Here is a 57671-nt window from a genome sequence, read left to right as displayed (position 1 = left end):
AGATTCTCACCATCATATTTCAAATATTTCCTGCATATTTTAGAAAATGATGTTATAGCGGTATGTAGTCTACCGTCCGTTTCAGGCTTGTTATAGAAGTTAAAACATCCATTTTTAAAATCTACTACTCTTTGAGCATTCAAAAGATACTTGTTATAGTCTCCCGTCAGCAAATAGTCCAAATAAAGCTCATTTAAGGCTGATTCTGCGTCTAATTCAAAGCGGGAAACATCAAAATACCCACGAGTGAAATCGAAACGTTTTCGCACGGTATTGTCAATCTGTGGTGCATTAATTTTTATGATTTTACGAGAGAAAGTTTTTTCAGTGATACAATACATTTCTAACTCACCATCACCCCAATAATATTTAGGTAAGTGATAAGCATAGCAACTGCGTGATTTGTAATTTCGTTTCCAAAGCATCCGCCCCTCACCCCCAAAATCCTGATAAAGATAATCTATGTGCTGTTTAGAATTTCTGTAAATAGATTGATTAATTCCTGCACATCGTGGGATGAAATGATTTATTACCGATTCAAAACTGCCATATTCTTCAGTGTCTTTATTACAAGATTCTTTAATGATGTCGGAAATAAAATAATAACAATAATCTACGCTTAATTTAAAATCGGGCGGGAATTTAGACAATCTTTGTTCTAAATTTAGATTTTTGGGTATTAATACATAATATTCACTCATAATAATGTTATAAAAAGGGCATAACAAGGGCTGTACACAGCTTTTTGCAATGCATTCAGGTTTATGTTATAAGAAATGTTTTAATTGATTTTTGGAGTATTCACAAGCCTTTTACGGTATGTGTACGCAGAGTTGTGCAGTATAGTAGTAAAAAGATTCTGCTTTCCCAGCTTTATATCCGTACGCACAAGAATGTACGGCATAATAATAAAAAGATGTTTTTTATGCGCACACCTATTCCCCTCTAAGCCTTGCTTTGACTTCATCTTTAGAGTAATACACTTTTGCTCCCATCTTAAAAGGCATTAAAATTCCTTTTTTCTTCCAGTTATGAAGTGTTGAATGGCTTACATTTAAATACTCAGCTGCTTCATCACGTGTATAAGTTTCTTTTTCATCTTTTGAGGTTTGTTGCTCAACCTGCATTTGGTTTACTACTTTACGAACTATCTGCTCAAAATCCTGCATTAGCTCATCTTTTGTCATTTGGACTAATAGTGTGTTGTTATTACTCATAATGTATATTTTTTATATTGTTAATTTATCTGTTCAATTACCTGACATACAGGCATAAAAAAAGACCGTCCTTTTTGGACAGCCTTGTTGATGTTTAGACATAAAAAAAGACCCAACCGTTAGGTTGAGCCTGTATATTTGTTTGTTAATAGTTGTTAAAAATTTGTTGTTCGGGCATAATTATTCCCCGACATAGTGCAGAATACGTTTTTTATAAGGTGCAACCCCTTGTACGGTCTGTGTTAACCGCTTCCGTCTTATCGTCAAAAGATATAATTATCAATAGACATTTGCAGGACACGTTTTTTATAAGGTGCGACCCCTTTTCATGATTTTTTACGACCATTCCCGACTTCTTGCTAAATTATTTAGCTTCGTTTAAAATTGTTGATTATTTCAAGACTAGATATAATTTCTCCATTGAAATATAAATCTGCGCCTGTTATTTTAGTTCGGAGTGCTTCCCGCAACCTTCAAAAACTGTATTATACAATCTTTGGCGTAATTATATAGCTTCTTATGTTAAGTTCGGACATAATTATCCGTCTGAATTAAAATTCCTGCTCCCCCAATATTTAGCATCTGCTCGGTATGGTCGCTCCAATGAAGACTTTTGGTAAGAATTATTAATTTGGTCGGAATTATCCGCATGAATAAAAAGATTTGTTGCGGTGCTTTTTTCTGCAAGGAAAGCCTAATCCTCAATTTACCGACTTTTAGATATTAAATATCTCATAGAAAATAATTACTTGAAATAATCTTAAAGAACTTTTTCGCTCGTTTCTCCTCTTACTTACACATTAATCACCACTACGTGATATATTCTATTTTTCAGAATTAAAACTTTCAAATTGAATTCAAATATTGTGCCAAAATTATAATTTTCAAGCATTAAGAAACATTTTTGTTAATATTAATGATTTCTGCCAACTGCTCCATGTTTCCACTCTCATAAAGCTCCTGCATTTTTAGCATTCTTTTATGCAAGTCCTCAATCTGTTTCGCTTGTAAATCAACTCTTTGCAATTTTTCGTTTCTTGCTTTGATACTTTCCTGCCTTATCTGCTCATGTTCAAAGGTAGGCTTGAAGTACGTTTTAAAAACAGATTCGTCCGTATGTCCTGTGTACTGCCATATCTCCAATAAGTCCCAACCCTCAATGTATCGGTTAGTACAAAAACTCCTCCTAGAATCGTGAAATGCTACCTTATCTGCAAAGTTTATCGTTTCAAATACAACTCCCTCATTGGTTGGTCGTTCACGGGTGATTATCTTTTCTTTGAAGTACGGAATTTCTCTAAACAACTCTTTCAGATACTCATTCGTGTTTTGGTTAGATATAGCAATACTTTTAATATCATTATCGTATTTGCTCAAAACCTCTCCTGCATATCCAAAAATTGGAAAATTCACCGTTTTATATTTATCAATCCGAGAACCTTTATTTAACAATATACTGATAGTTCCTGAGCTAATGTCAATATGTCCGTTTTCAATTCGTGTAATATCTCCAAACCTGAGTGAGCAATGACAACCGAGAACAAACAAATCTCGAACTCTTTCTAATCTCGGGGCATCGGAAAAATCATATTCGTATAGTATTTTGATTTCAGGTTCAGTCAGCACCGTATGGAAACTCGGAGGAACTTTAACGCTAAATTCGTCCTGCAAATAACTTCTGTTTTGTGTGTAGCCCTTTTCAAATGCACGTTTTAGAACTTGTGACAATCTTTTGATTCGTGTTCTTAGCGTACTGAGTTCTTTTACTCTCTCCGTAGCAATAAGCCAATTTTGGAACTCCAAACACTGTGTTTCATCAAATTTATCAATATCCAAAAAAATATTGTTATCAGTAGCAAAATCTTTTAAATCTCGGTACATCACGTTGAAAGATGATGTATAGGTTTTGTGCATGGGTTTTTGTCCAGACGAAATGGCACGGGTATTTTTCAATTCAATCAATTTCATAAACTCCTGAAAAACATCATCAAAAGATTTTTTATTCTTTTGCACGGTGTTGAGTTCTTTTCCTTCTACTGCATTATCAACAATCGTTTTTAGTTCCTCCTTTGTCGGTATACGGTTGTAATGCTCGTTGAAATTTTTGTGAGCGTCTACTATGGAAGTTTTGAACTTGCTAAGTTTTTGGTTAATTTCTCTTTTATCCGTTCCCGAAGTAACCTTTTTCGTCTCACTGTCCCAACTGCTCGGAGCAACTTTTAATCCTGTGGAAAAATCCGCCTGTAAACCTTTGAAAGAATATCTTCCCATTATTCGGGAAATTTCTGCTTTAGGCTCTTTCAATCTAAAATTTACGCTCCCTGTTTCGTTGTTATATTGTGCCATAAAATAAAAAATATTCGCATAACAAATATACGAATATTTTAAATTTGGTCACTATTTTGGTCACTGTAATTTTTGAATGTATTTGAATTTATTTACATTCAATAAAACACAACTAACTATTAATCAATAATACAAACAATCAAATTCATTCAACAAGAAATAAACAAATACAAGATGTTATATCCTGTGGGTCTACAAACTATCCTTTTTTAAGGGTGGTTTTTGTTTATAATGCTAACTCAGTAAAAAAGCCACCCTTAGAAAGGGCGGCCTTTGTTATTTATTATTGTAAATACTTCTTGTTTCTGTATGATATTATTCTAAATATACATTAGATGGTTCCAAATCTCTTATTTGTTTTTTTTGATAAATTATATCAGAGGCATTATTAATAATCTCAAATACTCTTTTAGCTTTTCTGTTATTTTCTTTACTTTCCAAATCAAATGAGATATTAACTACCTTTTTTATACATGAATTGTTATAGGACACCCTACTCTTATATAAGGGACTCTTATAAAAAAATGATTTAGCAATAATAGAATCTGATAAGTCTAAAAATCTATTTTCTTTAAAGCATAAATTCATTCTTCTGATCTCATCTTTGCTGAGTATCACCTTTACGTCAGTTTTTCTTCCCCAATATGATCTTTCGAAAATATTAGTTTTTGAATTATAGCTATCTGTATGATTAAACTGTATCATAAAATTCATATTCTCACAATTATAATTCTGAGAATTATCTTTACAGGAAACCAAAAGTATAAACAATAAAAATATTAATTTTCTCATCTTGTTCTTGGTAATAATGAATAACTATTCCAATCTATTCTTCTTCTAAACAAAGGATCCAGGAATTTTATTAATTTATTAATAGACTGTTGCGAAGATACAGGAAGTTTATTAAAATACTGAGACCAATCTTTCATATTAACAAGATTATTAGGGTTATCATAAGTAATAGCTGTATGGGACAATCCATTAATATTAGTAAATACATGTTCAGAATATTTTATTCCAAAATGCTCAACAGTATCATAAACTGCGATTTCATATTCAGAATTGCTATCTATTTGTGTTAATTTATCAAACTCAGTAGTCTTCCCAAATGTAAATGTAATCCATGCGTGTGCAGTTTCATGCAGCATAGTTTTAGCTAATAAAAATTTATTCAGTACTGCTGCTTTTGAAATACTGATTGTTGATTTAATATTTCTCCAACCAAAATTTCTTTTTGTGTGTGCTACAACATTCTCACCTAAATTTGCGTCATACTTATATTCCTTAACACCATAAGCTTTTTCAACATCAGTATCTTTAAACAACATGAGTTTTGTTTTTTTAATATTATAGTCAGCTTCGGCTTCGCTAATATTACCTTGTGAGTTTGTTATACCTTTATCATATACAACACGTGTCCTATTTACAAAATAATCTACAGTATAAGATACCCCTGCTATGACAGCAGCAGTTATTGCTCCCTTCAATACCCCCTGCATTACACTAGTATTATTTACAATAGCATCCAATGCTCCTCCTGCCGCACCAATAGCAGCTCCTTTTGCGACTACACCCCAAAAAGCGTTTCCAAAAATGTTTAATGCACTTACACCTGCGGATACAGCTCCCATTATAGCTGATGTTAACATTGTCTTTAAGAATCCTGCTTTACTTGCATTTCCTGTAAGAGCAGCCATTCCGGTATAAATGAGTCCACCAATCACAACTGCTTTCAGGGCTCCTACAATCATTACTGGTAAAATAGCCAGAAAAGCAAATTCACCACTTGGATCATTATACATCAAAGGATTATTCAAGACATATCCATACTTGTTGTAATTTTGTGTATTATATGGGTCCTGAATATTTTCGTCGGCATTAAGGAATCTTCTTAGTAACGGGTCATAGAGTCTCCCGTTCATATGAATAATTCCCACCTCCATAAAGTGTTCATGAGATGTATATCCTCTCTCTAACAATAAGCCGGCAGTACTTGTTATTTTTTTAATCATCTTAGCATCTGTAATCACAGAACCACTTCCCAGTTGCAGATGAGTAAAATTCCCCCAGGCATCAAAATGTCTCTGCTCCAGCTTATTACCTGCTTCATCACTGATTGCCAATATACTTCCTAAATAGTCTCTATGTAAAAATTTATAAGAGCCATTACTTTCTGTAAAATTCTTTACATATATAATATTACTTTCATAAGGAGTTCCTCCAATATAGATGATATGTTTTTCCTGACCTGTTGTATTATTTTTAACAATTTCAAAGCTTCCATCTTCATTATAGAATTTAGTAAGCCACCCTTCCTGCTTAGGATCAAAATTCCCGCCATAGGTAACCTTCTGCCTCATATTTGTTAATCCATACTGAAAAGCTACATCTCCATTTTCACCATCAATAAATACAGGATCATTATTTTCATTATAAACGATGGTTTGAATCAAATCATTTTTATAGTTCTGAACTCCATCTGCATTAAGGATCATTCCCGTTGCCTGATACACTTTGGATGAATTGTCAAATCTAATTTTTCCCACTTGATTATTAACCATAATTCTTCCTCTGGCATCATATTCATTCGTGTGAGACTGATTCGTGACCGGATTAGTCCATTTTATCAATCTATTATTACCATCATAATCAAATATTTCCGTGATATTAAAATCTCCACTTGTGGTCCTGCTATTTAATCTATTCCTGATAGCATCAAACTGGTATGTAACTTGTAAAAGATTTGGTTTAGCAGCAGAAGCATGTTTAATATCTTTCAGAAATCCATTATTTACATCATAGTTATTAGTAATATCGACTTCTCCTAACTTGCTTCTAAGTATCTGCGCTCTCACATTAGTTTCATTAAGCTGCCAAAGTACTTTTCCTGAATTTTTATCTTTTATCTGATACAGCTCCCCATTCCATGGGCTATAAACATTTTCAATCTGCACTTTAGTCAGCACTCCGGAAGAATAAAGTTGTTTTTCATAGGAGATCACCCTTGCCTTATCATCATAAGTAATTCCCTTTTCAATAAAGTATTTATCATTACTATTTTCAGATGAAGAAGTGATCCTTCCCTGTGGATCATAACTTATATTTGAGCTGTAAGCTTTTCCTTTAGATGTTCCGGATTTTAACACGATTCTCCCTTTATTATCGTAAGTATACGAGATTACCTTATTGGTGGCCTGACCACCATCGACTGTAGAAATTTCATTTTGGGAAATCAGCTGTCCTAAATTATTGTATGTATATTCTTTAGTCCCCTTTGGGCTGATCGTCTTCTTAATCTGTCCAAATCCATCATACTCATATTTATATAATCCATTGGAAGGATCATTAAATTCTGATTTATTCCCCCAAGCGTCATATTTCGTTGTTACAATATTCTGCGCATATTCAGCTTTAATACTCTCTCCTGCTGCATTATAACTAAAGTTAATTGTTCCCCCTGAGTCTGTACTGGAAACTGTATTCCCTAAAGCATCTATAGTCTGGGAGGTTGTTCTTCCATATCCATTAACTTCTTTTATTGTAGTTGTAAAGCCAGAAACTGTGGTTATCATTTGCTTACCTGAAAATGAAATAACAGCACCGGACAAATCCAGAGAAGCCAATGAAGTAGCCGTTATCTTTGCAGGAAAAACAGAATCATCATATGATAATGCATTCCATAATGTGGCCGTTTGAGTATCAAAATAAGGTTCACTTTCAGCTGTCTTTCTTCCCAGAACATCATAATAAATATTTTTAGAGACAAACTCTCCTTGTCCAAAAGCTTTAGTAGATGTTTTATAATTTTGTCCAAGAATATTAGTATAGGTTATATTTTGTTTCCCATCAGGTAAAAACTCAATTACAATATATCTTGGAGGTTCAAAGCCACTCCATATATCACCCGTCCACGTTTTCTTTTCGTAAGTATATGTTTTTGTACCTGTAACGTTAGATTTGGAGCTCGTCAGTTTTCCCCAATTATCATAAAGATTGGTTAATACGTTACCTAATGGATCTGTCTGTGTAAGAATCTGCCCCAAGCTATTATGAACAGTATTTGTTTCTAATCCCAAATTGTCTGTTTGCTTAGTAACAAATCTTCCTTTACTCTCATATTCGTTTTTAGTAATCTGGATTTGAGAATCAACACTGTTACTTACTGTTTTCTCAATAAGATTTCCGAAACCATCATACAGGTAAGACTCCTGTAGCCAGCCTGAATTATCTCTGTTCCAAGCTTTAAAGGTCTTTAAGAAATTATTTTCATAAGTGTATTCTTCTTTGGCTGATTGGGTATTACCGTAAGCCTGTATTATAACCGTTTTAGATGAAGGGCGCCCAACATAATAATCTGATCCTACTCCAGATGGATTATGTACATATTCATAGTTGGACGTTGTTACCCCATAACCGCTGTTAACATTTGAAATACTTTGTGTTGGAAGATAATAATTGTTATATGTAATTGTTTTATCTGTAACAGTTCCCGTTAAAAAGTCTTTTGTTTTATTACTTTTAGGTATAATGGCAGTAACAACCTTTGATTTGTCTATAGAAGGTAAAGAAGACACCAGCTGTCCGTCCACCAATCTATCAGTCTGATATATGGTTGATTTAAAACTAATCAACTGTGTATTATTTTCTGAAAGATCTGCTGGAAAGATCAAATTCTCATCATTAGTTCTAATAGACCATTCTTTTACCGGAACCCCTTCATTCAAAGGGTCTATTTCTGTTCCTGACCATATTTTAGTATTTTCAAAACCATCTGCATACCAAGAAGAACGTGCCGTCTGACGGAATCCTATAATTCCTCTTCCCTGCAAATGAGCTATATAGCCTCTGTATCTAAAATCTTGTTTTCTTCCCAATACTCTTATTTGAGATACAGCATACATCTGAGATAATCTGTCAAGCTCCATATAAGGATACTGTTCTTTTTTAACCGAAGTATACATATTGGGATTCACTACAGGGTCAAGTTCTTTATAATCAACATCATATTGAAGATCTGCCTGTGATATGGACGAAATATTCTTATCTACGTTAAGATTATAATGCTGATAACTTATCAACTTTCTTTCGTTTGTATCTGTTGCTTTTAATAAAAAGAGTATTTTCGATGATGTATTATTTACTCTAAAATCACCGAATAAGGGCTCTACCAATACTTTTGGCCTTTGAGTATATGATAACTGTTTTTTCACAAAACGCCATTTGAAGTCTGAAGTACCAGGATTATAATAAGGCTCAGAGTAGCTGTCAATAAACCAGGTAGATAATTGATTATTGGCAGGTGCAAATATTATTGTAGAATTTAGGATTTCCGTTTTTCCATCATTATCCAAATCAATAAGTCCCGTCCTGGAATAATTGGTAAGTAATGTCGGGTTCATGGAAGGTTTTCTATAATACATTAACCCCTGCAAACTTTCAGATAACGAAATACCCGTATTCAGATAAATTGACCATCCGGTTGTATAGATGTCATTCGTGGCATTTTCATGCAAAGGTAGAAGTACTTCAATATTTCTGTCCCCGTTTAAATCTCCAAACTGCAGGCCGTCTATCAGCCCTTTTACCGTGTAAACGTTTTTCAGATTTAAGATATAGCCATTATTCTGTTTTTTTAATTCATATTGTCTGACACTGTTCAATGGAGTCGTAAAAGTCCTGTTTGTGGTAGGTCCGTTTTCATTCATATACTCTTTTGTAGCGAAAGTAACAGATGTATTTCCTCCAGTTGGATCTACAAAAACAACGTCCTGTGTGCCATCATTATCGAAGTCCATAATCCCTCCCTTACTGAGAATATTTTTAGGGGTTGTGTCAGGAATAATCTGAATCGAATTATTCTGTATATTATCTTTATCCAGAATCATATACCTGTAACCTAAGGATTTGCACATCCAGATACCTTTTGGCGGATCAGGAACAATGATGTGATATTTACATTTATTATCTGCTACTGCCATAATCAATTCAGACATTCCATCAGAATCAATATCTACTTCCTTTAAACTTTGCAGAGCTGATCTGTTAAGCCCCCCAATATAGTCAGGATCAGTTTCAGGAGGATATACAGAATTAGCAAATTCATAGGTGTTACTTGGTATTGTTTTAGAATATTCCAACACAAGAGGGTTATTGTAGGTATTCAATACTGATCCATCACTTTTTATTGAGTAAAATTTTAGTTCAATATTTCCAGTAGAAGGAGGATTAGACCCTGTATTATCTTTATAAATAACTAATCCCTGTTGAGGTTTAATGTAATTATCTGCCGGTTTTATATTTACAGTGGCCATACTACTGCTAGGCCAATATGTACTGGTTGCCCCTAAATAGACAAATGAAGGATTAGTACTGTTTACCGCATCAAAATAAATATAATATCCTTCCGGCCTTCCGTTTTGTGCTGGTTGTCTGACAATAAAATCAACCAACCCATCCCCATTATAGTCTCCTGTTGCTGTGACATCTGTATAATCTCCAAAACCACTCTCACTGCTTCCGGTTGTTAATGTTTTTGTTGCAAACGTAACCGGATTAGCCGCATCTCCTACACTATTTCCTTCCGTTATACTTTTAACAAACTGATAATTAAGCCTGTTGTTTGGATCATTATTAACCGTTTCAATTGAATAATTGATGGAATAGCTTCTATAGGTTGTACTGCTTGCTTTAACAACAATTGTACTTAAAATTTTATCCTGTATCAACGGAATACCTCGTACATAGGAAGATTCCTGGATATTTCTGGGTGAATAATAAAATTCAACCTGGTTGAAATGAGGTTTTCCAAGTGTTTCATTCCCTCCCCACTGGATCGTATTAATTAAAGCAATATTATTATTTTGCAGATAATTATAGGTAATATAGTTCCCTTTTTTGTCTTTCCACTTTACAATATTATATTCCGTAGGAGTTCGCCCAGCATTATTTCCTGAGCTAACACCTCCATACCAGGCCTGGGAACCATCTTCAAATGTAACCTCCCAATACTCCGGACCTTGCCAAGATTGCCCTGTAACCGTTCCAATTGATTTTATTTTGATATTGGAATATTTATCAGTGACATATTCGGCCCCATCCTTACCGTATTCTCCGGATTTTAAGATCAATCTCTGCCCGTTAAAACTGTAATAATCTGAGTAATCAAGCTGAAGGCCTTTGGTTTCTCCATCTTTTTCAAATGTCTTTCCACTTCTGAAGATGGTAGTTATTCCGGAAACGCTCCATCCATAACCGGCTATTCCATTTCCTGTGCTACTTAGGTAGACAAGATTCAGGTTAGGAGATACATCTTTTACTCCCGGAGGTAGTTCAATAGAGAGGTTATATTGTAATTGTCCCGCTGCCGTCACATCAATGCTTCCTTTGGTATTATGGAAACTTTGACCAGCCGGGGATGTCGTTCCGCTAGGATTACTAGCTCCAGCATTCGAGTCTGCAGGTCCTCCTCCCGGATTCTCCGTAGCAGGTCCTAATTTTGCCACAAAAGGATTGGAAACATCCGATTTGGCATGAAATCCCTGTGCCATAACCACCGTCTGTGGATCCTGAACCGTCCGGGATGTTGTTTCTGCCTGGTACAGTATGGTCTGTGAATAACCCAATACTGAACACAGGAATAACATCAATGATGAAATATATTTCATATCTGTATTCGTTATTTTATAAGTAATGATGTAATTAATAGATGATAACAGATAGTGGAATAATAATACCATTAAAAATCTTTTAATTTCTAATGTTTACATTATCTCCCTCTAACTTTTATCTTTTCGTAACATTTCTGCTAAAGACTCTTCCATCTTTCAATGTAAAGCGCAGAATATAAACTCCCCAGTCATAACCGGTCATATTGATCTTCACCTGACGATTTAGTGCTGGAATATTCTGTTGCTGGAATTTCCAGTGGACTGTACTATGCTGGTAAAGTGAAACGGATTCTATCAATCCATCTACCTCTTCAGTCCAGTCTATGGTAAGGTAATCATTCACCGGAACCGGATAGAGCCTGATCTGCTTCCAGAACGCCTTTTCGTCAATGGCAGACACCTGCCTGGCAATAGCTGTGACTTTTGTCTGTTCTTCAGCTTTTTCTTCTTTTGTAATAAGCTCTTCAGGGGCTTTCTTCCCTGCTGCGTCAGGACCTCTGTATCTTTGGTTTCCTGCTTCGTCATATTTGAAATAAACCTGAGTTTGTGAAAACCCCAGAGCTCCTATTAACAGAGATATCAGGGAAAATAATTTTGTTTTCATTTCTTATTTTTTATGGTTATCAGTTTTTGTACTTGTTTTTTTAATTCCTTAATCTCTTCAGACTGAGATTTCAAAGTTTTATTTTCTTCTTTAAGTTCTTTAATTTGCTTGTTCTGCTCAATTGAATAAAGCGTAAGTTCTTCTATTTTCTGCAATAGTTTTATCTGGAACTCTCCAATATTTACACCTTCTTTTTCCATCACTTTTGCAGAAGCAATTTCCGGAAGGTGCTTTTTTTCTTTGATGTGTTTTTCAATATCTTCTAACTTAGGCAGGTTATAATTCTCGTCAAATACAAAATCAGCGGTAGGGCTCAATGTCACTTTAATTTCTTTTGCTTCAAACTTTCCATATAATGAGGCATTTCCGCTTTCTCCATTGATCACAAATGATTTCCCCCAATCCCAATCATTATTTCCTGCAGTTCTCGGTGCAATATGTAAGGTTTTTCTTCCGTCATCAGGAGAGTGGAATATCCAGGAATTACTCCCCCCGCTAACGAAATCCAGGAATCTGGCATCTCCATTTACGTCCAGCTTAGATTCAGGTACAGCTGTTCCTATTCCTACATACCCGTTATTCAACAACTGTATTATTCCCCCGGTCGTTTGCAGTCTTATTCCTCCGTGCCATTTGATGTCCAATCCATCTGAACCACTTACCGGATAATGGGTCAGATAATAATTGACAGGGTCCGAATTCCCATATAATTTGTCAAAAGCAATGTTTTGGGAAAATAATGTTCCGAATGCAATTAACCCAATAATTGATGTTAGTTTTTTCATGGTTGATAAATTTTAAGTGTTTAATTGATAATTTTTTAGCATTTTTCTAGCATGAACAGATATCATCAAATGTCCCAAGCTTCTTTAAACAAAGAAAGTAGTAGCTGTTCATTTTGTCAAAATTGCCGGTAATAATTGCTTTAGTAAAGCTTGATAATAATTTGTTTTCATGTTTTTTTATTTAGTTTTTCAAGATGCAATTTAACTGTTTAGCATGTTTCAAACTTATTAAATTGATTTAACATTTATAAATTCATAAATTTATAAGGTATTTATACGTGTCGAAGAACAAAAATCTCTCATCACAGCGACAAAACTTGTCGTATTAAAAAGTTTATTTTTAACTAAAGTGAAGAATCCCCAAATAACAATTCTTTTCAGCACAAGAATGCTTTCTTTCATAAGCTCTGCCGTTTTTTATTTTACAGCATCCGGATTAAACCATAAATATTCAGTAACTAGTAAAGAAACTAAAATGACAAATGCAAAACCATCCTTTTTTAAGGATGGCTTTTTATTTCTAGATAATTTCCAATTTACTTTTTGATAATAATATTCTTCTTCCCTAAAAGCTTTAATATTGATGCCAATTTATATAAGTCATAATCTATAATTTTCCGTTCCCTTTTTAAAACTTTTTGCAAAAACTCCCAATCCTCAATAAGACTTCCCATTGTAAGTTCCGTAGGTTCTTTATAAGGATTGTATAAGTCTTTATCTGGAATATTCCAATAAAGATCATCTCCAAATTCAAAAGTATCTGTGTCATTTAATTCGTTCAATTCATCTGACAAAACATTGATAAGCTTCTTGATATCCAAAACTTTCAAAATCATATTATTGCTTTCCATCATCTATTATTTATAAGTAAGATATTCTGTTTTCTATAAACTTCCATTAGGACTGCATTGATACTAATTTCCAAGAAAATAAAAAAAGACCTCATACAGGCCTTTATATTTTAGATACAACTATTACTTTTTAAGATCATCAATCTCCTCCTGAATAGATTTAATCCTATCCCTTAATTCCTGGCTTACCTTTCCAGGAATTTTTTTAACTTTTCTCAGATCCAGAGCCAGCATAATGGAAGCGATTCCCATAAAGATAAAAGAAACTCCGGTAAGGGTTACTAAAGAAATTCCTGTAAATACAGGATTGAATATCAGCAGCAGGGAAAAGATAATTCCTCCCACACTGGCAAGGGCTACATTCCCCCAACTCATTATTTTCATACTTTTCAGGTCAAATGCAAAGCCCAATAACTGAAAAGAACGGAACAGTAAGGTGAAACCTACCACAAACGGCAGCACAGCCATTGAAATCTGAGGATTTGCGATCAGGTAAATCCCTATTGCCGTAGTCAACAATCCGCTTACCAGGAACCATCCCCAGCCCTGTAATGATTTGCTGTTTTGCAGGGAAAAGAATATTTCTGTGATCCCGGAAAATAAAAATGAAACACTAAAGAAAACAGAAAGCGTCACATACGTTGCAAGAGGTACACTGAATACGTAAAAGCCACAGATCAGAAAGAGAATTCCGAAGATCAAGGGAATATACCAATGTTTTACAGTATTGGTAAGGGTCTGAAATAAATTAGCCATAGGTGTCTTTTTTAATCTTGCCTACTTTGTATAGCGGTGTTCGGCTTGTCCGCAGGAACTCCAAACAGGTTATAATTCTCACCTGAATTTGAAATATAGCCTTTACTAAGGTACAAAAAATAATGAATCTAATCATTCTTTTTCTCTGAATGTACTGTTTACCTTTACTACTATTTACATAAAATAAAAAGGTGAAAATCAAATGATTTTCACCCTTCAAAATACACTTAGTGTGCTTTTATAATGTTAATTAGGTTTATATAATCTATACATTACGAACAAGAATCCTAACCATACAGGGATCAGAATCACCTGAATTTCCATTCCTGTAATGCTCATTAATCCAAGAATAAGCACTAAAAAAACGATACATATATAATTGGATATAGGATAAAAAATAGATGGAAACTTCGATTGAATGCCGGATTTATTGATCGATCTTTTAAATTTTAAGTGGGTATAACATATCATCAGCCAGTTGATAATCAAGGTAGAAACCACAAGAGCCATCAGGTATTCAAAAGCTTTCTCCGGCACTAATTTATTGATAATAATACAGATTCCGGCAAAGCATGATGAAACAAGAATCGCATTGATAGGAACTGAGTTTTTATTCAGTTTTTTCAAAAATTTCGGAGCATTTCCCTGCTGAGCCAATCCGAAAAGCATTCTGCTGTTGCTGTAAACACTACTATTGTAAACAGATAATGCAGCGGTCAGAACAATTAAGTTAAGAACATTAGCGATCAATGAATTGAACTGAACTACTTTACCAAAAAGAGTGAATTCAAGGCCATTAAGATTTTGAAATACCATGACAAACGGGCTTGAACCTTCTGTAATTTCTCTCCAGGGACTTAGTGAGAATAAGATCACCAAAGCGCCTACGTAGAAAATCAATATTCTATAGATCACCTGATTGGTAGCCTGAGGAATTGTTTTCTCAGGGTTTTTCGCTTCAGCAGCTGTAATCCCGATGAGTTCCAGCCCTCCAAAGGAAAACATAATCATCGCCATGGCAGCAAACAATCCGGAAAACCCATTTTCCGTTTTATTGAATAATCCTTTGGGAAAGAATCCGCCATCATTCCATAAATTGGTAATAGTTGCTTTTTCTCCGCCTGTTCCACTTACCAGCAGGTAAACTCCAAAGATGATCATGGCAATAATAGCAACCACTTTGATAATGGAGAACCAAAATTCGGTTTCACCATACACCTTTACTGAAGCAAGATTAAGAGCGTTGATCACAAGAAAAAAGAATAAGCTGGAAACCCACAAGGGAATTTCCGGCCACCAAAAGTGAATATAGTGCCCAATGGCCGTAAGCTCAGCCATACTTACCAGAATATAGAGGATCCAGTAGTTCCAGCCTGAAGCAAACCCAGGAAAATTTCCCCAGTATTTATAAGCAAAGTAGCTAAAGCTACCCGAAACCGGTTCCTGAACTACCATCTCACCAAGCTGACGCATAATAAAAAAGGCAATGATACCGGCTAAAGCATAGCCTAAAATAACCGATGGTCCGGCTAATACTGCCGCAGGGCCGATTCCCAGAAATAATCCGGTTCCTATGGCACCTCCAAGGGCAATTAATTGTATATGTCGATTTGTTAATCCTCTAACTAAAGTCTCGTTTTGTCCTGTTTTATTTTCGTTGTTCATTGAATGAATTATTCGGTCGCTAAATATATAAAAACTTTTCAGAGAAATTCACATTCCATGGGGTAATTTGACAATTCAAACTAATGATAACAATAAAACATAATGAAGATAAGATATTCCTGTTTTTAAGGAGATAAGGAAGTTTAAGTATGGAAGATGGAAGTAATTGGGATGAAAAGATAGTTTTAGGAGTTCTCTCTTACATCTCCATCAGTAATCTAAATCTATTTTACCAGGCTTGGATTAATTATTATTTATAAATATTCTTTTGGAATCGAAATGTTGTTCTTTTTCATGTATTCCAGAAGGCCCTGATATTTATCTTCAGATCCGGCTGTTCCGCATTTATGTGAAATACTGCAGATATCGGAAGGCTTAATGTCTAAAATATCAGATATTTTAGTAAGGATCTCCAGGTTGATCTTCACCTTAGAGTTTTCAATATCGGAATATGCTTTCTGGGAAATCCCCATTTCAAAGGCCATATATTCCTGCGTAAGATCTTTGCTCCTACGGATTTTCCTGATATTTTGCCCACATATTTTCATCGTTTTTGTTTTAGTAGTTTTCGGTATATTTTAGAAGATTATCTATTAGCCTTCAACAAAGTTAATAAATACCTTTGACAAAACATTATACACGTTACATGACATTTATTTTCATTAAAGAAAAAGGGCTGAAATAAGACTTTTTCAGAGAAAATATCACTTCAGTAAACACTATTGGAATTTATGGATACGCAAAAATTTAATTATGACAATAATATTGTCAGAGCATTCCTCTATGCTACTATCGCATTTGGACTTGTCGGATTTCTGCTGGGACTTACGGCCGCATTAATGCTTTTTTATCCTGAATTGCCTGAATTTTTATTCGGTACGGATGACACTACTATTAAAAGTTTAGCATCGGGTAATATTCAGGGATTGATCAATACTCAGGGAGCAATGGGCTTCGGAAGGATCAGAATGCTTCACACGAGTGCCGTAATCTTTGCTTTTGTGTGTAACTCCTTTTTCTGCGGTGCTTACTATAGTATGCAAAGGCTGCTGAAAACAAGAATGTACAGTGACACCTTATCCTGGTTACATTTCTGGTCATGGCAGTTTATGATTGTTACCGTAGTGATTACTTTCTTAATGGGAATCAATACCTCTAAAGAATATGCTGAGCATGAATGGCCTATTGACATTTTAATTGCCTTCTCATGGATTATCTTCGGGATCAATATGTTCGGAACCATTGCCAAAAGAAGGGTAAGACATCTATATGTAGCTATCTGGTTCTATCTGGCCACCTGGCTCGCTGTAGCGATGCTTCACATCTTCAATAACCTGGAAGTTCCGTTATCTTTCACAGGCTGGAAATCTTATTCTGTATATGCAGGTGTAAAGGATGCACTGGTACAATGGTGGTATGGTCACAATGCGGTAGCATTCGTATTAACCACTCCTGTATTAGGTCTGATGTACTACTTCATGCCAAAAGCAGCTCAACGACCGGTATTCTCATACAAATTATCCATTATTCACTTCTGGTCGCTGATCTTTGTATACCTTTGGGCCGGCCCTCACCACCTGCAATATACAGCATTACCGGCATGGGCCCAGGCTGTGGGAACAGGTTTCTCCATCATGCTTATCGCTCCATCGTGGGGAGGTATGCTGAATGGTCTTCTTACTTTAAGAGGAGCCTGGGATAAAGTAAGAGAAAATCCTATTCTTAAATTCTTTGTAGTTGCTGTTACCTGTTACGGTATGGCTACTTTTGAAGGACCTTTATTAGCAACAAAATCATTAAATAAAATCGGGCATTATACCGACTGGGTAATTGGTCACGTACACTTAGGAGCTCTTGGATGGAACGGTTTCATGGCATTCGGAGTTGTATATTATCTGGTTCCGGTCATGTGGAGAACACCACTTTGGTCTAAAAAATTAGCCAACTGGCACTTCTGGCTGGGAACATTGGGAATTATCTTCTATGCGGTACCAATGTATATTTCAGGATTCACACAAGGATTAATGTGGAAGCAGTTCAACCCGGACGGAACCTTATTATGGAAAAACTGGTTAGATACGGTAACAGCGATCATCCCTTACTTTAAAATGAGATTCTTAGGAGGTGTTCTTTATCTTTCAGGAGCAATCTTAATGGTGATCAACGTAATCAAAACAGTGAGAGCCGGTTCATTCCAGAAAGAGGTTCCTGCGGAAGCACCTGCATTAGCCAACATAGGCAGCGCAAGAAAAGAAGGAGAAGGTGTGCATCTGTGGTTAGAAAGAACTCCAGCTCTCCTTTCTATATTGGCTTTCATCACAGTAGCAATCGGTGGTCTTGTGGAAATCGTTCCTACATTATCATTGAAGCAAAGCGTTCCTACCATTACCGCAGTAAAGCCATACACACCACTGGAACTGGAAGGAAGGGATCTATACATCCGTGAAGGTTGTAACTCCTGCCACTCTCAGATGATCAGACCTTTCCGTGATGAAGTCGTAAGATTTGAAGGAAAGAACGGACAGTATTCTAAAGCGGGAGAATTTGTTTATGACAGACCATTCTTATGGGGATCTAAAAGAACCGGACCGGATCTGCACAGAGAGGGAGGCAGAAACCCTGACTCATGGCATTTCAAGCATATGTACAACCCAAGAATTACTTCTGCAGGTTCTATCATGCCGCGTTTTCCATGGTTAATTACCAACAAGCTGGACCGCTCCCAAATGGTAGACAAAATGAAATTAATGAAAAACGCCTTTGATGTACCCTATACAAAAGCTCAGATCGACTCAGCCAATCAATGGGCAGATAACCAATCGAAAGCTATTGTACAGAGAATCTACTCAGAAGCTACTGATGTAAAAGATCAGATGACAAAAGAAAGAACAGTAAAAGGATCTGCTTATATCCCGCTTGAGCATAGAGAAATCGTAGCGATGATCGCCTACCTGCAAAGACTGGGTACAGACATTAAAACGACACAGATTCAAACAGCAAGCGTAGAGTAATCATTAAAATTATATTGTAATGAAAACGAGAACCCCAATTTCAATATATATCGCAACAACGATAGGTTTAACGATCATGGCCTTTGAAATGTTCGCCAGTGATTCCGGCTACTTTTCTTCACCATTTTTCTGGGCACTGATATTGATTGCTATTATTCTTCTACTCATCATGAATTCTATTGGTGATCTGATTGAGAACGAAAGCTTCAGCCGGTTATCGGAAGAAGAGAAAAAAAAGTACCTGGCAGAAAAAAGCGTTCCTTATTACCAGAAGCTTTGGAACTCTGCTTTCAAAAAGCAGTCAGTCACTGAGGAAAAAGATATTCTTATTGACCATGGTTTTGACGGTATCACAGAGCTTGATAATTCTCTTCCCAAATGGTGGATCGGCCTGTTTTGGTTCGGATGTATATTCTGTGCTGTATATCTGACGGCCTTTGCCTTTACAGATTACGCCCATCCGGATGCGGAATATACCAAAGAAGCAAAGACCATGCTGGCATCCATCGAAGAGTATGAAAAAAATGCTCCTCAGGTCAACCTAGAAACAGCAAAATACAGTGCAGATAATATCACGGAAGGTCAGGAATTGTTCAAAACCAATTGTGTCACCTGTCACGGAGATGGTGGTAAAGGAGGTATCGGTCCCAACCTTACCGATACCCACTGGATCAACATTCAGGAGAAAAGCTTATTTAAAAATGTATTCTGGATGCTGGAAAACGGTTCTCCCAACAATCCTACAATGAGGCCTTTCATCAAAGATGGAACTATCACAGGAAGGGATGCTGAAAAAATTGCGGCTTATATCTACCACATCAATCAGGAAACCGCTCCTATCACACCTTCCCAGGGTGGTGCCGCTCCACAGGGAGAAGAGGTAAAATGGGAAAACGGAAACGATTAAAAAAATTTATTATCTTATCATATAAACCATGCCATGCCCCCTTTACTACACTAACATTTGAATTTTCATTTTTGCTAACTAAACCTTTTCAACATTAAAAAATGATATAAAGGGGGCATTTTAAAGCATAAAAATCCACACCTTGGCTCGTCTTACTCAACTATTCACTTGACAACTACAAACTAAAAATTCCATAATAAGGCAGCCAAGGCAGGATTTTTGCATTCGCAAAGGGTACCACAACAGAGAATGAATAAATTAGTATTATTATCTTTGTTACAAACCCATTCCATTTGAAACCAAGAATCAACAAAAGAAAACTTTTAAGGCGTATTGCAATAACCTTTATCTCAATATTGGTTTTACTTACGCTGTTGATACTAAGCCTGAGACTTCCTGCCGTTCAAAATTTCATCAAGGACCGGCTTATTGTTTATCTCGAGAAAAAGATTAAAACTCCGGTAAGCCTTGAAAGAGTCTATATCGGGTTTCCCAATAGTCTTGTGATGGAAAACCTTTATCTCAAAGGACAGGATGTGGATACTCTTTTAGCTGTGAAAAAGCTTGATGTAGGTTTACATATGCTGAAGCTCATCAATTCCAAGGCAGACATTACTTCTTTAGAGATGGAAGGAGCCAGGGCCAATGTGGTAAGAAAGCCTGATGGCAAATTCAATTTCGATTATATCATCGATGCCTTTGCTACCAGTGATAAAGAGGAAAGTCCTTCCAAACCTTTTATTATTTCTCTTGATAAAATTAATTTAAAAGACATCGGGGTTACTTTCAACGATCAGCAGTCTAAAAATGACATTAAGCTGTATTTTAAATCATTTGATACCCGGGTTAAAACCTTCGATCTTAATAAAAACAGCTATGCTGTCAATGATATTAATCTTGACGGATTAAAATTAAAGTTAAAGCAGGACCTTATAGAAGAAGTTTCCAAAAAGGTGGAGAAAAAAGTAGACTCTCTCAATGAAAAGAAACCGATGAGTATTGGGTTGAGAGGCATCAAACTTACCAATTTCAACATCGATTATGGTGATGAAAATACCAAAACATTTGCTAAAGTTTTATTTAAAGAGCTGAGCACAAAGGTCAATAAACTTGATCTTGAAAACAATTCCTATAACGTTGCCAATGTCTTCCTTTCCGGAGCAGATATCAATGCCAACCTTTATCTTCCTGCTCAGAATGCCAATCCGAAAAATTCAAAAGAACCTGAAATCTCCAAAGCTTCCGACCAGGATAAGGCCATAAGCCTTCTTTTAGGAAAACTGGTCCTTAATGACGTAAAAGTAGCTTACAACAATACAGCTATTGCTCCCACTAAGCAGGGAATGGATTTCAATCATCTAAACTTTTCCAAAATGAATGTGGAGGTGAGAAGCTTCAAAATGGAGAATAATACATTTGCTGGAACCGTCAATTCCGCAGAAATTCAGGAAGGAAGAGGATTGGATATCCAGAAATTCAATACTGATTTCGTGTATGCGGAAAAGGAAGCTTACCTCAAGGATCTTTATCTGCAAACCCCAAAGACCTTATTGCGTGATGAGGTTATTTTAAATTACAGCTCTATTGATCAGCTAAGTTCAAATCTCGGTGCAGTAAAGATTTCTGCCAACATTAAAGATTCAAAAATAGGATTTTCAGATATTTTAAATCTGGTTCCTACTTTAAGAAATACTGTTCCGTTCAACAAATATCCGAATGCCGTTCTCAATGTGAATGCCAATGTAAAAGGAAGTGTGAATGACCTGTTGATCCAGAATCTTAAAGTTTCAGGATTAGACCAGCTTAGAGTACTGGCATCAGGAAAGATCAAGAATGCAATGAATCCTGATCATCTCTATTATGATCTAAGGATCGGAGAATTTTCTTCCAATGCAAAAACGATCTTCAATCTTGTTCCTAAGAATACCATTCCATCCAATATTTCCCTTCCTTCGAATTTCAGCATCAAAGGAAATGCAAAAGGAACAACTAAAATGGTCAATGCTGATCTGAACCTCTACTCTACCCTCGGAAATGCTGCTATCATCGCCAATGTCGATATGCGCAGAAAAAATCATGAGCTTTATGATGTAAAGGCAAATCTTCAGGGAATACAGGTTGGAAAGATCATTCAGAATAAAGATATCGGTCCTGTCACTGCACAGATTGCAGCAAAAGGGGAAAGCTTTGATTTTAAAAATGCCCATGCAGATTTAAAAGGTCATGTTGCTTCTGCTGTATACAAAGGATACCGTTACCAGAATATGAATCTGACAGGTAAGATCAATAAAGGAGCCTATCATGTTATTTTGGATTCAAAAGATCCGAATGCCAGTTTACTGCTTACCGCTTCGGGGGTTTATGATGAAAAGAATCCTACGGTAAAAGTGAATGGAGAGGTTATCAAACTGGATGTAAATAAACTCGGCTTCTATGAAAAACCGATGATCATTGCCGGAAAGATCGATGGAGATTTTACAAGCCTCGATCCCAATAACCTTAATGGCTATTTAAACCTGAAAAATTTTGCGTTTTCTGATACCAAGGAGGTCTATCCTGTACAGGAAATCAATCTGAAGGCTTCATCTACAACAGATTCCACACAGATTCTTTTCAATTCCCAGATTGCAGACGTTGAGCTCAAAGGCAAATACAAGCTTACTCAGATCTTTGGAGCTTTAACGCAGACCGTCAATCAGTATTACCAGTTCCAGAAACCGGATAAAACACAGAAAATAGATCCAGGACAGCATTTTATCTTTACCGCGAAGATTAAAAATGATGATCTGATCAGAAAATTTGTTCCGGACCTGAAGAGTTTTGAAACCATCAACCTGGCAGGGAACTATGACGCCGACTCTCAGAAAATCGAAATTGACGGACAGATCCCGCAATTGTTATACGGTGAAAATACCATTGAGAATGCTTCACTAAAAGTAACCAATGAAAATCAGGCATTGCAGTATAATCTCAACGTAGCTTCATTAAAAAGCTCAAGTTTATCTTTACATAAGATCAATATTGGAGGAGATGTTGCTGACAATACGATCAATTACAATATTACCACCAAAGACGACAAAGATGTGACGCAGTTCCTTATTGCAGGAAATGCCAAATCGTTAAATGATATTACTGAAATTTCCCTGAATCCTAATGGACTAAAACTGAACTACAGCGATTGGAATGTCGCTGAAAACAACAGCATCCAGATCAGCAACAAAGGAATTTTAGCAGATAACTTCATTTTATCCAATGCGGGAAGTGAAATTTCTCTTCAGTCAGAAAACGAAAACCCAGGCAGCCCTTTGAACGTTTCATTGAAAGATTTTAAGATCGAAACCATTACAGAACTTATTAAAAAAGATACAGTACCAGTACTGGCCAGAGGAACGATCAACGGAACTGCTCAGCTAAGAGATGTCATGAAAAATATGACCTTCACATCCGACCTAAATGTTTCAGACCTGATCGTATACGGAAGCCCTGTCGGAAACCTTGCGGTGAAAGTAAACAATGCTTCACCGAATCTTTTAAATGCTGATATTGCGCTTTCAGGAAACAATAATGATGTGAAAATTTTCGGGGATTACAATACTTCTTCCAGTACATTCGATCTGAATATGGCGATCAAAAAGCTTCAGATGAAAAGCATTCAAGGTTTCTCTATGAATGCGATTACCAATACGGAAGGCCATCTCTCCGGAAACCTAAAGATCACAGGAAATACAACCCAGCCCAATATTGCAGGAAAAGTAAAGTTCAATGATGCGGGACTGGAAATAGCAAAAACAGGAAGCGACTTCAGAAAACTGAATGATGAGATCAATTTTACCAGCCGTGGTATTGAGTTTAATAAGTTTAAGATCAATGATAAGGACGGAAATGCCCTTGTGGTGGACGGACAGGTTCTTACACAAACCTACAGGGATTTTGCATTTAATCTTAACGTTAATGCGAAGGATTTCAAAGTAGTCAATTCAGAAAAATCGAATGATGCCATGATGTATGGTATTCTTGCGATTGATGCGGGGCTTCGGATCCGTGGGAATCTGGATTTACCCAAAGTAGACGGAAGATTGAGTGTCGCAGACAATACGGATTTCACTTTCGTTCTTCCCCAGTCTAGTCCTTCTTTACAGGAAAGAGACGGTATTGTGGAATTTATCGATCAGGATCAGGTCGTTTTAAACAAAACGATCAAAGCAGATTCCCTGGATTCCAAAAGCCGTATCAAAGGAATGGATGTAAGTGTAAATATTGAAGTAAGTAAAGAAGCCAAACTATCCATTGTTATAGATAAAGCAAATGGTGATTTTGTAAAACTTCAGGGAGAAGCTGAATTAACAGGAGGAATAGATCCTTCCGGGAAAATGACATTAGTAGGAGTGTATGAAGTTGAAAAAGGAAGCTATGATCTTTCGGTTAGTTTACTTAAACGTAAATTTGATATTCAAAAAGGAAGTACCATCACCTGGACAGGAGAACCTACTATGGCTCAAATGGACATTACAGCTGTCTATAAAACTGAAGCCGCACCTATCGATTTGGTAGAACAACAGGTAAGTGGTGATGGAAGCCAGTCTCTGATAAATCAATTTAAGCAGAGAATACCATTCAATGCTCTGTTAAAAATGAAAGGTGAGCTATTGAAGCCTCAGCTTAGTTTTGACATTACGACTGAAGAAAAAAACAATTCCGTGTCTACCAACGTTAAAGATGTCATTGATCAGAAGCTCACCCAGCTCAGAACACAGGAATCTGAAATGAACAAACAGGTATTTGCTCTGCTGCTTCTGAACCGTTTCATCGGAGAAAATCCTTTTGAAAGCGGTGCCGGAATGTCTGCCGAAACGATGGCAAGACAGAGTGTAAGTAAAATTCTGTCCCAACAGTTAAATAATCTTGCCTCAGGTCTGATTAAAGGTGTCGACCTGAATTTCGGTCTTGATTCAACGGAAGACTATTCCAGCGGACAGAAAAACACGAGAACCGACCTTAATGTGGATATCAGTAAAAAATTATTGAACGATAGATTGAAAGTAACCGTAGGAAGTAATTTCGGACTGGAAGGAGAAGCCCGCCAGAATGAAAATATGACCAATATCGCCGGTAACGTATCTGCAGACTATAGTCTTTCAAAAGATGGAAGATATATGCTGCGTGCTTATCGTAAGGATGAATATCAGGTCGCTCTTCAGGGACAGATCATAGAAACCGGAATCGGATTTATCATTACATTGGATTATGATAAATTCCGGGAGATCTTCCAAAAATCAAAAGAGAAAAAACCTAAAAAGAATCAAAATAACCAAGTGGTAGAATTTAAATAATGAGTAAGAAATTCCCTACATATTGTAAATATCTGTTGGTTTCCGGGATGGTATCAACAGTGATCTCCTGCAGCAATACAAGGTTTTTGAAAGAAGGTCAGATGCTCTATACCGGAGCCGAAGTAAAGATCGAAAATGATACGATTCCCAAAAAGGAAAAAAAAGATCTGCAATCTGCCCTGGAAGCCAATCTTACCCCCAAACCCAATTCTACATTTTTGGGAATGCGGCCTAAGCTGTATTTCTATAATATAGCCAAAGAGCCTAAAAAGGATAAAGGCTTTAATTACTGGCTTAAATATAAAATGGGTGAAAAGCCTGTCCTACTAGGTGACGTAGATCGGGAATTCAATAAAGACATCATTGAAAATTATTCTGAGAATAAGGGATATTTCAATGCAAGAGCTACTTATGATACGGTTTCAAAGAGCAAAAAAGCTAAGGTTATTTACACGCTAAGACCGGGAGCCAGATATCTTATTGACGGGGTAAAGTTCCAGAAAGATTCTACCCTTGTTAATCAGGAAATTCAAGGTTTAACGAAGAGAACACTTCTTAAAAACGGGAAACCATTTGACCTGGACGTGATCAAGGCAGAAAGGGAAAGAATTGATAACGGTCTAAAGGAAAGAGGCTTTTATTATTTCCATCCTGATAATATCATTGTACAGGCAGACAGTACGGTAAGTAAAAACCATAAGGTAGAGCTTAACGTAAAACTTAAAGATAATACTCCTGATCTTGCCACTCAGCAATTCAGCATTGATAAGGTTGTAGTATTTCCCAATTATAACATCCAAGATGTAAAAGAAGGGAAATACAGCATTCCGATGGATAAAGATTCCCTTTCCAAACATACTCTTGATGATATTTATGTTATTGATCCTCAGCATAAGTTCAAGCCGAAAATTTTCGACAGGGCTTTATATTTCAAAAAGGGAGATCTTTATAACCGCTCCAACCATAATCTTACCCTGAACCGGCTGATCAGCCTGGGAGTTTTCAAATTTGTAAAGAATGAATTCATCGTATCAGATTCGTTAAACCATAAATTTGATGCTTACTATTTACTGACACCAAGACAAATTCAGTCGCTCCGTCTGGAAGCTTTAGGAAGAACAAACTCTGCGAACTATGCAGGTAGCGAGCTTAACCTGAACTGGACGCACAGAAATTTCTTCCGGGGTGCAGAACAATTTAAAGCTGCCATATACGGAGCTTTTGACTTCCAAATGGGCGGTCCGGAAAATGCCAACAATATGTTCCGTGCCGGAACGAATGTACAGCTCTCTATTCCGAGAATTGTGGCTCCGTTCCGTTTTAACTCATCCAGTGCGTTTGTTCCGAGAACGAATATTACATTGGGTTATGAATTCCAAAACAGGACAAAATATTATACGCTTAATAATTTTACAGCCTCATTCGGGTATCTATGGAAAGAAAATGCAAGAAAGGAACATGAACTGAAAGTGATTGACATTACTTTGGTGTCTCCAGCAAAAGTTACAGAGGAATACTATAAAATATCTGCAGAGAATGCTGCCATGCAGCGAATCGTACAGAAACAGCTTATCTTTGGACCTACCTATTCATATACCTATACTAATACTATGCTTCCGAAAAGGAATACTGTTTATTATAAAGGGACACTTGATCTGGCAGGAAACATCACCGGCCTGGTTACGGGAGCCAATGTAAAAAAAGATAAAGAGAAGCAAATTTTCGGGATTCCTTTCAGCCAATATGCAAAGATTGAAAATGACTTCAGATTCTATCATAAATTCACTGAAAAATCTTCGCTGGCAACAAGATTCATTGCCGGAATCGCCTATCCATACGGAAACTCGGAATTCATTCCATTTTCCAAACAGTTTTTCTCAGGAGGAAGTAACAGTATCCGGGCATTTAGAGCCAGAACATTAGGACCTGGAAGCTTTGATCCGAGAACAATAAAAGAAGGAACCTATTTTGATCAGTCCGGAGATATCAAGCTTGAATTAAATGCAGAATATCGTGCTAATCTTTATAAGTTTTTAAATGCTGCCGTTTTTGTAGATGCCGGGAATATCTGGCTCATCAATAATGATAAGGACAGACCGGGAGCGAAATTCTCAAAAGAATTTTTGAATGAAATTGCCGTTGGAGCCGGAGTTGGTCTAAGACTTGATTTCTCTATTCTGATCTTAAGATTAGATCTGGCCATGCCACTGAGGGTTCCTTATTACGAAAAAGGAGACCGGTGGGCTTTCGATAAAATTAATTTTGGAGATCCGAGCTGGAGAAAAGATAATCTGGTTTTCAATATTGCCATAGGATATCCTTTTTAATATGATTTGATATGATCAAAAATGCTAAATTTTTCTGGGAGGTTCTTAAAGATACGTTTACAGAATGGAACAATTCTTCCGCATCAAAGGATTCGGCTAGTCTGGCTTATTATGCCATCTTTTCCATTCCGGGATTATTAATCATTATCATCTGGGTACTTGGAAATTTCTTCGGCGAAGAAGCCATCCAGGGACAGATCAGCACCCAGATCAGCGGTATCATGGGACCTGATGTAGCAAAAAGTATTGAAGGAATGCTGGCCGGAGCTCTGATCGACAAAAAAAATATTTTCATGAAGGCTGTAGGTGTAGGAGCTCTTGTTTTTGGTTCCACCACCCTATTCTTCCAGCTTCAGCATTCTTTGAATGCCCTATGGGATGTAGAGTCTGCCCCGAAGAAAGCTTTGGTCAAATTTTTATTAGACAGAGCCAACTCTCTTGGGATGATCCTCATTCTTGGTTTTTTGCTGATGATCACCATGGTCCTATCTTCTCTTATCAGCCTTTTTAATAAAATCATTACCCAGTATTTTGGATTTGAGACCTATCTGCTTGTCGAAGTGGTGAATTTCTCAATCGGATTCGGGCTCGTCATGCTCTTATTTGCTTTAATGTTTAAAGTATTGCCTGATGTGCAGATCACCTGGAAATCTGTATGGAGGGGAGCTTTTCTGACTACAGCATTATTTACACTGGGAAAATTCTTATTGAGCCTTTATTTCAACCAGGTAAAGCCCACTTCAGCTTTTGGAGCTGCCGGAACAGTAATCCTTATCATGATGTGGATTAACTATTCCTGTATGCTCATATTTTTCGGCGCCAAATTCACTAAAGTTTATACCTATAAGAAAGGTTATAAGGTCATCCTGTCCAAGCACGCAAAATGGAGCGCAGCCAAGTTATATGCGGATAGTTTGAAACAAGAGACTGATAATAATAGTCAATAAATTCGGGATTCGAGTTTCGGATTATGAGGTTATAAAGCTGAAGATATTTTTACGAATCTTCCAGAATCATTAATATGTTAATACATTTTACCTAAATACAAAAAAACCTCCTGAAATGATCAGGAGGTTTTTATTTTACATTCTGTTTACTGTACCGATTCCCAGCAGCTCTAAAGACTTTTTGATCGTCTTCGCTGTCAGGTCTGATATATTCAAACGGAATTGTTTTACATTTTCATCATCCTGATTCAGGATCGGATTATTCTGATAGAACGAGTTATATGCTTTCACAAGGTCATATACATAGTTTGCCACTAAAGCCGGACTTAATGTTTCTGCAGACTTAGCCACTACAGTTTTAAAATTAGCCAGCTGCATGATCAGCTCTTTTTCAGATTGATTTAAAGACACCTCAGCAGTTTCCTGCTCTGTATATTCTGCTTTAGACAGTAATGATTGGATACGTGCATAAGTATATTGAATGAACGGTCCTGTATTTCCGTTGAAATCAATACTTTCTGCAGGATTGAATAGCATTTTTTTCTTAGGATCCACTTTCAGCATGAAATATTTCAATGCTCCCAGCCCTACTGTTTCATAAGAAGCTTCTTTATCTTCTTCAGAAAGGTTTTCCAGTTTCCCCAGTTCCTGAGCTTTAGATTTTGCCGTTTCATACATTTCCTGCATCAGGTCATCAGCATCCACAACCGTTCCTTCACGGGATTTCATTTTACCTTCCGGAAGCTCTACCATTCCGTAGGAAAGGTGATATAACTGATCTGCCCACTGATATCCTAATTTCTTAAGAATTTTGAATAAAACCTGGAAGTGATAATCCTGCTCGTTCCCTACCGTATAGATCAGCTTCTGGATATTATTCTGTTTAAATCGCTCAACAGCTGTTCCCAAGTCCTGAGTCATATAAACGGACGTACCGTCTGAACGCAGCAATAGTTTCTGGTCAAGTCCCTCATCCGTAAGGTCACACCAGACAGAGCCATCCTCTTTCCGATACAATACTCCTTTATCCAGCCCTTCCTGAATAAGGTCTTTCCCTAAAATATAAGTATTGCTTTCATACTGAACCTGATCAAAGTCTACGCCCAATCTTTTATAGGTTTCATTGAACCCCTTATATACCCAGGAATTCATTTCTTTCCAAAGATTTCTTACCGTTTCATCTCCATTTTCCCAATCAACAAGCATTTTCTGAGCTTCTTTCATCATCGGAGCCTCTTTTTTAGCCTGCTCTTCTTCTACTCCCTGGCCTACAAGCTCTGCAATTTCTTTCTTATAGTTCTTATCAAACTCAACGTAATAATTTCCTACAAATTTATCTCCTTTTGTATGGGTAGTCTCAGGAGTCTCTCCGTTTCCAAATTTTTCCCATGCCAGCATTGATTTACAGATATGAATTCCTCTGTCGTTGATGATCTGGGTTTTGATCACATCGTATCCTGCCTCTTTTAAAATCTGTGCAACAGAGAAACCTAATAAATTATTTCTGATATGCCCTAAGTGCAGAGGTTTATTGGTATTGGGTGAAGAATATTCTACCATTACTGTGGCATTCTTCTTTTCTATTGAAGAAAACCCCTTACTTACAGACCTGAAGTTATCAATAAAGAACTGGTTTTTAACTTTAACGTTCAGGAATCCTTTCACAACATTAAAGCTGTCCAGTAATTCAGTCTGTTCGGTTAAAGCTTCTCCCAATTCAACCCCGATACTCTCAGGATTTTTTTTCAATTGCTTTACCAGTGGAAAAGTGACAATGGTAAAGTCACCTTCAAATTCCGTTTTATTTTCCTGAATTTCCAGCTTGATGTCTTTTAACTGATATACGTTTAAAATGACTCCTGAAAGTTTTTCTTCTATAATATCTTTAATATTCATCTTAAAATTTTGAAGTACAAATATACGGAAATAAAAAAACCGCCCGAGGGCGGTTTATATAAGAATATTATTGTTTGGCAAAAACTAAAGTTGCCTGGTCATTTCCGGGTATGTCGTCTAAATCTTTAGAATTATCTAAAATTCTTAACTCAACATCAGTAAATGACTGAACTGTTTTTTTTAATGTTTTAATAGTTCCTGCCTCATTATAAGTCATCATAAGGCTGCTATTGTTATTATCATAAGACCATTTACCACCGAAAGAATCAACGTTATCACAGTTACCCGAAGTAGAAAGATCATATCTTTCATAAGTCCCGGAAAAATCAGGATTTATTGATATTTCTCCCTTCTTCTCACAATCATCTAACATAATACTTTTACCCCTAAATTCATATTTGTAAGGCTTCCATTTACCGTTGATATTTACACTTTCTACAGCGTTATCATTGTCATCATTACCTGAACATGAAATAGCTGCCATAAAAAGAAAGATTCCTATAAAAAATTTCATATTAAAATATTTACTTTGGCTAAATAAATTTGCTTAGCCAGTATATTAAAACTTATCCCAGAATAATTTTGTAGTTGCTTTATCTCCTCCAATTTTACTTGCTGCGGCATTAACATTGGTTCCATTTAATACATATTCCTGATCCGAGTAAGGCATTCTGTATGGTACAGAAGAAAGGTTAGATTTTGGAGGATTTACAAGAACTGGATTATCTAAACGTCTTGTAAAATTCCAGCAAGCAAATCCTTTATTGAACATAGCAATCCAAGCTTGAACCCCGATAGATTGTTTCCAATTAGCAGCATTATAAGGGTTTGTTGCCAAGTAGGTAGTAATATCAGCATCTGATACACCATTTTCTTTCATGGAAGCTGTAACTGCGGTAATATAAAGATTGGCTGCTGTATCACCAGCTGAATATCCTCTTGCAGCTGCTTCAGCTTTAAGAAAAGCTACTTCGGCATAACTTAATAAATTTGAAGCTGTTGTTGAAGATCTAAAATAATCATTTAAGTGAGAAAAATCACTATATGGATCATTCAATTCACCAAAAACGCCTCCTTTATAAACCCCATCAACTTTTGTAAACCATTTATCCATTCTTGGATCTGATAAGCCATTCATAGTATTGATAACTAATTCACTAGGAACAAAATCGTCTCTATTAGAAGCTACTAGATTATCAAAAACAGGATTTGAAAATGTGTTACCATCATATGCAAATTTATAAGCATCATCTTCAGATGAAATAACTCCTCCTGCAATTGCTGACTCAACAGTTGCTTTAGACAATGTGGGATCAACATCAGCTAAGTTTATTCCCAATCTTAATTTGACAGAATTGGCAAATTTCACCCATTTGCTCATATTACCCGAATAAACTAAGTCTCCAGAATCGTATCCTTTTGAAGCAGGCTTTACTGTTGCGATGACAGCGTCAATTCTTTTAATTAAATCAATATAAATAGTTTTGGCGTCATCATATTTTGGTGTTAAAATTTCATTTGGCTTAAAAGCTTCAGAATAAGGAACATCTCCAAAAGTATCCACCAGATTTTCCCAGATGAAAATCTCTTCAATTTCTAAAGTCGCTAATTTATTCGTACGAACATCATCAGTCTCCACTTCTTTTGCCAGATTTTCCTTTGCCTGTCTGATATTATTAAGGCTGTATACATACATCCTATTAAAATGATTTCTAGGCTGATTTCGGGTTACCAAATCATATTGAGTTTCCTGAGGATATTGACCTTCTGCCCATTGCTGTGTAAAAAAACGGTAATTATTGAAATTCACACTAGGATTGTCCATGTAATAAGAAGACTGGAATAATGCAGTCGCCAGCAAATTTTCTGACGGTAAAACCGACGGATGCTTAGGATCTTCATTCAGGGAAGTCATATCACTTTGACATGATATTAAACTTACGGATATAAATATGCCAGCTAAGGCAGCTTTTAATATATTTTTCATTGTTGATTTTTTAAAATTTGAACGTAACATTTACCCCAATATCTCTTGTAGTCGGCATAGACCCAATTGACCATCCATAAGAATTGATTCCACCACCTATCATAGCTTCTGGATCAGCATATGGAAGATTTTTGTGAATAATCCATAAATTTCTACCTACAATAGAGATTTTCGCATCATAGATTTTAGTTCCAGCCAATAAAGATTTAGGAAGCATATATCCAATGCTAGCTTCTCTTAACTTAATAAATGATCCATCATAAACAAATTCTTTTGCCGGTTGTGTCTCGTATCCATAATTGCTTCCAGTTGTAAATTGTGACAAAGCTATATTATTAGGAGAGCCGTCTGGCAAAACTCCAGGAAGTATAACATCCTTATCTCTATAATCACCAATAGCAGTTTCTTTATAAAGACCTGTATCCATACCATAATACATATCAGTTGAGAAAATATCCCCACCTTTACGCATATCAATTAAGAAGCTTAAAGAGAAGCCTTTATAACTAAAGCTATTTCTAATACCTCCAATCCAATCAGGAGTTGTATTACCTATAACTTGGTTGGCTTTAACTTGATAAATACCCGTTGTAGGGTCAATTACTCTTTGTCCATTCAAATAAACATAATCTCCTCCAACTAGTGTTCCCCATGCTTCACCAACTCTAGCATTTAGAGAAACCCCGCCTTGAAAGCTATTCAATAAAAGATTTGTAATTCCTGGGTATAAACTAACAACTTCATTTTTATTTTTGGACCAGTTGGCATCGATATTCCATGTAAAATCTTTTGATTTTATAGGTACCAATCCTAATTGTACCTCATATCCAGTATTATCTATTCTTCCAGCATTAATAACCTTACCCGTATATCCTGTTCCTGAAGATACAGGAAGCGTAATGATCTGATCAATAGTTTTTGTTTTATAATAGGCAAAATCAACTGTTATTCTATCTTTTAAGAAGTGCGCCTCTGTACCTACTTCAAATTCTTTAGATCGTTGAGGCTTTAGATTAGGATCAGCTTGATTCAAGATTGAATTGTATATCCCTACCCCAGATAAGATACCTGCAGATCTATAATTATTTGTCAGCATATAAGGATCTGCCGTACCTCCTACTTCAGCATAGTTTGCTCTTAACTTCCAAAAATTCATCCAACTTTTAGTATTCAGAATTTCTGACATAATCACAGATCCTGTTACTGAAGGATAATTATATACATTATTACCTGCTGGCAATGTTGAACTTTGATCAATTCTCCAAGTTCCATCTATATAGAATTTTTTGAAGAAATCAAATGAAGCTGTAATATATCCTGAATTGGTCTGTGTTGTAAATTCACTTTCATCTGATGCCAAAGGGGCCTTTTTCGAATTTGATAATGCATAAATTCCAGGAACCACTAATCCCCCTTCTGTTGAACCATATACAGAATTAAAATAATTTCTTCTGATGTTTCCTCCTAAAACTCCTGAAACGTTAATGTCATCAGTGATATTAAATTTATAATTTACCATCAAATCATAATTTGTTTCAGTTCTTAGCACATCACGTCTTGCATAACCTGAAGAAACATCATTTCCTGATTGCCCAAAAGGCTGAGCTATAGATCCGACTGCCAATCTGTTTTCAGCAAAAAGGTTTGATCTGTCATAAGACACTTTTCCAGTAGCAGAAATATTATCCAGTATATCATAAGTTACTTGGGCATAAGTGAAGTTTCTATGTCTCTTATCCGTTGTGTAGTTCTGATATGCTTGGAAATAAGGGTTGTTCCAGTATGCAGGCGCTCCATTAGCAGCAGATTTCCTGTTCCATGTAACATTCCCATAATTATTCGCTGCACTGGCGATACTAGGATCCACATTAGCAAAATATGCTCTTTCCAGATCATTCATATCTACGTTAGTTTGCCACCATTGTCTGAAGCCACTCATTGTATTATCACTATAACCAGTTATACTACGACCTTTTGTATCTTGCAAGGTCATCGTAGAATAGAACGATGAATGCAGTTTAGGAGTCAGGTCATAGTTCACTTTTAAGGAAAAACTATTTTTATTAATATGAGAATTAGGCATAAGACCATCCATCATCATATTATCGTAGGTAAAACTAATATTTTTTCCTTTCTCTCCTTTTTCCAACGTTACAGTGTTGTTATAAGTCGTCGGATTATTAAAAAAGGTAATGGGACCATTTTTAGCAGCTACCCAAGGTGTAGCCTTTCCATAATTAGGAGATGTCGGATCAAAAGAATCCCACTGATAAACTAATAAATTAGGATCAAATTTAGGTCCCCAAGATGCATCTGCCCCGAAGTTTGCGTTATTTAATCCGCCAGGTCCCTGTGTACCAAATCTTTGGGAATAACCTGCTCCATATCTTGTCTGATATTCTGGGAAAGTAGATTTATCGATAAAGCCTACATTTATTGAGGAGGATAATGTAACTCCCCAAGATCCATCATCTTTTCCTTTCCCATTTTTAGTAGTAATCACAATAACACCATTCAAACCTCTTTCTCCATATAAAGCCGATGCCGCTGCACCTTTTAGTACGTTAATGGATTCTATATCTTCCTGATTGATATCAGATAAGGCATTACCATAATCAACTGATTTCTCTTGTGTGTAAGTATTATTAACTGGAGATCCATCAATAACTATTAAAGGGTTTCCGCCTCCTAATGTTTTTATCCCCCTAATTAGTAAGTTTGCCGAACCACCAAAGTTGTTATTCGTTGTAACATTCAAACCAGCTACCTTACCTGATAATTGTGCTCCAATATTTCCCGTGTTTGTTGTCCCATCCGAAAGAGCACTTGCTTTAATCTCTTGTGAAGCATATCCCAAAGATTTTTTCTCTCTTTTAATCCCGAGTGCGGTTACTACCACGCCCTCGATTTCCTTTGTTTTAATAGTATCGTTCTTTTCCTGAGCATGAGCAACAGCTATAGAAGAAGATACTACTAAAACAAGAAGACCTGTTGTTAGTTTCTTCATATCAAATTTAATTTTTGTAACCCTACAAATTTGTAAAACTTTATTAATACCACAAAGCAAAATTTAAAAAAAATATCATTTATTCAATATTTAAGAAAATTTAGTGCGTAAAAAATAATAAAATACGTTAAAAAAGAAACTTTTAACAAAAATGAAATATTTATATGCTATATTTTTTTAAGAAATAATAACATTTATTAAATTGATATTATCTATATCTCTACTAGATCAACACCTATATAACATATTGATTCTCAATATAGTGAACTAATTTTATAAAAAAGCTATTAAAAAATTCCATAAATACAATGTTTGGCATATGATTTTTTTTTTGGTCAAAATCTTCAACGAATACTTATAAAAATAAAAAAACCGCCCGAAGGCGGTAAAAATATATTAAAAGTTTGTTACACTATTAATTTCTTAGCCAAAATGGAGTAAGTTGATTTTTTGTAAAGCAATCCGTAGTTGACATATTTGGAACATTACCAGAGTTAGCAGAATATTCACTAGCCGGGTATACCAATCTATAAGGTTTTCTTGGTTGCTCAGCAGTAAGAGCTAATGGAATATTTGGATAATTATATTTTAAATAATTAAGATACGTTTCCATAGGTCTAATTATAGCTAAACTTACTAACCTCTGATTCTGGATTGCTTCAATTTTATTAGTAGTAGCAGCCCATCCCATACCTGGTTTTGTACTAATGGCACTCATATAGCCAGCCAATTGAGAGTTTAGACCATAAAAAGCAAATGAAGACGAAATTGCTTGATTATATAGAGATTGACCATCTAAATTAACAAAAACCGAAGGATAAAGAACTTTTGCTTCTGCTAACAACAATAAAGCTTCAGAACCTAGCATGATATAACCATCCATTCCCCCGTTCTGTGCTGCAGAAGCCGGATAAAGTTTCCAGCCAATAAAAGAATATGTTGCTTCTGAAGAACCAGTCGGCTTCTCACCACCTTGAATAATTCCAGAAACCTTTCCTGCAACAGCTCTAAATTGTGCTATTCCCCTTCCATCAACAACACCACTGGTTACAGTTGATTCACCATTAACAAATTTGGCATAATAGTCAGCTGCTTTATTTATTCTCCATCCATTGGTATTCATAGCAGTACTTGTATAGTCAGTATAACCATATTCCCTATATAAAGGATTCAAATTTGCAGAGCTTGCATCACTATAACCAGGATTAATCTTTACATCTGTAGTAATAAAGTCATCCATTGGAGTATAGTTCTTCATTTCGTTCAACTTTTCTGTTCTGAATGCAACAATATTTGCATCTGTAACATTTGACATCCTTAACAACATTCTAAGCTTAACACTATTTGCAAACTTAACCCAACTATCCATATCACCGTGAAAAATTACATCCTCATCTGCTGTCGGTTCAGGACCATTTCCCTGATCTATTAAATCAAGCGCCTGATCTATTTCATTAATTAATCCCATATAGACTTGTTCACCTTTATCATATTTAGGGCTCAAGTTTGCAGAAAACTTAAATGCTTCACTATAAGGGATATCACCATAGAAATCAACTAGGTAATGCATATAATTGGCCTTAAGGATTTTTGCAATTGCCACATGCTGTGGAGCAGATTCCATAGCACCACTACCATCAATTAATGCTTGAAGTGCCCCAATTGCTCTATAGTTATCATTCCAAATATTTTGATATGTAGAGCTATTTATATTTAATGAGTACTCGACAGTCATTGGATTAGCAAAATAATAGTAATTACCCGCATATGTATTTGTCCAAATACTCGACAGTCTCGTTATTCCAGCAGCTTGAGCAGAATATGTTCTAACTTCAGCTGCATTCAATTTCAATGCTGGATTAACATCAGAATCTAAAGGCATATTCGGAGACATATTATCATCTAAATTAGCACATGATATCACTGAAAGAGCAATAGATCCTATTAAAAATATTTTTTTCATTTTACTTTTTTTTAAAAATTAACAGAAACGCTAAATCCATAAGTTTTTAGAGATGGATACTGATTATCCTGCACAATACCTTGAACATCCGTAGCAAGATTTATATTATTACTTTTAGTTGTAACGAAAGAGGTATCTGGGTCACTATAACCATTATTATTTTTAGCAAACTTAGTGAATAAGTTTCTACCATGAACTCCAATTGTCAAACCGGTCAAACCAGATGCTTTAATCATATCAACAGGGAATGAATAACTAAGCGCCAATTCTCTAACTCTGAATGAAGTAGCATCTAAAATAAAGTTCTCACCAATTAACCCGTATGTCTGTGCATAATAATTAGTTAAAGAATTATAATCATTTCCTCCTGTTTTAATAGAAGTATTTTCAACATAGTTTCCATTAGTATCCTGGTATACAGAATTTGGCATAACGAAACCTCCCTGAGTTCTATCAAATTCTGCTGATTCAACTAACTGCCCTGAAAAAGAAAATCCTTGTTTAGTTCCTGAGAAGAATTTACCTCCCTTTTTATATTCAAATACTGCACTAAGCTTGAATCCTTTATAATTGAAATTCGTATTAAAATTCAAAATATAATCAGGATCTATTTTACCAAAACTTTTAAGAGTCGTAGTATACAAAGGGTTGCCATTTGCAGCATTAATAATTACTCTTCCTTGCTCATCTCTTTGATAAGCAGAAGCTTTAAGTACAAAACCTTCATCCTTTACAGCGTATAGCCCCCATCCATTGGCAAAACCACCAAGAGATACTTCATCTGCATCATCAGTTACTTTGGTAACATTTGTATTCCAAGTAGAGAATGAAGCTCCAATATTCCAATTGAAATCTTTAGATTTTATTGGTTGAATATTAAGGTCAACATCTACTCCCTTATTAACCATTTTTCCAATATTTACTAATCGGCTTGTAAGCCCTGAAGAAGCTGCTGCAGTTCTTCTTGTAATTAAATCATTTGTATCATCTTGATAAACCGAACCGCTTATTGTAATTCTATCTTTAAAGAATCCAAGTCCTAAACCAACTTCTTTTCTGATAACTTTTTCAGGTTTGATACTACCATCGGTAGGAGTTTGATTGGGAACAAAACTAATAACCCCATTCATAGGATAACCAGCAGGAACTGAAGTCAGATCATTAATACTATATGCGCCAACAGCAGTAGCGTTCGCTGTCTTTGTAATGTTACCAAAGACTCTCATATAATTGAATGTATTACCACCAAATCCAAATGCTTTTGTTGGTATAAAAGACAACCCTACTGAAGGATAAAAGTAACTTCTATTGTCTTTAGCAAGAACCGAATTCCATTCATTCCTTGCTGTAGCATTTAAAAATAGATATCCTTTGTAATCAAAATCTAGGTTAGCAAAAATAGCATGCTTATTTGCCGTATATGTATTATTATCTAATTGAATAGGGGGAGTTGGTTGAGCTAAATTCCAAATAGCATAAATTCCAGGTGTTAAAATACCAGTACCTCCGGCAGAGTTTTGTGATGCTCTAAAATATTGGTAGTTATGCCCGATATTAGCTTTAAAACCTAAATCATCTGTAATATCATAATTTAGATTAACCATGAAATCACCATAATAATCAGTTCTATTATATTGAGATTGATATATAGAAGAAACAACAGGATTTATCCCAGCCTCATCTAATAACAGATTATGAAATCCATCATTATGCTCTTTTTGCTCACTGGTAGTATATTGTAAGTTTCCTCTATATAATAAATCAATATTATTATTTATCTTATAACCAATAGAACCCGTTGTATTTACAAAATTAGTTATATTATCTCGTCTGTCATGATCAATGGCCCAATAAGGATTTTGGTAATACATATTCCAACTATATGCAGTATATCTATGATCAGACCATTTCGATATAGGAATATCTGCAGATGCCTGAAGTAGATTATGATATAAATATGGATCTGTTTGTGAAGTTTTTTTTCTAAAATAATTTAAACTTCCGTCAAAGCTCCATTTATTAAATTTAGTTCCTGCCTTTAATAAAACAGATGTACGATTCAGTTTATCGTTTTGAACAACAAACTCTCTTTGTACATTGTTAAGTGACATTAATAAATATGAATTTTCACCACCTACATTTACAGAAACAGTATTATTGTAAATTGTTCCTGTTTTGAAAAAATCTTTAACGTTATTTTTACCATAAGGCGCAAACCTACTAAATATTGAAGCAGGACTATCATCCGTCAATTCATCATCATCTGGATTGACATCTATCTGGCCATCATTATTATAATCATATAAAGGGATACCATAAGGCAAAAGCTGTCCACTCCAATTAGGATCATTAAATGCAGGTCCCCAAGCACCATTTTCTACTGCAATTCTATCCCCAGCCCAACCTTGTCCGTACTTCTTCTGTCTTTCAGGTATAAAAGCAACGTTTTCAAAATCAATATTACTATTGAAAGAAACAGTCATTTTCCCATTCTTATTACCCCTTTTTGTTGTTACAACTACTACACCATTAACACCCTGAGGGCCATAAAGTGCAGATCCTTGGGCTCCTTTAATAACATTTATTGATTCAATAACATCTGGAGGTAACTGTTGAAGAGCTAATGCAGTTGTTATTACATTATCAATAACAACAAGAGCCTCATTTCCTCCCGTTATAGATCTTCTACCACGAATAATAATACTATTTGTACCATCTACACTCGTATTGGTCTGTTTAATTTGTACACCGCCTACTTTTCCTTGCAATGCTAATACTGGGTCAGGGTTTCCAGCCTGAGTTAGCTGCTCTGCTTTAATCACTTGCTGTGCTGAAGTCTGCGCCTCTTGAGATTTTCTGATACCAAAAGCTCCAGTAATTAAAACTTCTTCAATTTGTTTTTCTTTCATCACAGTATCCTTTTTTGAAGAAATTTGTGCTGAAACTAAAGAGAAAGAAGAAGTAAGTGCTATCACGAGAACACTTGTTGTTAGTTTCTTCATAGTTAATTCAATTAATTTTATAATTACAAATATGTGAAACTTTCTTAAATTCACCAAATAATTTGTTAAAATATTATAATAAATAATTTAAAATCCAATAAAACCACATGTAAACAAAAAGAAATCACATAAATACACGAATATATTAAAATGATGAAAACCACACTAAATTAACGGAAACACATAATTTACACTAATTCAAATTAAAAACATTTACAAGAAAACAAAAAAGATAAAAATATAACAAAAAAGTCTTTTTTTTAAATTTTATACTTTTACAATATAATATGAAGATAACCTATGGAGCTAATAAAAAACTGGTCAAATCTTTACATTGAAGCCGGATGTGATGAGGTAGGAAGAGGCTGTTTAAGCGGACCTGTGGTGGCAGCAGCTGTGATTTTAGATGATAATTTTAAACAAAGTCTCGTTAATGACTCAAAAAAATTAACATTTAAAACGCGGATGGACTTGGACAGCTATATCAAAGATAATGTAAAGACTTATGCCATTGCAGAATTACCCCCTTCATTCATTGATGAGCATAATATTCTCAACGCGAGCATCCATGCGATGCATCGTGCTTTAGACAAATTAACGATAACCCCGGAACTGATTCTGGTAGATGGAAATAAGTTCCATCCTTACAATTATATTCCGCACCAGTGTATCATCAAAGGAGACTCTAAAGTATTATCCATTGCAGCAGCTTCTATCCTGGCAAAAAATTACAGGGATAAACTTATGATTAATCTGCACGAAGAACATCCTGAATATGGCTGGGATACTAATTTCGGCTACGCTACCAGAAAGCACCAGGAAGCACTTATAAAGCATGGCCCAACCAAATACCACAGACAATCTTTCAGACTGAAATATGACTGAGAATCAGGGATTATAAATGACTGATCCTCATATTCCAAAATTCAACTCAATAAAAAAGAGAAGCAATTATTGCTTCTCTTTTTTACTATTATAATGAAATACATTATTTCTTTTTGTTTCTCATCTGTTCCTGAGTCTTCTGCTGCTCCTGAGCTTTTTCCATCATCTCTCTCATTCTTTTCTGGAACTTACCTTCAGCTTTTGGTTTCTCTTTATTAGACTGAATCTGGGCATGAATCTTCTTCTCATCCAGGATCCAGTATTTAATAACAAGAATGATCAGGATATTGATCGCATTGGATACGAAATAATACCATGAAAGACCCGATGCGGAAGTATTCAGGAAGAATAGGAATGTAATTGGGAAAATATACATCAATACTTTCATATTTGGCATTCCTTCCTGCTGAGGCTGCTGCATATTCCCTGAGGTCATTACTGTATAGATGAGAATAACAACCGTACAAGCCAATGCAAAAATACTTAAGTGGTCCCCAAGGAAAGGAATTTTAAAAGGTAATTTGATCAGATCATCGTATGCTGTCAAATCTTTCGCAAACCAGAAACCTTGTCCTCTCAGATCAATAAAGTTTGGGAAGAAACGGAACAATGCATAGAAGATCGGGATCTGAACCAATGCCGGCAAGCATCCTGCCATCTGATTCACGCCTGCTTTTCTGTACACTTCCATTGTAGCCTGCTGCTTTTTCATAGGATCTGCATCCTTAAACTTAGCATTCACTTCATCAATTTCCGGACGGATCACCTTCATCATCGCGCTTAATTTATGCTGCTTATACATAATAGGCGATAAAATTAACTTCACAATGATAGTCATTACAAAGATCACCCACCCTGCAGACAATCCCCAGCTCGCAATGATACTATACAACCACATAAAGAAGTAACGGTTCATCGCTCCGATGAATGACCATCCTAATGGAAGAATCTCATCAAAGTTTTTATCATATGATTTAAGCAATGGCAAGTCCAATGGCATAAAATACCATGTGAAATCCTGGTTCAGCTCGCTGCCTGTCATCTGAACGAAACCTTCATAGTTGAATTTCTTCAGATATTCTCCTTCTTCAACATTTTCCTGGTTTCCTTTACTCTGAGTGAATCCATTTTTAGCTTCAATTACAGAAGAGAAAAACTGCTGCTTTACTCCAATCCAGTTAAGCGTTTCTTTTTCCTCCTCCATTGTTGTTCTTCCATCATAATCATAATCTTTATAATTATTGAAAGCGTAAGAGAATTCTGAATGAGACTGTTCCTGAGCTCTACCTTTTTCAAGGTTTCTCACGTCATAATCCCAGATAAAATCCGCTTTATTGTCTGAAGTAATTTGAGAAAGTCCCTGGGTTCTTACTTTAAAATCCAGTGTATATTTCGGAAGCAATGTATAGATAAACTGAATCACAGCACCATTATAGTCTGCTGTTAATGTTACCGCATTTCCATTCACTGTAGGTGAGAAAACTAAATCTTTAGTATTGATGATCTTTCCTGTTTTATCTTTAAACTGGAAACCGTATTTTGAATTATTTTTATTGATCAGATAAAGTGGCTGATCTGCCCTGTCTGTTTTCTGATTGTATGCTTTATATTTTAAAAGCTCTACTTTGGAAACCTGCCCTCCCAGACTGGAAAATTCCAGTTTCAGCTCATTGTTTCCAAGACTTGCTGTTTGGATCGCATTAGGAGTTACATTTGGATTGATATTGCTTACCTGAGTTTGTTTTACAGCACTTTTCACCTGTTCGGTTTTCTGCTGCTGGGCTTTTAACTCTTCTTCTTTCGCCTGTTTGTTCTGGAAATAGAACATAAAACCAAAGAGAACCAGGCATAAAACCGCAAAACTAATCATTTGCTTCTTATCGATTCCGTTGTTTTGTTGCATTTTATTTTTATTATAATTAAAATTTCCTATTCTTAACTTACTACAGATGTATAAGAAAACTGATAGATTTGTAGTAAATTTTAGCTGACAAAAATACTGTTTTTTTATCAAAACTCTATACTATAATACATTAGTATATAATAAACTCAGGCTGAGAAAAATCAACCTGAGTTTATATGCAGACGTTTATGATAAAAATTTACCTTATTTCTTTTCGCAAGCCTTAATAAAAGCTCTGAATAAAGGATGCGGTGTCGCTACCGTACTCTTGTATTCCGGGTGATACTGAACCCCTACATAGAACGGATGATCAGGAAGCTCAAGAGCTTCTACCAGCCCTGTTTCAGGGTTGGTTCCTGTAGCAAGGAACCCATTCTTTTCAAATTCCTGAAGATATTCGCTGTTAAATTCATAACGGTGACGGTGTCTTTCAGAAATATTTTTGCTTCCATAAATATCGGATAGCTCGGAACCGTTCTTCAAAGCACACTTCCATGCACCAAGACGCATCGTACCTCCTTTGTCCACTACATTTTTCTGTTCTTCCATCAGCGAGATCACAGGATCTGGTGTAGCCGTATCAAATTCCATTGAGTTCGCTTTTGTATGTCCTAAAACATTTCTCGCAAATTCAATCGTCATGATCTGCATACCCAAACAGATTCCCAACATCGGAATTTTATTTTCTCTGGCATATTTTGCCGTAAGAACTTTTCCTTCGATTCCTCTGTCTCCGAAGCCAGGTGCCACAAGGATACCATTCACTCCTTTCAATACCTCTTTGATATTATCTTCTGTAATATCTCCGCTGTAGACCCATCTTACCTTTACTTCCGTTTCAAGGTCAGCTCCGGCATGTTTGAATGCTTCAGCAATAGAAATATAAGAATCCTGAAGGGAAACATATTTTCCTACCAATGCAATTTCAACTGTTTTCTTAGGGTTCTGGAATTTCTTAAGGAAGCTCTTCCAGTCTTTAAGATCAGCATCTTTATCACTCTTCAGATCCAGTTCCTTCAGTATTACATCATCAAAGTTCTGCTTCTGAAGATACATCGGAACCTCATAGATCGTTTCCATATCTTTACATTCTATAACGTTTTCCAAAGGAACATTACAGAACTGAGCTAATTTTGCTCTCTGATCTTTAGGGATTTTGTGTTCTGTTCTGCACACCAGGACATCGGCCATAATTCCGCTTTCCATCAACTGGCGAACAGAGTGCTGAGATGGTTTTGTCTTTAATTCTCCACTTGAAGCCAGGTAAGGCAACAAAGTAAGGTGGATCACCATAGAATTCTTCTCTCCCAGCTCCCACTTCAACTGACGAACAGTTTCGATGTATGGCAAGGATTCGATATCCCCTACAGTTCCCCCGATCTCCGTGATAATGATATCGTAGTTCTGCTTTGAAAGGATTTTAATTCTACGTTTGATTTCGTTAGTAATATGAGGAATTACCTGAACCGTTTTTCCAAGGAAATCTCCTTTTCTTTCTTTTTCAATTACAGTCTGGTAGATTTTTCCTGTAGTAACGTTGTTGTTTTGGGATGTAGGAGCGTCAAGGTAACGCTCATAGTGACCTAAATCCAGATCCGTCTCCGCACCATCTTCAGTCACATAGCACTCTCCATGCTCATAAGGATTCAAAGTTCCCGGGTCGATATTGATATAAGGATCAAGTTTTTGGATCGTTACGTTAAAACCGCGTGATTTTAGCAATAGTCCCAGAGAAGCAGACACGATTCCTTTTCCCAAAGATGAAGTTACACCTCCTGTCACAAAGATGTATTTTGTATTCTTTTTACTCATTAGATTAGGTTTGTGCAAAGTTATGGGAAAAAGAGATACAAAGCAATTTTTTACATTTTGAAAATGGAAAAACCCCATCAAACAATTATAAAACCTGATGAAAAATTTTATCTATATTTGGTATAAACAAATGACGCCAAGTAATAACCATCATGATTTCGGTATATAAACTCAAACCCAAATTCCAGCAGCTGCTCACTCCTGTTTTATTGTTTTTACATAGGAATAATATCACAGCCAATCAGATTACGATTGGATCAATCATGTTATCTGCCGTCATTGGAATTTTATTCTGGAATGCAGACAGCTCGAAATGGTTCTTTTTAAGTCTTCCTATCGGGCTATTGATAAGAATGGCTTTGAATGCCCTGGACGGAATGATGGCCAGAAAGTTCAACCAGATCAGTAAGCTTGGAGAGATCCTGAATGAAGTGGGTGATGTTGTTTCGGATGTCATTATATTTCTTCCCTTGCTTAAATTTCAACCTGAAAGTCTGTATCTGGTTGTGATTTTCATTGTTTTAAGTGTCATCAATGAATTGGCAGGCCTGATGGGAAAAATAGCCGGAAAAGAACGCCGTTATGATGGCCCCATGGGGAAAAGTGACCGTGCGTTTATTCTGGGACTGTACGGATTGTTGGCTTTTTTTGGAGTAAACATGACTGGCATATCAAACTATATTTTCGGAATGATCATTATCCTGCTCCTTATCAGCACCTATACCCGCCTTAAGAAATCTTTGAATGAAGCCTGAAGAAAATAAATTTGCTGACGTTCCTTTAAGGGTAAAAACATGGATCTATATCATTATTGTTTTTGCTCTGGGTATTTCACATCCTCTTGCCATAACTTTTTTCGTTTCATGGATAAGTTTTCAGTGCTTTTTTGAATTTTCAAGGATGTTTAAAATTCATACATCTCCTATTATTCCGTCCATTTTCATAGGTGTTTTACAATTCTTTTTATTTTACTTTTTAAAGATTGAAAATTACTTCCTGTACAGTTTTCTTTTAGGGATAGTGGTTATCACCTATTTTTTACTGTCAGGATCTTCCGGAAAACAGCTATACGGAATTTGTATTGCCCTATTGGTCTGTCTTTGTGCTTTCCCCCATTTGCTATGGATAAGGAATAGCTCCGCTGGTCTCAGTTCCATTATTTTCATTGTAGTAATAACAGAATTGAATGACGTTTTTCAGTATCTCATGGGAAAGTTTTTCGGAAAACATAAGATCGTCCCTCATATAAGTCCTAATAAAACATTGGAGGGCTTCATTGGTGGCGTTTTCCTTACCGTTATTTTAAGTAATATTTCAGGTTACTTTTTACTTAAAACCAATATTTTAACGAACAGTATTTTAGGGCTCACTCTTGGGATCGCAGGATTTTTTGGAGATATTTTCATGTCTTATTTAAAAAGAAAAACGAATGTAAAAGATACCGGAAATCTTCTTCCCGGGCATGGAGGCCTGCTAGACAGAATGGACAGCCTGATCTTCAATGCACCTCTGTTTTTCTGGATATTTCCGCTTCTGATAAAAAATTAAGATCATGGATGAAAAATTTAAAAGGGCGGTTATTTTCTCAGGAGGAGGAACAAGACTGATGATTTACCTCGGTATTTTTGCCGCGTTAGATAAACTGAGCTTACACCCGGATCTGCTCATCGCTTCCTGTGGCGGGTCATTTGCAGCAACAGTAATCAATGCATTCCCTGATCATTGTTCCAGAAAAGAATATTTAAAGTCTGAAGAATATTATCAGTTTGTTTCCCAAACTGCATTGACAAAGCATAAAAAGCTCTCTGAAATAGGCCTTTTTTCGTTAAAAAAAATATTTGATAAAAGAAAAGCTCCTATTATTGAAGATGTTTTTAACCGGTATCTTGTAGAAATGCCACAAGATCTGTCAGAATGCTTTCCGTCCATAAAAAATGGAGTATTTTCAAAAGAGATCCCAACTGTCATTATAGGTTCGGAACTTTTATTTACTCCCGGGGAATCCGGGCAGAAAAGGAGCGAAAAAAAATTATTCCGGAAAACAATTTTCACAGATCCTGAAACAGCCCAAAGAATAAGTCATGAACACCTCGCTTCTCATTCTGATAGCTTTAAAGATAGTGCTGTAGAAAAGGAATCAAAGATTGTCACAGAATTTTCCATGCTTGAAAGCACCAGAGCTTCCGTTTCGGACATGTTCTATGTACAACCGGCCTACCTGCAGCATCAATATTTCATGGGAGGAGTAATAGATCTCGTTCCTCTTGAACTGTCCAGGCATCTTTCCCGGGAAGTCATCACTGAAAAAAAACAACCGTACACTCCGGTAGAGGAAGCTTTGATCCGTTCTGTTTTTGGTTTCAGTGCCAATGAAAGGCTGCTGGAAACTGAAAAGCTCCGGTCAGAATTTCAGATTGACACAACCAGTATAAAACAGGTTTTAAAAGGACATTATCCGGAAAAAAGAATCAACTGGAAAAAGCTTGAGCTTGATTTTTCTTTTCCAAAAACTTATCAGCAGTTTGTAGAAGACATGGAAATGCAGTGGCAGTATGGGTTTGATCAAACAGTAAGGAGCATAAGAGGCAAATTCTAAATTTTTGTAAATCTGCTATTTTCAAATAATATTTCAATTGAAAAGCCCATGACTATTGAATACCTCAATTTTTCCTGCACATATTTCTGACACTATAATAAATGTATGCAATACTTTTACTTTTAAAATTTATTTTTACATAAAATTGCAAAACCACCGAACTCTCATGAATATTTTTATTGCCGGCGGAACTTCAGGCATCGGCTATTCTTTAGCCAGACATTACCTTGCCAAGGGATATCGTGTAGGAGTCTGCGGAAGAGATGCCACAAAAGTCCCTGAAAACAGCTCCAAAGACCTGGAAGTTTTTCAGGCGGACGTCTGTGATATGAATGCTGTTTTGTCCACATTACAATCTTTTCTTGTGGATAAAAAAGATCTCGATATTTTCATCAACTGTGCAGGAAGCTATGCTGAAGATGTGACAGGAAGAATTTCATATGAGGAAGCGGAAGAAATGTTGCAGACCAATATTCTGGGTACCGTCAATGGCTTTGAAGCTGCCAGAAGAATAATGAAGGGCCAGCAGAAAGGGAGTATAGCCGTCATTGCTTCTGTTTCCGGAATACTGGAATATGAAAATTCCAGCCTTTACACCAAAACCAAACGTTCCGTGATACAGATTGCAGATGCTTACCGGCGGGCACTGAAACCCTTTGGTATTTCTGTAACCACTATTGCCCCGGGGTATATAGACACTGAAAAGCTGAGACATCTTAATCAGAATGATCTGAGCAAAAAACCTTTTCTGACCGATGTAGAAACAGCAGCACTCATTATTTCCCAATCAATCGAAGAACAAAAAAAATTAGTTATTTTTCCTGTAAAAATGAAGTGGATGATGAAATCGTTATCTGTTCTTCCCTCTTCATTATTAAACATAATCATGTTCAGAAAGGCCAAATGGATGAAAAAAGACTGAAAATACAGCAGAAAATATATGCACTGCTCCTTTGTTCGATTGCGTTTATGATGGTTTACAACTATGCGGCATGGCATATTTCAAAACTATCGGAAGTTCCTTCATTTGTCTTTGATTTTGAAAAGCATATTCCGTTTATCCCGTGGAGCATCATCCCCTATATGACGAGCGGAATCTTTTTTTGTCTTGTATTTTTTCTCTGTAAAAATAAAGAACAGCTTAAAAACCTGGTTCAGCGGATGCTTTTTGTTACCCTTGCAGCCGGACTTTGCTTTATTCTGTTTCCATTAAAGTTTTCTCTGCCTAAGCCGGAGATTGACAACACATTTTTAAGATATTCCTTCCAGTTTTTAAAAACATTTGATTCTCCTTTTAACCAGTCGCCATCTCTGCATATTGCGTATGCGTTTATTTTCTGGACAGTCTTCGGAAGATTAAAAAGAGGCAGGATATTTTTAATGGTCTGGCTTATTCTTTTGGGTATTTCTACGTTGACCACCTATCAGCATCATGTTATTGATATCGTAACAGGAAGCATTCTTGCCCACGCCAGCTTTATTATCTTTCCTTTCAGAAAAAATGATTTTCTGTATAGAAATTTCCATGTGGCCAACATCTACTTTTTATCGGGATGGATCCTGATCTTAGTTACATTACTGATGGATAGACATATACATCATGCCGCGCTGATTCTATTATGGCCGGCTATGATGATTATTCTGATCGGGTTTCATTATCAAAAAAACAATGTTCGCTTTTTAAAAAGCAAAAACGGAGCTATTTCATGGATAAAAAAGATATTTTATTTTCCCTATCTGCTGATCTATCGGATATTCTGGAAATTTTTCAGGAAAAACAGAATTCCTGTAAAGATTCTTCCCGGTATGTATATCTCCTCCAGACCCGATTCCGAAGATTTGAAAAATTTTGGAATTACCCATTCTATGAAGGTTTATGATTTGTCTGCAGAAATCGAAGAGCTCTCTATTTTAAAAGAACAATCAACCTATCACTCCGTTCCTTTTCTGGATATAGGATCTTTTGACATTGATGACACCAGAAAACTGGTTTCAGAAATCACAGAAAGTTATAAAATACTTCCCGAAGACGGAAAAATCCTGATCCACTGTACCATGGGATTTACAAGAGGTTCTGTTATCGGGATCCTGGTGATGAAAAATATTTTATCTTTATCCCTGGAAGAAACAATCAACACCATGAAAGCCATCAATAAGGATATGGTCATCCATTCTTATCTGCAGGATTTTCTGAAAAAAATTTAAATTATGAACAGCGGACATTTTAAGAGCTTTGACAATAGTGAGATTTTTTATCGTGAATGGAATTACCAACCTCATCAGAAAAGCATCATTATGATCCACCGGGGACATGAGCATTCTGAAAGGCTTAATGATATTGCCCGATCTTCCCGGTTTTCACAATATAACATCTTCGCATTTGATCTCCGGGGGCATGGTTATACAAAAACTCAAACGTCATCGGTTTTTATGGATTATGTAAGGGACCTTGATGCATTTTCCAGATTTCTTCATTCACAGTATCATGTACAGATTTCCGATATTTTCGTGATTGCCAACAGTATAGGCGGCGTAGTCGCTTCTGCCTGGGCTCATGATTTTGCTCCCCCGATTGCAGGAATGGCACTGCTTGCTCCAGCTTTTAAGATCAATCTCATCGTTCCTCTGGCCAATGAAATGATCACTTTAGGTACCAAATTAAAAAAAGGGCTGATCATCAAAAGCTATGTAAAATCCAAAATGCTGACCCATGATCCTGAACAGCAAAAAGCTTATGATACGGATCCCCTCATCTCAAGATCTATAGATGCAGAACTACTTATTGACCTGGCTAAAGCCGGGAAACGCCTTGTGGAGGATGCGGAGGCTGTGGATACTCCAACACTAATTTTAGCGGCGGAAAAAGATCATGTCGTTTTCAATAAGGAGCAGAAGATCTTCCATGATAAGCTTGATACGGATCTGAAAAGGTATGAAGTACTGCCAGATTTTTTCCATGGAATTCTATTTGATACCGGTAAGGAAAAAGTATATGATAAGATTGTGGATTTTGCAGAAAGATGTTTCAACAGGACGCTAAAAAAGCCGTCTATTTCTCCGGACCGTTTTTCTGTAAAAGAATATGAGGATCTCCAGAACAATGTAGGGAATAACCTGAACTTTAAGCTGCAGAAATTCTCCCTTGGAAAGATCGGAAAGCTAAGCAACGGTATGGCCATCGGATTAAAACACGGATTTGATTCCGGCGCTTCACTGGACTATGTTTACCAGAATCAGCCAGGCGGAAAATTCGGTTTCGGAAAAATGATGGATAAAAATTATCTGAATGCTATCGGCTGGAAAGGGATCCGTATCAGGAAACAGCATCTGCTTCAGCTTTTGGAACAGAATATTCAGATCCTGAGAGAGCAGGGAAGAAAGATTAAAATACTGGATATTGCAGGCGGAACCGGAAATTATTTATTTGATATCAAGGAAAAGTATCCTGATGCTGAAATTGTTATCAATGAATTTGTAGCTTCCAATATTGAGATTGGTGAAAGGGTTATTCAGGAAAAAAATTATCAGAATATCCGTTTTACCAACTTCGACTGCTTTGATCCGGAAACCTACAAAAAACTGGGTATAGAGCCTAATATCACGATCGTATCAGGAATCCTGGAATTGTTTGGAGATAATGAAATGGCCAGCAGAGCTATTCACGGCATTACCTCTATCTCAGAAAAGAATTCTTATATCGTGTATACCGGGCAGCCATGGCACCCGCAGCTTCAAATGATCGCTTATGTACTGAACAATCATCAGAACAAAGACTGGGTCATGAGAAGACGTTCACAGAAAGAACTTGACAGGCTTATGGCTTTCAATACCATTCAGAAAGAACATATGCTGATCGATGATTTTGGGATTTTCACAGTCTCTTCAGGGAAGCTGAATACTTCCAACTAAAGCTTTAACTTTTATACATGAAATAATTACTTCCTTTCTGTCTTTATTTTTGATAATTCCTCCGAACGTTACAGGTATACTGATCTCTTTCCCAACATTTTTAATGCCTAGCGACCTTGTGCAAACATCGCTACACTAAAAAGAGCGAACATAAAAGATAAAAAGACTTTTTTCATTGTAATTATATTTTATATTAATATTTTAATTTAACAAAGCTTATGAAAGATATTTCCAGCATTATCCTATGTAATTTTTAATATTAAATGAAGGTAGCTCTTGAAGGAAAATGCTTTTTTTATAACTTCGCAGTATGGCAAAACTGAAAACAGCATACTTCTGTCAAAACTGCGGAACACAATACCCTCAATGGCTCGGACAGTGCAAAAACTGCGGACAATGGAACACCCTCGTAGAAGAAGTGGTGGAAAAACCGTCCCATAAAACCCCTCCGTTTTCAAAATCCAAGCAACATGTCATTAATATTGTTGAAGTTGAGACCAGTGAGGAACCAAGAATAAAAACCCCTTCTGAGGAACTGAACCGTGTTCTGGGAGGTGGCATTGTTTTAGGATCTGTTACGCTGATCGGTGGCGAGCCTGGAATCGGAAAGTCTACGCTTCTCCTTCAGCTCGCTTTGAAAATGAAGAAAAAGATCTTCTATGTTTCCGGGGAAGAAAGTGCATCTCAAATTAAAATGAGAGCCGACAGGCTGACAGATATTCAAAATCCGAACTGTTTTCTCTTTACCGAAACTTCATTGGAAAAGATCCTTCACGAAGCCAAAAAACTGGAGCCGGATTTCATGATCATCGACTCGATCCAAACCCTGCAGTCTCAGCTGATCGAAAGCTCTCCGGGAACGGTTTCCCAGATCAGAGAATGTTCCAATGAAATTATTAAATACGCGAAAGAAAACAACACTCCTGTCTTTCTGGTAGGCCACATCACCAAAGACGGTCAGATTGCAGGTCCTAAAGTTCTGGAACATATGGTGGATGTGGTTTTAAACTTCGATGGAGACAGAAATCACCTTTTCAGATTACTGAGAGCCAATAAGAACCGTTTCGGGTCTACCTCCGAAATTGGAATTTACGAAATGGTTTCCCAAGGTCTGAAGGAAATCAAAAACCCTTCTGAGATCCTTATCACTAAAAAGTTTGAAGAACTTTCCGGAAACTCGGTTGCGGTAACCCTGGAAGGAAACCGTCCTATGCTTCTGGAAATTCAGGCATTAGTGAGTACGGCGGTTTATGGTACTCCTCAGAGAAGCTCCACCGGATTTGATTCCAAAAGACTGAATATGCTTTTGGCCGTTCTGGAAAAAAGAGCGGGTTTTCAATTGGGGGCGAAAGATGTTTTCCTTAATATCACCGGAGGGATCAAGACCGATGACCCGGCACTGGATCTGGCAGTCATAGCTTCTGTGCTTTCGTCCAATGAGGATATTGCTATTTCAGAACACTATTGCTTTGCCGGAGAGATCGGGCTGAGTGGAGAAATCCGTCCGGTCGCACAAATCGAACAGAGGATTACTGAAGCTGAGAAACTTGGGTACGAAAAAATATTTGTTTCCAATCTTAACAAAATTCCGAAAAGAAAATTTGGTATTAAAATAGAAGAGGTAAGCAAGATTGAAGATTTTCATGAAAGATTATTTTAAAGATTTCACCTATTTTTGAAATATTTTGTATAATTTTATTATACCAAACTTCAAACTTATTAATTATGAAAACAAAATTTAGCTTCTTGACTATTTTCTGTTCTTATCTATTATTTGCACAGATCAGTATCTTTCAAAATTCAGTAAACGAAAACAGCTTACAGCCAGCACAGAGAATCACAAAAGAGCTAGCCTCGAACTACCTGGCTACACAATATTACGTTCAGCCTGACTTTAAACTGAATTCTGATTTAAAAATCACATTGCCCAACAAAAGGGAAATTATCGCAAAATTTGAAAAAATTTTCACCTATGGAAACAAAACAGAATCCTATGTTTATTCTATAGAAAACGAACCATTATCTGAATTGGTTCTTTCTAAATACGATAACATTATTACCGGCATGTACGCTCCTGTTTCAGGAGAGAAAGTAATGTTTCACCAAACTCAAGGAGACGTGTTTGCTTTGTCTTTAGTTAGTGATCAAAAGATATTAGATCAGGATTCAAAAGATGATTATATTGTAGAATCTTCGTTTTCGGACGTTTCCAGAGCCAATTCTAATGTATGCCTTAGCACTACCCCAGTTTGCCCTAAAACAAGAATTGATGTAATGGTAGTATATACATCAGCAGCGAGAGCAGCATGGGGAGGGGTTTCTCAAAGTAATTCTTATGCAGCTACTGCTATTACTAATTTTAATACCGCACTTGTCAATTCCGGAGTTTCCAATGTTACCATTAATCTGGTTTATTCTGGTGAAATTGCCTATACAGAACCAGGTAACATTAATACTGACTTAACCAGACTAAAAAATAGCAGTGATGGGTATATGGATAGCGTACATACATTAAGAACCACTTACGGAGCGGATCTTGTCGCATTAGTAACTGCTACCCCTACCAATACATGCGGACTAGGATATGTTAATACCAATGCTACAAATTACAGTGCAGCAAACGGGTTTTGTGTAAGTCTTTACAACTGTGCTGTTTCTAATTATTCATTGGCTCATGAACTTGGCCACAATATGGGCTTACAACATGACTGGTATGTGAATACAAGCACCTCTCCTTGCAGCCATCATCATGGTTATGTAAACAGAACCGCCATCAGTTCAGGAACTTCAAGCACCTCATCTCAACGTTGGAGAACCATCATGGCCTATAATGATGAATGTTCTTCCAAAGGAATCAGTTGTACCAGAATTAACCGTTGGGCAAACCCTGGTGTAAATTATAATTCCGAACCAACAGGAATCGCTATCGGAAACACTAATCCTTCTAATGAAGCTTATGGTTTTGCCCGCTTTGCCTGCGTAGTTTCTAACTTCATGCCTACAGCTTCTGCTGATATCATGTTATCAACTTCAGAAGTACTTGCTGAAACTAATAAATTTAATGTATATCCTAATCCCGCGAAAGAGTCAATCACAATTTCAACTGCAGATAATGGGAAATATACATTTACAATATTCAATTCACTAGGGCACAATATAATGACTACTTCTCAAAAAACAATTGATACAGGAAAGCTTACATCCGGTGTGTACTACATCAATATTTATGACGATAATGGCACTTTAACAGGAAATAAAAAATTCATCATTAAGTAATTTCCACATCACATAGCAAATTAAATCCTCTGAACGCAAATCAATTCAGAGGATTTTTTATAAAATTTATATCTTGCAGTATGAATTATTTGGCGCATTCTTTTTTAACCTTCAATGATGGACAAATTGTAGGACAATTCCTGGAAGACTTTATAAAAAATAGAGATAGATTTTCTTTTCCTAAAGATATTCAAGATGGAATTACGCTGCACAGGGCCATAGATACATTCACAGACTCCCATCCCGCCATTCATGAAGCGAAAAAAGCGTTTGCTCCTCTGGTAAGACTTTATTCAGGGGCATTTGTAGATGTTGCCATGGATTATTTCGTAGCCAATGATCTTTCTTTACATTCTACGGCAGAATGGAAAGCTCATTCACTGCGGGTTTACAGGGTATTGAACGTTCATAAGCAATGGCTTCCGGAAAACTTTAAAAGAATGCTCGTTAAAATGGAGCAGGATGACTGGCTCTATAATTACCGTGAAGACTGGGGCATTAAGTTCAGCATTCAAAATGTGCTCAATAAAGCTAAATACCTGGAAAAAGACATTCCTGTTTTTGAAGCCTTCTTACATCATAAAGATTTTCTTCAGCAATGTTACCATGATTTTTTTCCTGATCTGATGGCCCATACCACGGGCATCAATAATTTGCTTCAGCTGGAAAACTAACCTGCTAAAACTGTTTATAAAGGTAGCGGTTGGGATATGACAGTTTCTCACTGCGTCGCTGTCCGTCGACAATAATATGAACGATATTGATCTGGTCATCAAACAGGTTATACAGAAAGCTTACGGCAGCTTCTACTTTTTTAGGATTGGCCACAGGCTCTGATTCAAGAAAAACATTTACGGATTCCTGATCTTCTTCGTAACCAATGTAGTTTATTTTTAAAAATTTGTTGTCTACCTTTAATTTCAGATATTCTGAGCAATATTTTGGTAAAGCTTCATTAAGCTTAGCTTTATATTTGTCATCATTAAAGTGAAAGGAGCTTCCATATTTTTTACCTAAGCCATTCTCCAGATCGTCTAAAAAGAATCTTCCGGTTACTTCAAATGTTCCCGACTTTGAATTGTAATTGATTTCCACTGAGCCCACATGATAAGGATGAGCCTCATCGTTACTTACAAAGCTTTGAAAGACAACCGTCAATAATAATAGAAATCCAAAAAAAATTTTACGCAACATTCATTCTATTTTAACCACAAATATAAAAAAAGCAACAGTTTTAATAACTGCTGCTTTTTATTATCCGTGATTAATAAAATTTATTCTTTAACTACTTTTTTAGTAATCTTCGTACCCTCATTCAATGTTATGGTAAACAGGTAGGTTCCCCTTACCAATTCTGAGACATCAATCCTATTTGAATTATTATCAACATTGACAGTCTTCACAAGCTTTCCTGAAGCATCATAAATCGTTACAGCACCTTTAGAATATCTGCCCAGCATCACATTGACAAAATCTTTAGCCGGATTCGGAGTGATATTTACATCTGAATTCAGTTTTACATTTGTGACTCCCAATGTTGAACTCGTTTTAACAAAGTAGCCTCCAAAACCTACAGCAGGGAAACTTACTTCCCAATATTTGTAGGTATCATTCCAGACAATATCGTTAATATCAGGAGTAATAATAGTTGCTGTACTTCCGAAAGAAGCTACTGTTCCCGTATTTCCGGCACTTGTTCCTTCATATTTTTCAATAATAAGGTTGGCTTTACCGGCTATATCCGCCGGTGAGGATGGCAGCTTTATACTACTGGTCTGATTGTAAGCATCAAAATCGTCCTGCTTAAAATATAAAGTAACTCTCCCTGTTGCTGTCGTTGCATTGGCCGCAGGATTTATTTCATATCTTCTTGCCACATAGTTTGGCTGTGCATTATCTACCCATACTTTTGATGTTATATTTCCGGTTACTGTACTTGCTGTCTCTTTTTCCACTCTCGAAATAAGCTGGCAGGCATTGGTAAAGTAATTATATCCGGCTGCTACCGTACTCACTTTAGTCTGATTGGAAGTGGCCAGGTTCTTTACTTCAGCAATATTTTCATAGATCGTGGCTCTCATTTTAAGATCGAACGTTCTTGAGGTCCAGGTTGTACCGTCTGTAGAAGTTTTAGATCTATTGTTAACTACTATATTTTCCGCTTTCATAGCTATTCTTCCTCCTAAGCCGTTTACCACAATATAAAAATCTTTTCCGGTTGTAGTCTGTATATTCAAATCGGACAGGTTGATATAATTCCAGGTAAATCGTTGCACATCATTTACCCATGATGAAACTGTTTTTGTTGCAATAATATCACCAGGATCCCCATTGGCATTTACCTTTCTGATCTGAACATCTACCGGAATATCCGCAGGAATACTGCTTCCTGTTAAAAATGAGAAGCCTCCCAGTTTTCCTGTTAACGTTGGTGAATACCGAACGGCAAGCGCTGCATTATCAAAAAAGAAATTTGATTCTGTATTGGCAACAATATAAGGTTCATCATAGGTTACGACTTCAAAATCAGATTTTACACAACCTAATTCATCGGTAACAGCTTTATAAATATCCAATTTTCCATAGCCCCATCTCATATTGGGAACCGTTCCGGTTGCTCCATCCTTTCTCGCATTAGATGTAAGACGGGACTTCACTTGTGCAGCCGTTAATGTCGGATTTGCCTGAAGCAATAACCCTACCGCACCAGCCACTCCCGGGGACGACATGCTTGTTCCCTGATTTTTCACATAATAATTCGTTCCCCCAATAACATCTGTTACATCCGAAGTAGAATTGCTTGATCTTGAAGAAATCACATTTTGGCCGGAACCCGCAATATCAGGTTTCTGAAAACCATCTACTCTTGGCCCCTGAGCACTGAAAGTGGATATTGATTCCTGGGGTATAAGTGTATAATAAGGTCCTGTAGAATACCAGCTTGCTCTTCCCATATAAGAAGCTACCGTAATGGCATTGGACGCGTTCCCAGGTGTTCCTACAACATATTCATTATCTCCAT

The 57671-nt window shown here is 36.3% G+C and carries 36 protein-coding genes (2 of these 36 only partly in view); 15 read left to right on the top strand and 21 right to left on the bottom strand.

Going from position 1 to position 57671, the window contains the following annotated elements; genetic code table 11:
* The 11 genes from AC4IF5_RS05430 to AC4IF5_RS05380 all read right to left on the bottom strand — a co-directional run.
* Nucleotides 1-701 carry the 5' portion of a hypothetical protein gene (locus tag AC4IF5_RS05430; RefSeq protein WP_490732403.1) on the bottom strand. The gene continues 697 nt to the left of window position 1, outside the view, so 701 of the gene's 1398 nt are visible here — the first part of the coding sequence; it begins with the start codon at nucleotides 699-701; the stop codon falls past the left edge of the window.
* A 234-nt stretch (nucleotides 702-935) separates the two neighbouring features.
* A complete protein-coding gene (locus tag AC4IF5_RS05425) occupies nucleotides 936-1217 on the bottom strand; it encodes a helix-turn-helix domain-containing protein (RefSeq protein ID WP_490732401.1) in 282 nt (93 codons plus the stop codon).
* An 891-nt stretch (nucleotides 1218-2108) separates the two neighbouring features.
* On the bottom strand, nucleotides 2109-3563 hold the full coding sequence (locus AC4IF5_RS05420) for a tyrosine-type recombinase/integrase (protein WP_490732399.1): 1455 nt from the start codon (nucleotides 3561-3563) through the stop codon (nucleotides 2109-2111).
* A gap of 315 nt (nucleotides 3564-3878) precedes the next feature.
* Nucleotides 3879-4268 carry a hypothetical protein gene (locus tag AC4IF5_RS05415; RefSeq protein ID WP_490732397.1) on the bottom strand — a complete coding sequence of 130 codons (390 nt, stop codon included), beginning with the start codon at nucleotides 4266-4268 and terminating at the stop codon, nucleotides 3879-3881.
* An 83-nt stretch (nucleotides 4269-4351) separates the two neighbouring features.
* Nucleotides 4352-11299: an RHS repeat-associated core domain-containing protein gene (locus tag AC4IF5_RS05410; RefSeq protein WP_490732395.1), complete on the bottom strand. Its 6948-nt coding sequence runs from the start codon at nucleotides 11297-11299 to the stop codon at nucleotides 4352-4354.
* A gap of 46 nt (nucleotides 11300-11345) precedes the next feature.
* Nucleotides 11346-11834: a T9SS type A sorting domain-containing protein gene (locus AC4IF5_RS05405; protein ID WP_490732393.1), complete on the bottom strand. Its 489-nt coding sequence runs from the start codon at nucleotides 11832-11834 to the stop codon at nucleotides 11346-11348.
* The gene (locus AC4IF5_RS05400) at nucleotides 11831-12619 is read right to left on the bottom strand and encodes a hypothetical protein (RefSeq protein ID WP_490732391.1); all 789 of its coding nucleotides are present in this window, start codon (nucleotides 12617-12619) and stop codon (nucleotides 11831-11833) included. Before AC4IF5_RS05400 ends, AC4IF5_RS05405 begins: the two co-directional genes overlap by 4 nt.
* A gap of 536 nt (nucleotides 12620-13155) precedes the next feature.
* A complete protein-coding gene (locus AC4IF5_RS05395) occupies nucleotides 13156-13470 on the bottom strand; it encodes a hypothetical protein (RefSeq protein ID WP_490732389.1) in 315 nt (104 codons plus the stop codon).
* A gap of 123 nt (nucleotides 13471-13593) precedes the next feature.
* The gene (locus AC4IF5_RS05390; RefSeq protein ID WP_490732387.1) at nucleotides 13594-14226 is read right to left on the bottom strand and encodes an HdeD family acid-resistance protein; all 633 of its coding nucleotides are present in this window, start codon (nucleotides 14224-14226) and stop codon (nucleotides 13594-13596) included.
* A gap of 246 nt (nucleotides 14227-14472) precedes the next feature.
* Entirely contained in the window at nucleotides 14473-15891 is a 1419-nt protein-coding gene (locus AC4IF5_RS05385; protein WP_490732385.1) for an amino acid permease, read from the bottom strand.
* A 254-nt stretch (nucleotides 15892-16145) separates the two neighbouring features.
* Nucleotides 16146-16439: a helix-turn-helix domain-containing protein gene (locus AC4IF5_RS05380; RefSeq protein ID WP_490732384.1), complete on the bottom strand. Its 294-nt coding sequence runs from the start codon at nucleotides 16437-16439 to the stop codon at nucleotides 16146-16148.
* A gap of 183 nt (nucleotides 16440-16622) precedes the next feature.
* Between AC4IF5_RS05380 and ccoN the strand changes: the two genes are divergently transcribed.
* The 5 genes from ccoN to AC4IF5_RS05355 all read left to right on the top strand — a co-directional run bounded on the left by ccoN (nucleotide 16623) and on the right by AC4IF5_RS05355 (nucleotide 28413).
* The gene (ccoN, locus tag AC4IF5_RS05375) at nucleotides 16623-18902 is read left to right on the top strand and encodes a cytochrome-c oxidase, cbb3-type subunit I (RefSeq protein WP_490732382.1); all 2280 of its coding nucleotides are present in this window, start codon (nucleotides 16623-16625) and stop codon (nucleotides 18900-18902) included.
* Nucleotides 18903-18921: 19 nt separating this feature from the next.
* A complete protein-coding gene (locus AC4IF5_RS05370) occupies nucleotides 18922-19809 on the top strand; it encodes a cbb3-type cytochrome c oxidase N-terminal domain-containing protein (protein ID WP_490732380.1) in 888 nt (295 codons plus the stop codon).
* A gap of 293 nt (nucleotides 19810-20102) precedes the next feature.
* Nucleotides 20103-25139 carry a translocation/assembly module TamB domain-containing protein gene (locus AC4IF5_RS05365; RefSeq protein WP_490732378.1) on the top strand — a complete coding sequence of 1679 codons (5037 nt, stop codon included), beginning with the start codon at nucleotides 20103-20105 and terminating at the stop codon, nucleotides 25137-25139.
* Nucleotides 25139-27466, top strand: a complete 2328-nt coding sequence (gene tamL / locus AC4IF5_RS05360; protein ID WP_490732376.1) for a translocation and assembly module lipoprotein TamL — start codon at nucleotides 25139-25141, stop codon at nucleotides 27464-27466. The genes AC4IF5_RS05365 and tamL overlap by 1 nt, the downstream gene beginning before the upstream one ends.
* Nucleotides 27467-27477: 11 nt before the next feature.
* Complete coding sequence (locus tag AC4IF5_RS05355) at nucleotides 27478-28413, top strand: YihY/virulence factor BrkB family protein (RefSeq protein WP_490732374.1); 936 nt, start codon at nucleotides 27478-27480, stop codon at nucleotides 28411-28413.
* A 135-nt stretch (nucleotides 28414-28548) separates the two neighbouring features.
* On the opposite strand, the gene argS is transcribed toward AC4IF5_RS05355, so the two are convergent.
* The 6 genes from argS to AC4IF5_RS05325 form a co-directional block, all read right to left on the bottom strand.
* Complete coding sequence (gene argS / locus AC4IF5_RS05350; RefSeq protein WP_490732372.1) at nucleotides 28549-30309, bottom strand: arginine--tRNA ligase; 1761 nt, start codon at nucleotides 30307-30309, stop codon at nucleotides 28549-28551.
* A 67-nt stretch (nucleotides 30310-30376) separates the two neighbouring features.
* A complete protein-coding gene (locus AC4IF5_RS05345) occupies nucleotides 30377-30823 on the bottom strand; it encodes a lipocalin-like domain-containing protein (protein ID WP_490732370.1) in 447 nt (148 codons plus the stop codon).
* A 45-nt stretch (nucleotides 30824-30868) separates the two neighbouring features.
* On the bottom strand, nucleotides 30869-32296 hold the full coding sequence (locus tag AC4IF5_RS05340) for a SusD/RagB family nutrient-binding outer membrane lipoprotein (protein ID WP_490732369.1): 1428 nt from the start codon (nucleotides 32294-32296) through the stop codon (nucleotides 30869-30871).
* A 10-nt stretch (nucleotides 32297-32306) separates the two neighbouring features.
* A complete protein-coding gene (locus AC4IF5_RS05335) occupies nucleotides 32307-35303 on the bottom strand; it encodes a SusC/RagA family TonB-linked outer membrane protein (protein WP_490732367.1) in 2997 nt (998 codons plus the stop codon).
* A 415-nt stretch (nucleotides 35304-35718) separates the two neighbouring features.
* A complete protein-coding gene (locus tag AC4IF5_RS05330) occupies nucleotides 35719-37266 on the bottom strand; it encodes a SusD/RagB family nutrient-binding outer membrane lipoprotein (protein WP_490732365.1) in 1548 nt (515 codons plus the stop codon).
* A gap of 11 nt (nucleotides 37267-37277) precedes the next feature.
* Nucleotides 37278-40268 carry a SusC/RagA family TonB-linked outer membrane protein gene (locus AC4IF5_RS05325; protein WP_490732363.1) on the bottom strand — a complete coding sequence of 997 codons (2991 nt, stop codon included), beginning with the start codon at nucleotides 40266-40268 and terminating at the stop codon, nucleotides 37278-37280.
* 300 nt (nucleotides 40269-40568) lie between these two features.
* Between AC4IF5_RS05325 and rnhB the strand changes: the two genes are divergently transcribed.
* Nucleotides 40569-41153 carry a ribonuclease HII gene (rnhB, locus tag AC4IF5_RS05320; protein WP_490732361.1) on the top strand — a complete coding sequence of 195 codons (585 nt, stop codon included), beginning with the start codon at nucleotides 40569-40571 and terminating at the stop codon, nucleotides 41151-41153.
* Between the two features lie 103 nt (nucleotides 41154-41256).
* Here rnhB and yidC read toward each other — a convergent pair whose 3' ends face one another.
* Together yidC and pyrG are read right to left on the bottom strand one after the other, a co-directional pair.
* The gene (yidC, locus tag AC4IF5_RS05315) at nucleotides 41257-43056 is read right to left on the bottom strand and encodes a membrane protein insertase YidC (protein WP_490732359.1); all 1800 of its coding nucleotides are present in this window, start codon (nucleotides 43054-43056) and stop codon (nucleotides 41257-41259) included.
* A 204-nt stretch (nucleotides 43057-43260) separates the two neighbouring features.
* Nucleotides 43261-44868, bottom strand: a complete 1608-nt coding sequence (gene pyrG / locus AC4IF5_RS05310; RefSeq protein ID WP_490732357.1) for a CTP synthase — start codon at nucleotides 44866-44868, stop codon at nucleotides 43261-43263.
* Nucleotides 44869-45020: 152 nt separating this feature from the next.
* Here pyrG and AC4IF5_RS05305 point away from each other — a divergent pair, with 152 nt between their 5' ends.
* The 9 genes from AC4IF5_RS05305 (at nucleotide 45021) to AC4IF5_RS05265 (ending at nucleotide 55323) form a co-directional block, all read left to right on the top strand.
* Entirely contained in the window at nucleotides 45021-45623 is a 603-nt protein-coding gene (locus tag AC4IF5_RS05305) for a CDP-alcohol phosphatidyltransferase family protein (protein WP_490732355.1), read from the top strand.
* Entirely contained in the window at nucleotides 45613-46416 is an 804-nt protein-coding gene (locus tag AC4IF5_RS05300; RefSeq protein ID WP_490732353.1) for a phosphatidate cytidylyltransferase, read from the top strand. Before AC4IF5_RS05305 ends, AC4IF5_RS05300 begins: the two co-directional genes overlap by 11 nt.
* A gap of 4 nt (nucleotides 46417-46420) precedes the next feature.
* Nucleotides 46421-47464, top strand: a complete 1044-nt coding sequence (locus AC4IF5_RS05295) for a patatin-like phospholipase domain-containing protein (RefSeq protein WP_490732351.1) — start codon at nucleotides 46421-46423, stop codon at nucleotides 47462-47464.
* Nucleotides 47465-47630: 166 nt separating this feature from the next.
* Nucleotides 47631-48386, top strand: coding sequence for an SDR family NAD(P)-dependent oxidoreductase (locus AC4IF5_RS05290; protein WP_490732349.1), 756 nt, complete (start codon nucleotides 47631-47633; stop codon nucleotides 48384-48386).
* On the top strand, nucleotides 48368-49669 hold the full coding sequence (locus AC4IF5_RS05285) for a phosphatase PAP2 family protein (protein WP_490732347.1): 1302 nt from the start codon (nucleotides 48368-48370) through the stop codon (nucleotides 49667-49669). The genes AC4IF5_RS05290 and AC4IF5_RS05285 overlap by 19 nt, the downstream gene beginning before the upstream one ends.
* Nucleotides 49670-49672: 3 nt before the next feature.
* Nucleotides 49673-51373 carry a bifunctional alpha/beta hydrolase/class I SAM-dependent methyltransferase gene (locus tag AC4IF5_RS05280; RefSeq protein ID WP_490732345.1) on the top strand — a complete coding sequence of 567 codons (1701 nt, stop codon included), beginning with the start codon at nucleotides 49673-49675 and terminating at the stop codon, nucleotides 51371-51373.
* Nucleotides 51374-51683: 310 nt separating this feature from the next.
* Nucleotides 51684-53033, top strand: coding sequence for a DNA repair protein RadA (radA, locus tag AC4IF5_RS05275; protein WP_490732343.1), 1350 nt, complete (start codon nucleotides 51684-51686; stop codon nucleotides 53031-53033).
* 65 nt (nucleotides 53034-53098) lie between these two features.
* Nucleotides 53099-54649: a zinc-dependent metalloprotease gene (locus AC4IF5_RS05270; protein ID WP_490732342.1), complete on the top strand. Its 1551-nt coding sequence runs from the start codon at nucleotides 53099-53101 to the stop codon at nucleotides 54647-54649.
* A gap of 80 nt (nucleotides 54650-54729) precedes the next feature.
* Nucleotides 54730-55323, top strand: coding sequence for an acyl carrier protein phosphodiesterase (locus AC4IF5_RS05265; RefSeq protein ID WP_490732340.1), 594 nt, complete (start codon nucleotides 54730-54732; stop codon nucleotides 55321-55323).
* A gap of 4 nt (nucleotides 55324-55327) precedes the next feature.
* Here the strand turns inward: AC4IF5_RS05265 and AC4IF5_RS05260 are convergent, their stop codons facing one another.
* Together AC4IF5_RS05260 and AC4IF5_RS05255 are read right to left on the bottom strand one after the other, a co-directional pair.
* Nucleotides 55328-55843: a DUF6702 family protein gene (locus AC4IF5_RS05260; RefSeq protein ID WP_490732338.1), complete on the bottom strand. Its 516-nt coding sequence runs from the start codon at nucleotides 55841-55843 to the stop codon at nucleotides 55328-55330.
* A gap of 80 nt (nucleotides 55844-55923) precedes the next feature.
* Nucleotides 55924-57671 carry the 3' portion of a S8/S53 family peptidase gene (locus tag AC4IF5_RS05255; RefSeq protein WP_490732336.1) on the bottom strand. Its footprint extends 1477 nt past the window's final position, so 1748 of the gene's 3225 nt are visible here — the last part of the coding sequence; the start codon falls outside the window, past its right edge; it ends in the stop codon at nucleotides 55924-55926.

The organism is Chryseobacterium sp. UF-290 (assembly GCF_058245615.1).
Note: the sequence above shows the minus strand (reverse complement) of the source record. Positions and strands in the feature narration are given on the sequence as shown.

Excerpts from the sequence above, each read along its gene's own strand:
- AC4IF5_RS05425 (WP_490732401.1), bottom strand. The coding sequence starts at position 1,217 with ATGAGTAATAACAACACACTATTAGTCCAAATGACAAAAGATGAGCTA.
- AC4IF5_RS05420 (WP_490732399.1), bottom strand. The coding sequence starts at position 3,563 with ATGGCACAATATAACAACGAAACAGGGAGCGTAAATTTTAGATTGAAA.
- AC4IF5_RS05415 (WP_490732397.1), bottom strand. The coding sequence starts at position 4,268 with ATGATACAGTTTAATCATACAGATAGCTATAATTCAAAAACTAATATT.
- AC4IF5_RS05410 (WP_490732395.1), bottom strand. The coding sequence starts at position 11,299 with ATGGTATTATTATTCCACTATCTGTTATCATCTATTAATTACATCATT.
- AC4IF5_RS05405 (WP_490732393.1), bottom strand. The coding sequence starts at position 11,834 with ATGAAAACAAAATTATTTTCCCTGATATCTCTGTTAATAGGAGCTCTG.
- AC4IF5_RS05400 (WP_490732391.1), bottom strand. The coding sequence starts at position 12,619 with ATGAAAAAACTAACATCAATTATTGGGTTAATTGCATTCGGAACATTA.
- AC4IF5_RS05395 (WP_490732389.1), bottom strand. The coding sequence starts at position 13,470 with ATGGAAAGCAATAATATGATTTTGAAAGTTTTGGATATCAAGAAGCTT.
- AC4IF5_RS05390 (WP_490732387.1), bottom strand. The coding sequence starts at position 14,226 with ATGGCTAATTTATTTCAGACCCTTACCAATACTGTAAAACATTGGTAT.
- AC4IF5_RS05385 (WP_490732385.1), bottom strand. The coding sequence starts at position 15,891 with ATGAACAACGAAAATAAAACAGGACAAAACGAGACTTTAGTTAGAGGA.
- AC4IF5_RS05380 (WP_490732384.1), bottom strand. The coding sequence starts at position 16,439 with ATGAAAATATGTGGGCAAAATATCAGGAAAATCCGTAGGAGCAAAGAT.
- ccoN (WP_490732382.1), top strand. The coding sequence starts at position 16,623 with ATGGATACGCAAAAATTTAATTATGACAATAATATTGTCAGAGCATTC.
- AC4IF5_RS05370 (WP_490732380.1), top strand. The coding sequence starts at position 18,922 with ATGAAAACGAGAACCCCAATTTCAATATATATCGCAACAACGATAGGT.
- tamL (WP_490732376.1), top strand. The coding sequence starts at position 25,139 with ATGAGTAAGAAATTCCCTACATATTGTAAATATCTGTTGGTTTCCGGG.
- AC4IF5_RS05355 (WP_490732374.1), top strand. The coding sequence starts at position 27,478 with ATGATCAAAAATGCTAAATTTTTCTGGGAGGTTCTTAAAGATACGTTT.
- argS (WP_490732372.1), bottom strand. The coding sequence starts at position 30,309 with ATGAATATTAAAGATATTATAGAAGAAAAACTTTCAGGAGTCATTTTA.
- AC4IF5_RS05345 (WP_490732370.1), bottom strand. The coding sequence starts at position 30,823 with ATGAAATTTTTTATAGGAATCTTTCTTTTTATGGCAGCTATTTCATGT.
- AC4IF5_RS05340 (WP_490732369.1), bottom strand. The coding sequence starts at position 32,296 with ATGAAAAATATATTAAAAGCTGCCTTAGCTGGCATATTTATATCCGTA.
- AC4IF5_RS05335 (WP_490732367.1), bottom strand. The coding sequence starts at position 35,303 with ATGAAGAAACTAACAACAGGTCTTCTTGTTTTAGTAGTATCTTCTTCT.
- AC4IF5_RS05330 (WP_490732365.1), bottom strand. The coding sequence starts at position 37,266 with ATGAAAAAAATATTTTTAATAGGATCTATTGCTCTTTCAGTGATATCA.
- AC4IF5_RS05325 (WP_490732363.1), bottom strand. The coding sequence starts at position 40,268 with ATGAAGAAACTAACAACAAGTGTTCTCGTGATAGCACTTACTTCTTCT.
- rnhB (WP_490732361.1), top strand. The coding sequence starts at position 40,569 with ATGGAGCTAATAAAAAACTGGTCAAATCTTTACATTGAAGCCGGATGT.
- yidC (WP_490732359.1), bottom strand. The coding sequence starts at position 43,056 with ATGCAACAAAACAACGGAATCGATAAGAAGCAAATGATTAGTTTTGCG.
- pyrG (WP_490732357.1), bottom strand. The coding sequence starts at position 44,868 with ATGAGTAAAAAGAATACAAAATACATCTTTGTGACAGGAGGTGTAACT.
- AC4IF5_RS05305 (WP_490732355.1), top strand. The coding sequence starts at position 45,021 with ATGATTTCGGTATATAAACTCAAACCCAAATTCCAGCAGCTGCTCACT.
- AC4IF5_RS05300 (WP_490732353.1), top strand. The coding sequence starts at position 45,613 with ATGAAGCCTGAAGAAAATAAATTTGCTGACGTTCCTTTAAGGGTAAAA.
- AC4IF5_RS05295 (WP_490732351.1), top strand. The coding sequence starts at position 46,421 with ATGGATGAAAAATTTAAAAGGGCGGTTATTTTCTCAGGAGGAGGAACA.
- AC4IF5_RS05290 (WP_490732349.1), top strand. The coding sequence starts at position 47,631 with ATGAATATTTTTATTGCCGGCGGAACTTCAGGCATCGGCTATTCTTTA.
- AC4IF5_RS05285 (WP_490732347.1), top strand. The coding sequence starts at position 48,368 with ATGGATGAAAAAAGACTGAAAATACAGCAGAAAATATATGCACTGCTC.
- AC4IF5_RS05280 (WP_490732345.1), top strand. The coding sequence starts at position 49,673 with ATGAACAGCGGACATTTTAAGAGCTTTGACAATAGTGAGATTTTTTAT.
- radA (WP_490732343.1), top strand. The coding sequence starts at position 51,684 with ATGGCAAAACTGAAAACAGCATACTTCTGTCAAAACTGCGGAACACAA.
- AC4IF5_RS05270 (WP_490732342.1), top strand. The coding sequence starts at position 53,099 with ATGAAAACAAAATTTAGCTTCTTGACTATTTTCTGTTCTTATCTATTA.
- AC4IF5_RS05265 (WP_490732340.1), top strand. The coding sequence starts at position 54,730 with ATGAATTATTTGGCGCATTCTTTTTTAACCTTCAATGATGGACAAATT.
- AC4IF5_RS05260 (WP_490732338.1), bottom strand. The coding sequence starts at position 55,843 with ATGTTGCGTAAAATTTTTTTTGGATTTCTATTATTATTGACGGTTGTC.